Here is a 57671-nt window from a genome sequence, read left to right as displayed (position 1 = left end):
AATTTCGACATCATCAGCCCCAAGCACGAGGTGATCTGGCACCAAAGCGTGGCCGGGCGCGTCAAATACGATCCCAGCTTCGACCCGACCGGAAAGCGCATCTCTGCCTGCATCCGGCGCCTGCCCGGATGGTTGCTGAGCCGTGTCCATTTCGAATATGAGCGGCCGCCGAACCACCGCGTCCCCACCCGCGAAATGCTGGTGCGCGGCGAGTTCTTCGAACATTCCGGCTTTCACCACAAGGCCGACAACATGATCCGCCAATACAACACCCCGGAGGTGGACACCTGGTTCCGGCTGGAAAACCTGCGCGAGGATATGAGCGGGTTCTTTGGCTTCGATGTGGGCGAAGTGCCGCGCATCAACGAAACCAAGGTCCAATATGTCAAGGGGCTGGATTTCTGGTTCACCAGGGACGAGATCGCCCAGCTTTACGAAAGCAACCCGATCTGGGCCTCGATCGAACGCAAGGCCTATGGCAACACGCTGGCCGATCTGGCCTGAGGCCGCGCCCGATCCCGCAACGACAAAGGCCCGGCTGCGATGCGCCGGGCCTTTTGCTTTTCGCGCGCGGATGCGGCCGGCGGGCCGCGGCTAGCTGCAACCGCTGGTGCCGCCGCAAGTGTTGCACTTCATGCAGGTGCCGTTGCGCACCAGGGTGTAATTGCCGCATTCGCCACAGGGATCGCCCTCATATCCCTGCATCCGGGCCTTGGTGCGCGCATCCATCACCGCAACCTCGCCCGAGACCTCGGCGCTTTCAGCAACCCCGATGGCGATCGCCGACACCTCGGTCTGAAGGCTCACCAGATCCTGCGGCAGGCGCTTGCGCAGATAGCCGGTCGAGCTGATCTGACGCAGCATTTCCAGCGAACGCGAAGCGCCGTCGCTGACCGGGGCGATGTTCGGGCTTGCCTCGCCCTCGCCGCCGCCCAGATCGTCGAACCGCGCGCCCTGCGGCTGCACATGCGCCAGATCGGTGCGGTCCAGATAGCTCACGGCCAGTTCGCGGAACACATAATCCAGGATCGAGGTGGCGTTCTTGATGCTGTCATTGCCTTGCACCATGCCCGCCGGTTCGAAGCGGGTGAAGGTGAAGGCGTCGACGAATTCCTCAAGCGGCACACCATATTGCAGGCCCACGGACACGGCGATGGCGAAATTGTTCATCATCGCCCGGAAACCCGCGCCCTCCTTGTGCATGTCGATGAAGATTTCGCCCAGCTTGCCGTCGTCATATTCGCCGGTGCGCAGATAGACCTTGTGCCCGCCGACGACCGCCTTCTGGGTATAGCCCTTGCGGCGCTGCGGCAGCTTTTCGCGATGGCTGCGCACGGCCTCTTTGACGATGATCCGCTCGACGATCTTTTCGGCGATCACGGCGGCCTTTTCCTGCGGGCTGCCGCTGGCCAGGATGTCCTCGGCCTCGTCGTCATCCTCGACCAGCGCGGCGACCAGGGGCTGGCTCAGCTTCGAGCCGTCGCGGTAAAGCGCATTGGCCTTGATGCCCAGCGACCAGCTCAGCTCATAGGCGGCCAGCGCATCGGCGATGGAGGCGCTGTTGGGCATGTTGATCGTCTTGGAAATCGCGCCCGAGATAAAGCTCTGCGCCGCCGCCATCATGCGGATATGGCTGTCCACCGACAGATAGCGGGTGCCCTTTTTGCCGCAGGGATTGGCGCAGTCGAAAACCGGCAGATGCGCGGGATCCAGATGCGGCGCCCCTTCAAGCGTCATGGTGCCGCAGACATGATCGTTAGCGGCGTCGATCTGGGCCTTGGTGAAACCAAGATGGCGCAAAAGGTCGAAGCCGGGATCGTTCAGCCTGTCGGCCGGAATGCCCAGCGTGCCCTTGCAGAACTCCTCGCCCAGCGTCCATTGGTTGAAGACGAAGCGGATATCAAAGGCCGAGGCCAGCGCCGCATCGATCTTTTCCAGCTCGCGCGGGCCGAAACCGTGGCCGATCAGGCTGGAATGATTGATGCCGGGGCAATTGCCAAGGCTCGCATGGCCCACGGCATAGGCGATGATTTCCTCGATCTGGGCCGAGCCGTAACCCAGTGTTTCCAGCGCGGCGGGAACCGAGCGGTTGATGATCTTGAAGTAACCGCCGCCGGCCAGCTTCTTGAACTTGACCAGCGCGAAATCGGGCTCGATGCCGGTGGTGTCGCAATCCATCACCAGACCGATCGTGCCGGTGGGCGCGATCACGGTCGCCTGCGCATTGCGGAAACCGTGCTCTTCCCCCAGCGTCAGCGCCTCGTCCCAGGCCCCTTGCGCCAGCGCCACCAGACGCGGGTCGGGGCAATTCTCGGCATCCAGCTCGACCGGGCGGACATTCACCCCCTCATAGCTGCCGGTGCCGTGAACGGCGGCGCGGTGGTTGCGGATGACGCGCAGCATATGGCGGGCGTTCTTTTTATAGCCGGGGAACGGCCCCAGTTCAGCCGCCATCTCGGCCGAGGTGGCATAGGCGACGCCGGTCATGATCGCGGTCAGCGCGCCACAGATGGCGCGGGCCTGATCGCTGTCGTAACCCAGCCCCATATTCATCAACAGCCCGCCGATATTGGCGTAACCAAGGCCCAGCGTGCGGAAATCATAGCTGCGTTGGGCGATCTCCTTGCTGGGGAACTGTGCCATCAGCACGCTGATTTCCAGCGTGATCGTCCAGAGCCGGCTGGCATGGACATAGGCCTCGGCATCGAATTCGCCGTCGCGCCAGAAGGTCAGCAGGTTCATCGAGGCAAGGTTACAGGCAGTATCGTCCAGGAACATGTATTCGCTGCACGGATTGCTGCCGCGAATGGCGCCGTCCTCGGGACAGGTATGCCAGGCGTTCACGGTGTCATGGAACTGAATCCCCGGATCGGCACAGGCCCATGCAGCATGGCCGACCTGATCCCAGAGCTCGCGCGCCGGTATGGATTTTGCCACCGCGCCATCGGTCCGGCGCAGCAATTCCCAGGGCAGATCCTCGCGCACGGCGCGCAGGAAGCTGTCGGTCACCCGCACCGAATTGTTGGAGTTCTGACCCGAAACCGAGCTGTAGGCTTCCGAGTCCCAATCGGTGTCATAGGTCGGAAATTCAATGGAATCAAATCCCTGACGTGCGTATTGCAGAACCCGGTTGATATAGGTTTCCGGGATCATGCTGCGTTTGGCCGAACGGATCGCCGATTTCAACGCCGCGTTCCGGGCCGGGTCGGTCGCATCATCGATGCTGCCGTCCCATTCCCGGATCGCGGCGAAGATCTCGTTCAGCTTCTGTTCGTGCATCTTGGAACCAGCCACCAAAGCGGCGACCTTCTGTTCCTCGATGACCTTCCAGTTGATGAACTGCTCGATGTCGGGGTGATCCATGTCGCAGATCACCATCTTTGCCGCGCGCCGGGTCGTGCCGCCCGATTTGATCGCGCCGGCTGCGCGGTCTCCGATCTTCAGAAAGCCCATGAGCCCCGAAGATTTGCCGCCACCCGACAGTTTCTCGCCCTCCCCTCGAAGGGACGAAAAATTGGTGCCCGTGCCCGAGCCATATTTGAAAAGCCGCGCCTCACGCACCCAAAGGTCCATGATGCCGCCATCCTTCACCAGATCGTCGGAAACCGACTGGATGAAACAGGCATGCGGCTGGGGATGTTCATAGGCGCTGTCCGAACGCGTCAGCTTGCCCGTCTTGAAATCGACATAGAAATGGCCCTGGCCGGGGCCGTCGATGCCATAAGCCCAGTGCAGCCCGGTATTGAACCATTGCGGGCTGTTCGGGGCCGCCATCTGCCGGGCCAGCATGTTGCGCATTTCATCGTAATAGGCGCGGGCATCCTTTTCGCCCGAGAAATAGCCGCCCTTCCAGCCCCAATAGGTCCAGGCGCCGGCCAGCCGGTCAAAGACCTGGCGGGCCGAGTTTTCGCCCAAGAAACGCTGATCCTCGGGCAGTTTGGCCAAAGCCTCCTCATCCGGGACTGAGCGCCACAGGAATTCCGGCACGCCCTTTTCCTTGATGCGCTTGAGCCGCGCCGGCACGCCCGCCTTGCGGAAATATTTCTGGGCGATCACGTCGGATGCGACCTGGCTCCAGCCCTTGGGAATTTCGACCGCGTCGTTATGAAAGACGACGCGACCGTCGGGATTGCGGATCTCGCTGGTGGTGATGGTAAAGTCCAGATCACCATAAGCGCCGGCTTCGGCCGTGGTGAAACGCCGCTCTATCCGCATGTCCCTTGTGTCCCTCGTGTCCGCGGCTTCGCGCTATCCGCCGGAACGCAACCCCGCACCGTGCCGAAAGGCACAGAGAGGCAGGCCGTTCCGATCGGCCCGAAACCTTGTTTTTGATCTCTTGCGTGCCCCGGCCACCGGATCGGCGGATCTCTCCACCACACCAAATGTTGTAGCCGTTCGAGCATGGACCACAAACTGCCGTGCTGTTTCGGACATTTCAACGGAAAATTTCACTGGACAGATGCGACAAAAAAACCATCTCCCGGAGGGCTCAGATTCGCTGCACCTGCACTGTTAACAACTGCGTGATTTCGCCGCCGATGGAAAAGCCGAATGATATGGCTGGGTTCGATTGCGGGATTCACCTGTTTTCCACACGCTTATCCCCAGCCGGGCGGGCACTGGGTTGCGATTTCGTTCTGTCTGAAATGGCTGTTATTTTTCGCCTTGCGGGCGGATGACGCCCCGGTCGGTGACCACCAGATCCAGCACCTGATCGGTCGGTTCGGCGGGAATCGCGCGAATCTCTTGCACCGCATAGGCCAATCCGATGGCCAGCGCGCCGCCATCGCGGCGCAGCCGTTCCAGCGTGCGGTCATAAAACCCGCCGCCATAACCCAGCCGGTTCCCGGCACGGTCGAACCCCGCAAGCGGCACGATCAGCACCTCGGGACGCAGTTCGGGCGCGTCGGCGGGGGGATGGCTGGTGCCAAAGCCGCCCGGCTCAAGCCGGCCGTCATAGCGGCGAAAGGCCAGCGGCCTTGCCGGTCCCAGCACCACCGGCAGACAGACCGGCCCGTCATGCGCCGCCATCGCCGGGCGCGGATCGGCCTCGTCCCGCATCGGCCAATAGCCGGCCAGCACCCGGCCGGCATATGGGGCAAGCACCCCGATCAGATGCCGGCTCAGCGCGGCCGCGTCGCCGCCCTGCCCGCGCGCCGCAAGCGCCGCCTTGCGCAGCGCGTCCTTGGCCGCGCCCGTCATAGCAGGATCGCCGTGGCAAGCCCGAGAAAGGTGAAAAAGCCCAGCACATCGGTCACCGTGGTCACAAACGTCCCCGAGGCCAGCGCCGGATCCGCCCCGGCCTTTTCCAGCCCCAAGGGGATCAGAATGCCACCAAGCGCCGCCGCGAACAGATTGACGATCATCGCCATGCCGATCACCAGACTGAGCTTGGGGTCCTGAAACCAGATATAGGTCACGGTCCCCAGCACCACCCCGAACAGCACCCCGTTGGTCAGCCCCACCGCCAGCTCGCGGCGCACGACCCGCATGGCATTGGCCCGGGTCAGGCTTCTGGTGGCCAGCCCGCGCACCGCGACGGTCAGCGTCTGGGTGCCGGCATTGCCACCCATCGAGGCCACGATGGGCATCAGCACCGCCAACGCCACCAGCCGGGCAATGGCATTTTCGAACAGCGCCACCACCGAGGACGCGAGCAGCGCGGTGATCAGGTTGATCCCCAGCCACGGCACCCGCTGGCGCATGGTCTCGATGACCGAATCGGTGATCGAGCTTTCATCGCCGACACCCGCCAGACGCAGGATGTCCTCTTCGTGTTCCTCGTCCAGCACCGACATGGCGTCGTCGATGGTGATCACCCCGACCAGCCGGTCATGTTCATCGACCACGGGGGCGGAAATCAGGTGATATTTGTTGAAGGCATGCGCAACGTCGCCTTCGTCCTGCAGGACCGAAATGGTGCGAAAGCTGTCCTCGGTGATGTCGCGCAGCGCCACCTCGCGGCGCGACGCCAGAAGCTTGCCCAGCGTCACATAACCGATCGGATGGCGGCGCGGATCGACCAGAATGACGTGATAGAACTGATCGGGCAGCCATTCTTCGCGCCGCAGAAAGTCGATGGTTTCGCCGACCGTCCAATGTTCGGGGGCGGTCACCACCTCGGACTGCATCAGGCGGCCGGCGGAATATTCGGGATAGGTCAGCGACTGTTCGACCGCGGCACGGTCGGATTCGTCCAGCGCCGACAGGATTTCCTCGCGCTCGGGCGCGTCCATGTCCTCGATCAGATCGACGACATCGTCACTGTCCATTTCGCGCACGGCCTCGGCCAGCACCTCGCGCGGCAGCTGTTCGATGACCTCGTCGCGCACGCCCTCGTCGATCTCGGACAGGATGTCGCCGTCGATCTCGCCGGAATAGAGCTTGAGGAATTCGCGCCGGCGCGACGGGTTCAGCTGTTCGATCAGGTCGGCGATGTCGGCGGCATGCGTCGGTTCCAGCAGCGTGTCCAGCGCCGCGCCGTCGCCTTCGTCAATGGCCTTGTCGATGGCCTCGACATCCTGCTTGCTCAGCTGGAAATCGTCATCAGAGGTGTCGGTATCGGTTTCGCGCGGCTCGGTCATTGGCGGGGCTCCTTGTCGGACGTCTTGGCGGCTGCCTCGTCATGTTTTGGCGGCACCATAAGAAGGGTGCGGGCCATGCTCAACCGGCCACGGGCGGGTTCGGACGGATCAGGCGCGGATTTTCAGGCCGCGTTCAACAGCTCAAGCGCGGCGGCATGCAGCTCGGCCGAGCCGGCGGCGATGATGCGGCCGCCGCCATGGGCCGGGCCGCCCCGCCAGTCCGAGACCACGCCACCGGCGGCGCGGACCACGGCGATGGGGGCCGCGACGTCATAGGCCTGTAATCCGGCCTCGATCACCAGATCGACATGCCCCGCCGCCAAAAGCGCATAGGCATAGCAATCCAGACCATAACGCACCAGCCGGGCGCGATCCGCGACCCGGCGAAAGGCCGCGTGTTCGGTACCGTCGCCAACCTCGGGATAGGTGGTCATCAACGTGGCCTCGGTCAGGGAAACCCCGCGCCGCGTGGCCAGCGGCACCGTGCCATGCCGCCCGATCATCCGCGCGATGCCCAGCCCGCCCTCAAAGCGTTCCTCAAGATGGGGCTGGTCGATGATGCCATAGATCGGGCCATCGGCATCGCCAAGGCCGATCAGCACCCCCCAGCTGGGCGCCCCCGCCATAAAGGCGCGGGTGCCGTCGATGGGATCCAGCACCCAGGTCAGGCCGCTTTGGCCGGGGGTGGCGCCGAATTCCTCGCCCAGGATCGCGTCCTCGGGGCGCTGTCGGGCCAGAATCTCGCGCATGGCGCGTTCGCTGGCGCGGTCGGCCGCGGTGACCGGATCAAAGCCCGCCGCCGCCTTGTTGTCGGGGCGCAGATCCGGGCTGCGAAACAGCTTGAGCGTCTCGATACGGGCGGCATCGGCCAGATCATGGGCGACGGCCGTCAGCCGGGCCGCCATGTCTTTCGAAATTCCGTTTCCGCCCGTCGCCATGCCTGCCCCGCCATAATGCCGTATCAGGCGGGTTTAGCCGCAGCCCCGGCAAAGGGAAAGCCCGGGGTCACGATGGATCCGGGAAGGCGCCGCGGGAATGGGTGCGCGTGCCGCAATGCCGCCATCGCACCTGTCCCGGAACAGATCGCCGCGCCGGTTGGCCCGCGATCAGGCCGCGTCGGAAAGAACCCGCGCCAGTTCAAAAATCTGGCGGCGCTGTGCTTCGGGCATGGCGTAATAGGCACGCACCAGTTGCAGCGCTTCCTTGTCGGCCAGAATATCCCCCTCGACGGTGTCATGATGCTGACCCTCGTCGAGCCCCTCGAAAAAGAAGCTGACCGGCACCTCGACCGCCTGGGCGATATCCCAAAGCCGGGAGGCCGAGACGCGGTTCATACCGGTTTCATATTTCTGAATCTGCTGGAACTTGATGCCAACCTTTTCAGCCAATTGCTGTTGCGTCATCCCGATCATCCACCGACGATGGCGGATTCGCTTGCCGACATGAACATCCACATTATGTTTCATGGTACCACCTCACTCAATCTATACGGGCGCTACAACAGTTTTTCGCAATTTTCGAGTTTCATCTGCGCAACCTGACCAAAAAGACAATCTTTTCGACCCCGTGCGGCGCAATATCTGGAAAACCCGGCCCCATTGCGTGCCCTGCCCGACACCCCGGGGGATACGCCCGCCCACGCCGCAACCCGTCACGGAACCCGCCCCAGGACCCGCCCCGGAACCCGGGCCGGAATGCGGTGAAATTTCCGTAACCCGGCGTCGATTTGCGACCGGTTCGCATTGAAAATCCCGCTCATTCTGCCAATATTGACACCTGATGGTGGGCCGATCCGGCCGCACCGCGATTTCTGACCGGGGAGTACCCATGCAAGATTACAATTCGATCCGCACGGCCGGGACCGCGACGCGCTCGGCTGCCGTGGACGAGGGACTGCGCGAATACATGAACAAGGTCTATGGCCTGATGGCCGTGGGCATGCTGGTCACCGCCGGCGCAGCCTGGGGCATGTCCGGCCTGACGCTGTCGGCCGAGCCGACCCAATATGCGCTGGGGAACGGCAAGTTCCTGACCGAGATCGGCGCCAGCCTGTATCTGTCGCCGCTGAAATGGGTGGTGATGTTCGCGCCGCTGGTCATGGTCTTTGCCTTTGGCGCCGCGCTGAACCGCCTGTCGGTGCAGGGCGCGACCACGCTGTTTTACGCCTTTGCCGCAGTGATGGGCGTTTCGATCAGCTGGATCTTCGTGTCCTATACCTCGTTCTCGATCATCCAGACCTTCCTGGTCACGGCCATCGCTTTCGCCGGCCTGTCGCTTTACGGCTATACGACCAAGCGCGACCTGTCGGGGATGGGCACCTTCCTGATGATGGGTCTGATCGGTCTGATCGTGGCCTCGATCGTGAACATCTTCCTGAAATCCAGCGCGATGCAGTTCGCCATCTCGGGGATCGGTGTGCTGATCTTTGCGGGGCTGACCGCCTTTGACACGCAGAACATCAAGAACACCTATCTGCAACTGGCCAATTCGGACCGCGACTTCCTTGGCAAGTCGGCGATCATGGGTGCGTTGCAGCTGTATCTCGACTTCCTGAACCTGTTCATGTTCCTGCTTCAGTTCATGGGCAACCGCGACTGAGACGGCGCGCAAAGCGCCCCAGACCAAGACGAAAAGGCCGGGCAAGACGCCCGGCCTTTTGCATTTCCGCCCCGTTCAGCCCGCGATCCGTCCCGACCCACGGGCAAAGAGTGCGGGACTGTTGCTTTTTGCCAACTGCCCCTGCGTCAACTTGCGCGGGAAAAAATGCATACATTTCATAAAATTAGCCAAAACTGTTCGGTTTAGTTCATGGAAATCAAACGCTTGCGGACTATTCCGTTCAGTTTTTGCACTTGCGAAATATACAAGTTTAATTAGACAAAACCCGTCGGATCTTGTTGGTCCGGCCTCATGCGCCTCTGAATATTGTGGACATCAGTGCCACGCGACTGCGCGGACCATTATTGCGCTGCAAGTTTGCGTGGATTCCGGCTGATTCAATAGAGAACGCCTGGGCAACCGATTACGTGGACCGGCCGGAAGGCCGCGTATCTGAATAGCGAGTATTGGCACATGACTTTCAACACGAGCGGCAGCGGTGGACATTACGGTGGTGGTGGCCACGGCGGCGGCGACCATTGCGGCCCCAACGGCCCCGGCTGCGAAAAGATGATCTATCTGGGCAATATGCCCGATATGGATCCCTATGAATACAATACCGGCGCCGAGAAAGCCTCGACGGTTCTGGGCGGCGACACCTATGGCAACAGCTCGAACCCGCTTTATCGCGATCTGGTCGAGGTGAATGCCAACGACACGAATGGCGATGGCGTCATCAAGACCAATGACGGCCGCTATGGCTACAAGTCGGAAACCATTTCGCATGACGCGGATGGCGATGGCGTGCCGAACACCTATCAGGTCGATTCCAGCTTTGTGGTGTCGGGCACTCAGGTCACCTTCCTCAATGAGGACGGCACCACCGAGACCCGTACGCTCAGCGTGCGCATCATGCAGGATACGGCTGGCAACACCTTCCTGATGCCGCCGCCCGAGGGCGCGTCGCGCGCCGAAATCGAGGCGCTGACCACCAAGCCGATCGTCTCGGTCCAGTTCCCGACCAATCCCGGCTGCTACAACCTGTGCTATGACGGCATCTTCACCGACCGCCATTGCTTCCCCTGTTTTGCCCGCGGCACGCTGATCGAAACCGAGGCCGGCCCCGTCGCCGTCGAGGATCTGGCCGTCGGCACGATGGTGGTGACGCGCGATCACGGCTTGCAGGAACTGCGCTGGATCGGTTCGCGCGTGCTGGGCAGCAAGATGCTGGACGTGAACCCGAACATGCGTCCGATCCGCATCAGCGCCGGTGCGCTGGGGGGCGGCCTGCCCAAGCGCGACCTGCTGGTTTCGCCGCAGCACCGCATTCTGGTCCGCTCCAGGATCGCGCAAAAGATGTTTGGCGCCGCCGAGGTTCTGGTCGCCGCCAAGCAGCTCTTGCAGATCGAGGGCATCGACATCGCGCAGGACGTGCAGGGTGTGGAATATTTCCACTTCCTCTTTGACCGCCACGAGGTCGTCATCTCGGAAGGCGCCGAAACCGAGTCGCTTTACACCGGCAAGGAAGCGCTGAAATCCATCGGCCACAGCGCCCAGGAAGAGATCTTCGCGCTCTTCCCGGAACTGCGCGACCGCCCCGAGGATGTGCTGCCCGAGGGCGCGCGTCTTCTGGCCTCGGGCCGCATGGGCCGCAAGCTTGCGGTGCGTCACGCCCAGCACCGCAAGGCGCTGGTCCAGTAACGTCGTCCAAGCCGAACCGATAACGGGGCCGCCTTTCGGGGCGGCCCTTTCCATTTGCGCCTTGTGAGCCAAAGACGATGGCGGGACGCATCGGCGATACGCCGGCAAAGCTCTGATGAAACATGGAAATGGCGACCCCGGGAGGACTTGAACCCCCAACCTTGGACTTAGAAGGTCCCTGCTCTATCCAGTTGAGCTACGGGGCCGCAGTGGCGCAGTCATGGCAAAGACGGGGCGGTTATTCAACCGCTCAATCGGCGGCGCGCAGATCAATCGTCATGAAGACGCTGTTCGGGTCGGGGCGGTAATCGCCAAAGGGGCCGCATTCGACGAAACCCGCCCGCGCGTAAAGCGCCCGCGCCGCGACAAAGGTCGGCTGCGTGCCGGTTTCAAGGCTCAACCGGGCAAAGCCTTCGGCACGGGCATGCGCGACCAGCGCCGCAAGCATCCGTCGCGACAGCCCCCGGCCACGGGTTTCGGACAGCACATGCATCGACTTGATTTCGCCGTGATCGGGGGCGATGCGCTTGACCGCCCCCATGCCAAGCGGCCGCCCGCCGTCGCGCAGCACGAAAAAGGCGATCTCGGGCGCGCTCAGCGCCTCGCGCGGCATCATATGGATCGATTCCGGCGGCGTATCGGCATGCATATCGGCGGTATGGCGCTGAAACAGCAGTTCCAGATCCTGACCCAGCGGACTTTCCTGCCCGATCTGAAATGCGTTTTCCGTCATCGCCGTCCCTCATTTTCTGTGCGGAAGCTAGCAGCAGGGATTGCCAAAGCGAAGCCCCCGCCCCGATGGCGACGAAAAACCGCGATGATTGCCGCTTTTGACGCCACCCTGCCCGATCGGTTTTCGCCTTGCCGGTCTTTCGGGCGGGGTTGCGGGGCTTTTGCCGTCGATGACTAAATTTGCAGTGGTCATGGGAACGCGCATCCGCATCCGCATTTCCGGCATTCGGGGCGCGGAAACGACGCCCGCTGCGACGGATCAGGCCCAAATCCGCGACCTTGAAGCGCATGCGCGCTTTTGCCGCCGTCCCCCCCGATCACGCGACCGCAACGCTCAACAGGGCGGCGCCGGAAAGTCGCGGATCGTCCGCCAAGCTGGCAGGAATGTCAGTGGACTTGCCCCGGCGGATTCCCTTAGGTTGTTCGCACCATGGACGCCGCGATGCCCCCCAATCAGACCTGCCCCGAACTGCCGAAGCCCCGCAGCTTCTGGCGGCGGATCGCCGACCGGCTGGCGGCGATCATCGGCGCAAGCCGACCCGCCACGCCGCCCGAAAAATCGGTGGCCTTCACCATCGCTGTCATTTCGCTGGGCGCAAAGCTCGCCAAGGCCGATGGCGCGGTTGCCCGGTCCGAGGTCGCAGCCTTTCGCCGGCTCTTCATCATCCCCCGGCACGAGGAAAAGAATGCCGGCCGGGTGTTCGACCTTGCACGACAGGATGTCGCCGGTTTTGACGCCTGGGCGCGGCGCATCGCGGCCATGTTCCCAAAGGGCGATCCGATCCTTTACGACGTGATCGAGGGGCTGTTCATCATCGCCCTTGCCGATGGCAAGCTGCATGAGAACGAGACCAGCTTTATCGATGAGGTCGCCCGCATCTTTGCCATCCCAGAGGCCGAGGTGATGGCGATCCGCATCCGCCATGACCCCGATAGCGGCTGCGCCTCGTGCGAGGTGCTGGGCATCGCCCCCGACACCCCCTTGCCCGAGGCGCGCAAGCGCTGGCGCGAGCTGATCCGTGAAAGCCATCCCGACCGCGCCATCGCCCGCGGCCTGCCGCCCGAGGCGATCCGCCTGGCCGAAACCCGCACCCGCGCCCTGAACGAGGCATGGGAGGCGTTTCGCGACATGCACCGCATGCGCCCGGTCCAGCCCTCGGCCTGATGGCCGCGCATCGGGGAACCGAACCCCGCGCGCGGGGGTTTTCCTTCAGAAGCTTTTCAAGGCCACGCGATGCGCAGATTCTTCGTTCCGATCCTTACCGCCATGCTGGCTGTGCCGGTATTCGTTTCGGCCCAGCTTTGGTCCCCGCCGAGCGCCCAGACCGACGAGGCCGCGCCCAAGGATGGCGTGCCCGAGGATGGGACCGGGGCGGAAAACGATCCCTTTGCCGGCGGGCTGGAAAACTTCATGCAGAACATGCTCAACGAGGCCGCGCCGCATCTGGACAAGCTGAGCCGCGATCTCGGCGATATCGGCAATTCGCTGCGCCCGGTTCTGGGCGATATCGGCAAGCTGATGGATGATGTGAAAAACTATCAGGCGCCCGAACGGCTGGAAAATGGCGACATCCTGATCCGTCGCCGCGCCGATGCGCCGCCGCCGCCGCCCGTGGGCGACAGCCTGCGCGAGATGCTGCGCCCGGGGCCGGAAAAGGATCCGCGAAACGATTCGCCGCTCTTGAACCCGCCGCGCCCGGGGGATCAGTCCCCGAAAGGCACCGCCCCCGAGATCGAGCTTTAACCCCCCGACCCCGCCGGGCCAAAGCTTTCCACCCAATCGATCAGCCGCGGCAGGCAGACCCGGTTCAGGTCATAGCCGCGCACCATATCGGCGCGCGCGGCCTCTTGCATCCGCGCCGCCTCGGGGTCGCCCGCCAGCGCCCGGATCAATGCGGCCTCAAGCGCGGGCTGATCAAAGAACGGCACCAGCCGGCCGTTTTCGCCGTCGCGGATCACCTCGCGCACCGGCTCGGTATCCGAGGCGACGATGTGACAGCCCGCCGCCATCGCCTCGGTCAGCGACCAGCTCAGCACGAATGGATAGGTCAGATAGCAATGCACCCGGGCGACCTGCAACAGCGCCAGATAGGTTGGATAGGGCACCCGGTCCAGAAAGTGGATGCGCGACAGATCCAGCTGGCCCGACAGTTCCGTCAGCATCTTTTCCTTCCAGGTGGCGGCATCCTTGGGCTTGCCGCCATAGCTGACGCCGTCGCCGCCCACCAGCACCACCTGCGCATCCGGACGCGCCTGCATCACCCCGGGCAGTGCCCGCATGAAGCGGTGAAAGCCGCGATAGGGTTCCAGCGAGCGCGAGACATAGCTCAGCACCTCGTCCCCCGCGCGCAGCACCCGGCCATTGGGCAGCGCCAGTTCGGCCTGCGGGTTCGGGCGCACGGTGTCGGTGTCGATGCCATCATGGATCACCGTCAGCTTCTGGCGCAGTTCGGGCGGAAAGGAATCCGCCTGATAGCGGGTCGGCGACAACCCGGCATCGGCCTGGACCAGCCCCTGAATCAGATGCGCCGAACGTGCCACGGTGCCGGCGCGCCCCTCATCGCTGTCGGGCGAGATTTCGGGATCGAAGCCCACATCCTGTCCGCGCGTGCGGTACATCAGCTCGGCATAGACCAGCAACTTGGCCTCGGGGTAAATCTCGCGCAGAAACAGCGTCTCGCCCCAGCCGCTATGGCCCAGTATCAGGTCGGGGGTAAAGCCGTGCCGGTCGCGCAGCGCCCGGCATCCCCGCGCCGCAAGCCAGCCCCGATCGGTATATTCGCAATAGGTCCGGCCCAGCATCGCCGGCAGGTCCGCCGGCTCGGGGGCCTTGTAGCGCACCACCGGCACCTTGTCGGGCGCCGGGCGCTGGTTCTTTTCATCGGTCAGGCCCAGCACCTCATGCCCGCGCGCGATCAGCGCGGGCGCCAGATGCAGGAACTGGCCGGGGAAATTCTGATGAACAAGCAGGATCTTCATGCGCGGTCCGAGGTCAGGAAGGCGGCCTCGATCAGGCGGCGGGTATAGTCGTCGCGGGGGCTGTCGAACACCGCATCCGTGCTGCCCTGTTCGACCACCTCGCCGGCGCGCATGACCATGATCTGATGCGACATGGCGCGCACCACGCGCAGGTCGTGGCTGATGAACAGAAAGGCCAGCCCGTGCTTGCGTTGCAGACGCCGCAGCAATTCGACGATCTGGACCTGCACGGTCATGTCGAGCGCGCTGGTCGGCTCGTCCAGCACCACCAGTTTCGGGCGCAGGATCATGGCCCGGGCAATGGCGATGCGCTGGCGCTGGCCGCCGGAAAATTCATGCGGATAGCGATGCATCAGGGCCGGATCCAGCCCGACCTCGCGCATGATTTCATCGACCATTTCGCGGCGGTCGCGGCCCGGCTCGACACCGTGGACGCCCAGCCCCTCGGCGATGATCTGTTCGACCGTCATGCGGGGCGACAGGCTGCCGAACGGGTCCTGAAAGACGATCTGCATGTCGCGGCGCAGGCCGCGCAGCGCCCGCCCCGGCAGGCCCGAAATATCCTGTCCCATATAGACGATGGGACCGTCGCTTTCGATCAGCCGCATGATCGCAAGCGCGAGCGTGGTCTTGCCGGACCCGGATTCGCCCACGATGCCAAGGGTTTCTCCGGCATGAACCGACAGCGTCGCGCCGTTCACCGCCTTGATATGGCCGACGGTGCGGCGCAGGAAACCGCGCTGGATCGGGAACCACACCTTAAGGTCGCGGGTCGCGGCAATCTCGGGCGCGTCCGCGGGGATCGGGTCGGCGCGGCCCTGCGGCTGGGCGGCCAAAAGCATGCGCGTATATTCGTGTTTGGGATCGGCAAAGATCGCCTCGACCGGCCCCTGTTCGACGATCTCGCCATCCTTCATGACACAGACCCGGTCGGCAATGCGGCGCACCAGCCCCAGATCGTGGCTGATGAACAGCATCGACAGCTGTTCCTGGGCCTTGAGCTCGGCCAGAAGCTCCATGATCTGGGCCTGAATGGTCACGTCCAGCGCGGTGGTCGGCTCATCCGCGATCAGAAGTTCCGGGCCATTGGCCAAAGCCATGGCGATCATCACCCGCTGACGCTGTCCGCCCGACAGCTGATGCGGATAGGCGTCCAGCCGCGATTCCGGGTCGCGGATGCCGACGCGGGTCAAAAGCTCGATGATCCGCGCCCGCGCCGCGCGGCCGCTCATCCCCTGATGCAGCGCAAGGCTTTCGCCCAGCTGCCGCTCAAGCGTGTGCAGCGGATTGAGCGAGGTCATCGGCTCCTGAAAGATAAAGCTGATGTCGTTGCCGCGCACCCGCCGCAGTTCCGCCTCGGAGGCGCCGACCAGTTCGCGCCCCTCGTAACGGACCGATCCCGAAAGCTCGGCCGCGTCACCCAGAAGCCCCACGGTGGATAGCGCCGTCACCGATTTTCCCGACCCGGATTCGCCCACCAGCGCGACCGTCTCGCCCCGGCCGATGTCAAAACTGACGCCCTTGACGGCGGGCACCACCCGGCCATCCTGACGAAAGCCGATCTTCAGGTCCCGGACTTCAAGCACCGCCGTCATCGAAAGGTCTTTCTTGGGTCGAATGCGTCGCGGATGCCTTCGAAGATGAAGACCAGCAGCGACAGCATGATCGCAAAGGCGAAAAAGGCGGTGAAGCCCAGCCACGGCGCCTGAAGGTTCTGCTTGGCCTGCAAGGCCAACTCGCCCAGCGACGGCGCCGATGTGGGCAGGCCGTAGCCCAGATAATCCAGGGCCGCGAGCGACGAGATGGTGCCCGTCACCACGAAAGGCAGCATGGTCAGCGTGGCCACCATCGCGTTGGGCAGGATGTGGCGGAACATGATCTTGCGGTCGCTCACCCCCAGCGCGCGGGCGGCGCGCACATATTCGAAGTTCCGCGCCCGCAGGAATTCGGCCCGCACCACGCCGACCAGCGCCGGCCAGCCGAACAGGATCGACACGAACACCAACAGCCAGAAACTTCGCCCCAGAATCGCGAACAGGATGATGATGACGTAAAGCGACGGGGTCGAGCTCCAGATTTCCAGCAGGCGCTGAAAGATCAGATCGGTGCGCCCGCCGAAATAGCCCTGGATCGCGCCGGCCGCGATGCCGATGGCCGAGCCGATGACCGTCACGATCAGCGTGAACAGGATCGACAGGCGGAACCCATAGATCACGCGCGCCAGCACATCGCGCGCGGTGTCGTCGGTGCCCAGGAGATGCTGGGCGTCAGGCGCGCTGGGGGCGGTGCCCACATTATTGATCGTGCGGTAGTGATAGGGGATCGGCGGCCAGAGCATCCAGCCCGCCTGAACCTCCTGGCCCGAGATGGTGCCGGTCTCCTTGGCCTCACGCTCGACGCCTTCGGGATCGTCCCAGCATTCGGGGCGGCCGCCGGTCTTGATCAGGCATTGCACGCCCGGATCGGTATAGATCGCCTCGGTCCCGAAATCGCCGCCAAAGGCGGTCTCGGGATAGAACTTGTAGACCGGGAAATAATATTCGCCCTTATAGCTGATCAGGATCGGCCGGTCATTGGCGATGAGTTCGGCAAAAAGCGACAGCACGAACAGCACGGTAAAGATGACCAGCGACCAGAAGGCGCGGGAATTGCGGCGGAAATTGCGCAGCCGACGGCGGTTCAGTTCGGACATCGCCATCACCCGGCCCTCCGCCCGAAATCGATGCGCGGATCGACCAGCACATACATCAGATCCGACAGGATGCCGACCAGCAAGCCCAAGAGGCCAAAGACGTAAAGCGTGCCGAAAATGACCGGATAGTCGCGCTGAACCGCCGCCTCAAAGCCCAGGCGCCCCAGCCCGTCCAGCGAAAAGATCGTCTCGATCAGGATCGATGAGCCAAAGAACACGCCCAGAAACATCGCCGGAAAGCCCGCGATCACGATCAGCATGGCGTTGCGAAAGACATGGCCGTAAAGCACCCGCCGTTCGGTCAGACCCTTGGCGCGGGCGGTCATGACATATTGCTTGTTGATCTCATCGAGAAAGCTGTTCTTGGTCAAAAGCGTCAGCGTGGCAAAGCTGGAAATCGTCGTCGCCACCACCGGCAAGGTGATGTGCCACAGATAATCCTTGATCTTGCCCAGCAAGCTGAGGCTTTCGAAATTCTCGCTGGTCAGGCCGCGCAGCGGAAAGATCTGCCAATAGCTGCCGCCCGCGAAGAGCACCATCAAAAGAACCGCGAACAGAAAGGCCGGGATCGCATAGCCGATGATGATGATGCCGCTGGTCCAGGTGTCAAAGGCGCTGCCATTCCTGACCGCCTTGCGGATGCCCAACGGGATCGAGATCAGATAGGCGATCAGCGTCGACCACAGCCCCAGCGTGATCGAGACCGGCATCTTTTCCACCACCAGATCCACCACCGAAATCGATCGAAAGAAGCTGGTCCCGAAATCAAAGCGCAGATAATTGCCCATCATGATGAAAAAGCGCCGCACCGCGCCGATCTTTTCCTTGCGGCATTCGGGCGATTTCAGGTCCGGCGCGCCCTGATGGGCGGGGGTGCAGACGATTTCGGCGAACCCCATCTGAACCTCGAGCTGGTCCAGCAACTCGGGCGGGATGCCGCGGGCACCGGCATATTCGTTGCTTTGCGCCTGTTGGGTGTCACCGCCCGCGCCCGAGATATTGCGCAGCGCGTCGCCTTCGCCCTGAACCCGGGCGATGATCTGTTCGATCGGGCCGCCTGGGACGAATTGCGTCAGGGTGAAATTGACCAGCATGATGCCGATCAATGTCGGTACGATCAGCAGCAACCGCCGCAGAAGATAGGCTGCCATTCGCCCCTGCCCCTTATCCGTAAGTCCGCGCCACCCGACTGGTCAGCGCAGCGCGCCGGATTGTTTCAGCTTTTCGGCCTTATCCGCGTCATACCACCAGAAATCAAGCACCCCCAGCCCATAGGGCGGCGTCGTTTCGGGATGGTCGAACATGTCGAAATAGGCCAACCGGTAGTCCGCCGAATACCATTGCGGCACCCAGAAGCGCAGCGCCCGCAGGCTGCGGTCGAGCGCGCGCACGACGGTGTCCATCTCTTCGCGGCTCTCGGTGTCGATGCCTTTCTGGATCAGCGCGTCGATGGCCGGATTGGCCAGCCCCATCGGGTTGAACACATCGCCCACGTTTTCGGAACCAAAGACCTGTTCATCGCCGCCCCCGACCGTATAGCCCAGCTGGAAATTGTCGGTGATCATGTCGAACTGATGGCTGCGGGTGCGGTTCGTCATTTCGGCATCGTCGACACGGGCGTTGACGGCATCGACGCCAAGCGCGCGCAGGTTTTGCACAAAGGGGTTGATGATACGGTCAAAGCTTTGATTGTCGTTGAGAATTTCCAGCGTCAGCTTTTGCCCCTTGCCGTTGACACGCATCCCGTCCGGCCCGACCTTCCAGCCGGCCTCGTCCAGAAGCATCGATGCCCGGCGCAGGTTCTTGCGGTCCAGCTGCGTCTTGCCGGATACCGGCTGGGTCACCGCATCCTCGGTCAGGATGCCCTCTGGCAGGTCCTTGGCCAGAGGTTCCAGCAATGCAAGTTCGGCGGCGCCGGGCTTGCCCTCGGCCTTCAGGTCGCTGTTTTCCCAGAAAGAATTGATCCGTGTGTTCAGCCCGTAAAACAGCGTCTCGTTCGACCATTCGAAATTGAACATCAGGGCGACCGCCTCGCGCACGCGGATGTCCTTCCAGGTGTCGCGGCGCAGGTTGAAGATCCAGCTCTGGCCCGAGGTCAGGCTGCCGTCCGGGATCGTCTCCTTGACCACCGCGCCCGAATTCAGCGCCGGGAAATCATAGCGCGTCGCCCAATGCAGCGACGAGACCTCTTGCCGGAAGGTATAGACCCCGGCCTTGAAGGCCTCGAAGGCGGCGTCATAATCGCTGAAATATTCCAGCCGGATACGGTCGAAATTCTCGCGCCCGATCTTGATCGGAAGGTCCTTGCCCCAATAATCGGGATTGCGCTTGACCGACATCGAGCGCCCGAAATCCGCCTGATCAAAGACATAGGCCCCCGATCCCAGAAACGGCACATTGCTGGACTGTTCGATGTCGCGCTTGTTCTTGCGGAAATCCTCGCGCGAGAACACGATCTGGCTGCCGACCTGCTGGATGACGTCGCGGCGCGGATATCCCGGCTGAAAGATGAACTTTATCGTTTGCGGGTCGATCACCTCGGCCTTGGCGACCATCTTGGCGATGCCGGTGCGATAGGATGACAGGCCGTGATCGCGCAACAGCTCGAACGAGAACAGCACGTCATGCGCGGTCAGCGGCGTGCCGTCCGAAAACTTTGCCTCTGGGCGCAGGTGAAAGATCACCCAGTCGCGGCTGGGCGGGTATTCGATGCTTTCGCAAAGCAGGCAATAGGTCGAACCCTGTTCGTCCAGCACGCTTTCCATCAATGGCTCAAGCATGATGACGGAAAGGAAATTGGCCCGCCCGCGATGGGTAAAGGGGTTATAGCTGTCAAAGCCGCCAATCGCGGATTGCGAAATCTCGCCGCCCTTGGGGGCCTGTGGGTTCACATAGCGCAGGTGCTTGAAATCGGCGGGCAATTCCGGTTCGCCAAAGGTCGCGATCCCGTGCGAGGTGATGGTCTTGGGCTGCGTGGCCGTGGCCGTTGCGACGGGTGCCGGGGCCGTGGCGGGCGCCGTCCCCTGTTGCTGGGATGTTTGCTGGCCGGGCGTCTGCGGCGCATCCTGGGCCGGGGCCATCGTGGGCAGCATGGCAAGCAGCAGGGCCATCGGGGCGTGTCGCAGGCTGGGCATCTTCATCGGGTCTTATTGATCCTCTTGGCTCGGTCATGGCCCGTTCGGGGCCGCCTCGCGGGCAAGGCTAGCAGGCGCGCGCCGGTGTTCAACATGCAAATGCGTGATCCGCCGTGACTTTGCGGCGCAGCCGGTCCCGCGGCCGGGCAAATGAAAAGGGCGCCCCATGGGGACGCCCGTCTGCCTGGCACGATGGCCGATCGCTGTGACCGGCCGCCTGTTTCGGCGCTTATTTCTGGGTTTCCAGATAGGCGATCAGGTTGGCGCGGTCCTCGACCTTGCCCAGACCGGCAAAGGTCATCTTGGTGCCTTTGACGACTTTCTTGGGCGCGGTCAGAAATTCCTGCAACGCCTCGGGGGTCCAGTCGCCGCCATGCGCTACCATGCCGTCCGAATAGGCAAAGCCCCCGACGCTGGCCACCGGGCGGCCGACAACGCCGTTCAGATGCGGGCCGGTGCTGTCGCCGCCGTCCAGCTTGTGGCAGGCCTTGCACTTGCCAAAGATCTTTTCGCCCGCCGCCGGATCGGCCGAGGCCAGGACGGTCGCGAAATCGGGGCCGGCATCGGCCGTCTCGGCCTCGCTGCCACCGGCATCCTCGACCGGGACGGTATAGGCCTGGGCGTGCTCTTCGCCCTCGCCATGGCCGCCGCTGCCGACGTGATAAATCCCGGAGGCCGCCCAGCCCATCAGCAAAAGAAACAGAAGCGAGCCGATCAGGGCTCCGGCTGCCTTGGTGACGGTCATGGTATCGAACATGTCTGCGGATCCCTTGTGCGGTCTTGTCCGTGGATTTGCCCGTATCTATCCGCTTTTGTTCCGCCGGTTCAAGGTATAGTTCTTGCCCGCATCACACAAAACGCCCGCGCGCCCGGAACGGTGTCACGCGCGCGGGCCAAGCAGGAAGGCGCATCCCATGACCCAAGCCGCGACGAACAGCACGCCCCCGACCGAAGGCCGGAACGTGATCGCGTTTCAGGGCGAACCGGGCGCCTATAGCCATCAGGCCTGTCGCAGCTATCGCCCGCAGATGGAGGCGCTGCCCTGCCGCACCTTCGAGGACGTGATCGAGGCGGTGCGCGGCGGCCGGGCCGAACTGGCGATGCTGCCGGTCGAAAACTCGACCTATGGGCGGGTGGCCGACATTCATCACCTGTTGCCCGAAAGCGGGCTGCACATCGTCGACGAGGGATTCGTGCGGGTGCGCATCAGCCTTTTGGGGGTGCCGGACAGCAAGCTTTCCGATATCACCGATGCGATGAGCCATCCGGTGCTTTTGGGCCAGTGCCGGGGCTTCATGCGCCGTCACGGGATTCGCGGCCTTGTCGGCGCCGACACCGCAGGCTCGGCGCTGGAAATATCGCGCCGCGGCGAAAAGTCGCTGGCCGCGCTTGCGGCACCGCTGGCGGGCGAAATCTATGGGCTCGAGGAACTCGCCGCCGATATCGAGGATCGCCACAACAACACCACCCGTTTCCTGATCATGTCGCGCCAGCCCGATCTGAGCCGGCGCACCAACAGCGAAGGCGACGGCATGATGATGACCAGCTTTGTCTTTCGCGTCCGCAACATTCCGGCGGCGCTTTACAAGGCCATGGGCGGCTTTGCGACCAATGGCGTGAACATGACCAAGCTGGAAAGCTATATGGTCGATGGCGTATTCACCGCGACCCAGTTCTATGCCGATATCGAAGGCCATCCCGAGGATGCCCATGTCGCCCGCGCGCTTGAGGAACTGGATTATTTCACCACCAGCCTGAATGTGCTGGGCGTCTATCCGGCCGACCCCCTGCGCGCGCGCCAGAGCGTAGAGGCCGAATAAGCCCCCGCCCCTTCAGGCCCGACACCGTCGCGCGGGATCCGGCGCGACGGGACGGCGAAAGATGAAACAGCAGGCGGGCGATGTTTCCGTGCCGGGATTCAGAGCCGGATCTCAGACAAGCCCCGAGGCGGACAGGCTGTTGACGAAATCCGAGATGCGCTCGGCGAATTTGCGGTCCAGCTGCGGCTTGCCCAGCTTGGCCGTCTGCAACAGCAGCCGCGCCTTCATGCCGCGCGGTTGCGCATCGGTTTCAAAGATCAGCCGCGATTTCGTCCGCGTCAGCGCGACCACGGTCATCCGCAGGCCCAGGTCGAACTGATCCGAACTGCCCTTGAACTGGATCACTTCGGGCGGCTGATATTCGGTCAGCTCAAGCGCCAGTTCGCGGCTGCGGCCACGGAAATCGAACCCGATCAGCCAGCTCATGCCCGGATCGGGCAGCTCGGTCGTGTTCTGCCGCCGCACGACCGCGCCGCGCCGCGTCAGCAGCCGCGCGATCGCATCGAAATTGCTGATCGCCGCGAACAGCGACTCGGCTGGAAGATCGGTATCCTGTCGGGTCGAAAACTTCATGTTGTGCCAGTCGGGATCTCCAGGGGCGTCAGCGCCTCTTCCCATGTCACGGCGTCCCATGCAAGCGCCGCATCTGAAAAGCGCATGGACATACACAATCATGGGTTGCATACTGCGCAAATAACGATGCACCCTCGCAACAGAATGCCTGATAGCCACGACGCGTGCCCCCTCAGTGACCACGATCATGAGCGACTTGATCTGCGGATCATGGCGACGACGGACCTGCATATGCACGTGCTGGGCTATGATTATTTCGCCGACCGCCCGTCCGAACGCCTGGGCCTGTCGCGGACGGCGGCGCTGATCGGCCGGGCGCGGCGCGCGGTCGGCAATTGTATGCTTTTCGACAATGGCGATTTTCTGCAAGGCAGCCCGATGGGCGATTATCTGGCCGAGGCGGGCGATATCGGTCAGCGCATCCACCCCGCCATCGCGGCGATGAACGCGCTGCGCTATGATGCGGCGACGCTGGGCAATCACGATTTCAGCTTTGGCCTTGGCTTTCTGCGGCGCACGCTCGAGGGCGCGGATTTTCCCTATGTCGCGACGAATCTGGCGCCGCGCCGCCCCTTGCCCTGCGCCACGACCATCATTCTGGAACGCCGCTTCGCCGATCGCGGCGGCCGGATGCGGGTGCTGCGCATCGGTGTTCTGGGCTTTCTGCCGCCGCAAACGGTCGATTGGGAACCCGAACTTAAGGCCGAAATGCAGGTCGAGGATATCCTGACCGCCGCCCGCAGCGGCATCGCGGACCTGCGCCAACAGGGGGCCGAACTGATTCTGGCGCTGTCCCATAGCGGCATCGGCGCGCTTGATCCCGTGCCGATGATGGAAAACGCCTCGACCGCGCTGGCGGCATTGCCGGGGATCGATCTGATCGTAGCAGGCCATTCGCATCGTGTCTTTCCCGCCCCCGACCATCCCGCCGGGCCGGGGATCGACGTGGCGCGCGGCACGCTGGCGGGCAAGCCGGCGGTGATGCCCGGCTTTTGGGGATCGCATCTGGGGATCATCGATCTTGAACTGGAACCCGTGGCCGAGGGCTGGCGCATCGCCGCCGCCACCTCGCGCGCCGAGCCGGTGATCGGGGACGAGGACAGCGCCGCCGTCACCCAGCCGGCGCTGAGCGCGCATCGCGAAACCTTGCGCCATTTTCGCCGCCGCGTGGGCCGGACCGAACGCCCGCTGAGCAGCTATTTCACGCTGATCGGCGATGACCCGGGGCTGCGGCTGGTGGCCATGGCGCAGCGCTGGCATGTGCGGCGGGCGCTGCGCGGCACGCGCTGGCGGGATCTGCCGATCCTGTCGGCGGCGGCCCCGTTTCGTGCCGGCGGGCGCGGCGGGCCGGACCACTATACCGATGTGCCGGCGGGCCGGCTGACGCTGCGCAACATTGCCGATCTCTATCTGTTTCCGAACCGGCTTTGCGCGATCCGGCTGCGCGGGCATGAGGTTGCCGAATGGCTGGAGCGTTCCGCCAGCCTGTTCCGGCAGATCCGGCCTGGCGGTGCCGATCAGCCGCTGATCGACCCGGAATTTCCCAGCTATAATTTCGACGTGATCGACGGGCTCGACTGGCAGATCGACCTGACCCAGCCGCCGCGCTATGCCGCCGATGGCCGGCTGGTCCATGGCGATACGCAGCGCGTGCGCGAGCTGTTTCACCGTGGCCGGCCATTGAGCCCGGATCAGGAATTCATCCTGGTCACCAACAGTTACCGGCTGTCCGATTGCGGGCTGTTCGCGCCGCTGGCCTCGGGGCGGCCGGTGCTTCTGGACAGCACATCGCGCACGCGCGAGGTGCTGCGCCGCTATATCGCGCGCCGGCGCGTGCTGTCGCCCGATGGCCGCACCGGCTGGAGTTTCGCGCCCATGCCCGGCACCTCGGTCATGTTCGCGACCAGCCCCGCCGCCGCGCCATATCTGGAACGGCTGACCACCCGGGTCGAAGAGGCGGGCATGGATGATGACGGCTTTTTGCAGATGCGCCTGCATCTTTAACCCGACCAATCCGCTTGCATCCCCCGCGCACCCCGCCTATCTAGGCCCAGAGAGGTTGGCGCGGGCGAGCGCCTCGCCAACCCGGTCAGGTCCGGAAGGAAGCAGCCGTAACGAGTCCCGCTTGGGTCGTTGTCCAGCCTCTCACCCAGAACATGCCAATCCGTCGTCAGAACCGGCGTCCTGTATGCCGCAGCGACCCGCAAAAGGCCGACGACATGCAGCCATCCCCCCCGCAAGACACCCGCATCATCTGCATCGGCGCGATGCTATGGGACGTGATCGGCCGCAGCACGCGCCGCATGCAGCCGGGCGACGATGTCGCGGGCCGTGTCCATCGCATTCCCGGCGGGGTTGCGATGAATATCGGGCTTGCGCTGGTGCGCCAGAGGCTGGCGCCGGTGATGCTGTCTTCGGTTTCGCGGGACCCGCCGGGCGATCTTTTGATCGCCGAGGCCGAGCGGATGGGGATGGACACGCACCATGTCTGGCGTGAAAGCGACCTGCCGACCGACACCTATCTGGCGGTGGAAACCCCGGACGGGCTGATGGCGGCGGTGGCCGATGCGCGCGCGCTCGAGGCGGCGGGGACGACCATCCTTGCGCCATTGCGCGAGGGGCCGCTGGGTTCGGCCGAGGATCCCTGGACCGGGACCGTCGTGATCGACGGCAATCTTACGCTGAACGTCATCACCGGCCTTGCGCGGGACCGCTGTTTTTCCCGGGCCAGGCTGCGCATCGCGCCGGCCAGCCCCGACAAGGCGACGCGCCTCTGGCCGCTCTTGAGCCATCCGCAGGCGGTGTTTCACCTGAACCTGGCCGAGGCCGAGGCGCTGGTCGGGCGCCGGCTCGAAAATGCCGCCAGCGCCGCCACCGCGGTTCTGAGCATGGGCGCGCGGCGCGTCATCGTCACCAATGGTTCAAGCGACGTCGCCGACGCCAAAAGCGGCTCGGCCACTATCACCCAGGCCCCGCCCCCCGTGACCCCGGTGCGCGTCACCGGCGCGGGCGACAATTTCGTCGCGGCCCATCTGGCCGCCGAACTCAATGGCGCCACGCGCGCCGAGGCGCTGGCGGCGGCCGTCAATTTCGGCGCGGCCTATGTCGCGGGGAAAGAACATCCATGAACGATCTGATCGCACTTTCGCCCGAGGTCGCCCAGGCCCGAGAGGCCGGCCAGCCGGTGGTCGCGCTGGAATCGACCATCATCACCCATGGCATGCCCTATCCGCAAAACCTCGAGGTCGCGCAACAGGTCGAAGCCACGCTGCGCGATGCCGGCGTCGCCCCCGCCACCATTGCCGTCATGGATGGCCGGATCCGGGTCGGGCTGGATGCCGATATGCTTGAGGCGCTGGCCTCGACCCCCAGCGACAAGGTGATGAAACTGTCCCGCGCCGATCTGGCCGCCTGTCTGGCAACCGGGCGAACCGGCGCTACCACGGTTGCCGCGACCATGATCTGTGCCGATCTGGCGGGGATCCGCACCTTTGCCACCGGAGGCATCGGCGGCGTGCATCGCGGCGCGGAAACCAGCTTCGACATCTCGGCCGACCTCTATGAGCTGGCCCGCACCCCGGTCACCGTGGTCGCAGCCGGCGCCAAGGCGATTCTGGACCTGCCCAAGACGCTTGAGCTTCTGGAAACGCTGGGCGTGCCGGTCATCGCCTTTGGTCAGGATCAGCTTCCGGCCTTCTGGTCGCGCGAATCGGGGCTGGCGGCGCCCTTGCGCATGGACGACCCGGCCCAGATCGCGGCCTCGGCCCGGATCCGGCGCCAGCTTGGCCTCGAAGGCGGCCAGCTGGTCGTGAACCCGATCCCCGAGACAGCCGAAATCGCGCGCGCCGAAATGATTCCCGTTGTCGAACAGGCGCTGGCCGAGGCCGAGGCCCGGGGCATCGCCGCCAAGGCGGTGACGCCGTTCCTGTTGCAGCGCATCTTTGAACTGACCGGGGGGCGTTCGCTCGACGCCAATATCGCGCTGGTTCTGAACAATGCCCGGCTTGCGGCGCGCATCGCCACCGCCATGACGGCGCAGGATCGGGACGGCGCCCCGGGGCGCGGCTAAGCCGGGGCCTGCCCCGGGCGCGTGGACCGGCCGCGCGTCTTAGCCAAAGACCGCCCTCAGATCATAGGAATCGCGTTCGCCGATATTGGCCGCATCCTGGCGCAGAAACTCGTCGGCGGCGCGCGATCCGGCTTCGCGCATCGTGGCCAGAAGGCCCGGCGCCGGCAACAGCTTGGTGCTGGCGTTCAGTGAATTCATCAAGGTCTCATCCATGATCGCGTGCAGCAGCACGTTCTTCATCGGCCGCCCGCTCAGCCGGTTCTCGGCATGCAGGCGCTTGACGAAATTGATCGCGCGCAGCTCTGCCAGCAATGAGGCGTTGAAGCTGATTTCGTTCACGCGGTCCTGAATTGCCGCCGGGCTTTTGGGCAGGGCGTCGCGCATCATCGGATTGATGTTCACGATAACGATGTCGCGCGGCAAGGCCGGGCTATACAGCGGAAACAGCGCCGGATTGCCCGAATAGCCGCCGTCCCAATAGGCCTCGCGCCGGCCGGTGGCGGGATCGTCGATTTCGACCGCACGGAACAGTTCCGGCAAACAGGCCGAGGCCAGAATCGCATCGACCGAAAGCTCGGCCCCGCTAAAGACGCGGATCAGCCCGGTGCGCACATTGGTGGCCGAAACAAAGAGCTCGGGCCCGCCCGCCCGGCACAGATCGGGATGGGGCATTTCGCGCAGGATCGCGGCCAGCGGATTGGTATAGAACGGCCCGGAATCATAGGGGCTGAACACCCGGGTCAGCGATTCGAGCCATGCCACCGGCGAAAACAATTCGGTCAGACGCTGCCAGGCGCGCGGCACCGGAAACATCGAATGCATCCAGCGCACCACGGCATTGTCACTGACCTGACCAACCTGCGACCAGATATAATCCAGATTTTCGCGCGCAGCCTGACGCCCGTGCCGGCCCGAGCCGATGGCCAACCCGGCCGCCAGCGCCGCCCCGTTCAGCGCCCCGGCCGAGGTGCCGCTGATCGCGGCGATCTCGATATCCGGCTCGCCAAGCAGCCGGTCCAGCACGCCCCAGGCGAATGCGCCATGCGCGCCGCCGCCCTGAAGCGCAAGGTTGATGCGTCTGACTGTCATCGGGCCACCTCGGTATCGTGCATATGCAGCATTGCTTTGCGATCGCAGCATAGAGAGCCGCGGCGCGGGTATCCAGCATGCCGTCCCGACGCATCCCGCACGAAACCGACAACATTCCGGCAAAAACACCGCGCCGGTCGATATCCCCCGGCGCTCGTCATGCCCGGGATGCATGATGCGCGCGGTCGCGGGATCGGGTGATCGGATCGGCCCAATGGCCCGCGCCTTGCGGCGGCGGTTGCGGCCCGCATGTCCGGGGGATCAGTCGTCGGCCTGCGCCTCGGCGCGGGATTTCCCGGCCACGTCCAGCGCCAGCGTCGCCGCCATGAACGCGTCAAGATCGCCGTCGAGCACCCCTTGCGTGTCCGAGGTTTCATGCGAGGTGCGCAAATCCTTCACCATCTGATAGGGGTGCAGCACATAGGACCGGATCTGGTTGCCCCAGCCGGCATCGCCCTTGGCGTCGTGCTGGGCGTTGATCTCGGCGTTACGTTTGTCCAGTTCCAGCTGGTAAAGCCGCGCGCGCAGCGCGTTCATCGCCGCCTCGCGGTTCTGGTGCTGGGATTTCATCGAGCTGGTGACGACGATGTTCGTCGGCAGGTGGGTGATGCGCACCGCCGAATCGGTGGTGTTGACGTGCTGACCGCCCGCCCCCGAGGACCGGTAGGTGTCGATGCGGATGTCGCTATCGGGGATATTGATCTCGATATTGTCGTCGACGACCGGATAGACCCAGACCGACGAGAACGAGGTGTGCCGCCGCGCCGCGCTGTCATAGGGCGAGATCCGCACCAGCCGATGCACGCCCGATTCCGATTTCAGCCAGCCATAGGCATTGGGACCCGACACCTTGTAGGCGGCGGAACGGATCCCCGCCTCTTCGCCGGGCGTTTCGGACAAAAGCTCGACCGTATAGCCCTTTTTCTCGGCCCAGCGGACATACATCCGCGCCAGCATGCTGGCCCAGTCGGCGCTTTCGGTGCCGCCGGCGCCGGCATTGATTTCAAGGAACGTGTCGTTGCCGTCCGCCTCGCCGTTCAACAGCGCCTCAAGTTCCTTTTGCGCGGCCATCTCGGCCAGCGCCTTGAGCGAGCCTTCGGCATCGGCGACGATCTCGGCATCGCCCTCGGCCTCGCCCAGCTCGATCAGCTCGGCATTGTCCTTGAGCTCGGTTTCGATGCGGCGATAGGTCTCGACCGCATCCGACAGCTTCTGGCGATCACGCATCAGCTTTTGGGCACGGGCCTGATCGGACCAGATGTCGCCGGCCTCGATCATGGCGTTCAGCTCTTCCAGCCGGTGGGGGGCGGTTTCCCAGTCCATGCGCTGGCCGAGCAGCTTCAGCGATTTGCGGATCGCCTCGATCGTGGCTTGGGTTTCGGCGCGCATGGGCACTCACTTTCAGGTCGAATTCGGACAGGTGCGGACAAATAGCGCGACCGGCGGGCGCCTTCAAGCGCCCTGCCCGGCGGTGCGGCGCGCGATCAGTACAAACCACCCGAGGACAGCGTACCGAAATCGGCCTTTTTCGGAATCACCTTGCGCTGGCCGGTCGAGGTGGTGACCGCCTGCCCGCCGTCACGCGCCTCGGTGAACAAGGGCAGCGTGCCCGGATCGGCACGGCCAAAGCCGCCATCGACCAGACCCAGCGCGCTGAGATCCTGACCGTCGCGGAAATATTCGGCGATCACGTTCGGACCCTTCGCGTCGGGGCCCAGAATGGCGCCGCTGAAACGGTCGATGTTCACGAAATGCCCGCCCGGCGGCACGGCGAATTCGGTGCCACCAAATTCCTTGACCGCCTGTTGCATGAACTCGTTGAACACCGGCACGCAAAGCGTCCCGCCATAGGCATTGCGCCCCAGCGTGCGCGGCTGGTCATAGCCCAGATAGCAACCGGCGACGATGTTCGAGGTAAAGCCGATGAACCACACATCCTTGGCGTCATTGGTGGTCCCGGTCTTGCCCGCGACCGGCACCGGCAGGTTGACCCCGCGCCCCGAGCCGCGCTTGACCACGCCTTCCATCATCGATGTCAGCTGATAGGCGGTGATCGCATCCATCACCCGTTCGCGGTTCGAACGGATCGCGGGCGAGGTCCCGGCCGGCAGCGTGGTATGGCCGCAATCGACGCATTCGCGCTTGTCATGGCGATAGATGGTGCGGCCACGGCTGTCCTGGACGCGGTCGACCAGCGTGGGTTCGACCCGCTCGCCGCCATTGGCAAACATCGCATAGGCCGCCACCATCTTGAACAGCGTGGTTTCCTGCGCGCCAAGGCTATTGGCCAGGAAATTGCCCAGATGATCGTAAACACCGAATTTCTCGGCATATTTGGCCACAGTGTCCATGCCGATATCCTGTGCGATACGGATGGTCATCAGGTTGCGCGACTGTTCGATCCCGGTTCGCATCGGCGTCGGGCCATAGAATTTGCCGCTGTTGTTCTTGGGGGTCCACAGGCCTTGCGGCGTGTTCAGCGTGATCGGCTCGTCGACGATGATCGTGGCCGGGGTAAAGCCGGAATCCAGCGCCGCCGCATAGACAAAGGGCTTGAAGCTGGAGCCCGGCTGACGCTGTGCCTGGGTCGCGCGGTTGAAAACCGAGCTTTGATAGGAAAATCCGCCCTGCATGGCGATGACGCGGCCGGTATTGACGTCCATGGCCATGAAACCGCCTTCGATTTCAGGCACCTGGCGCAGGGTCCAGCGGATGAAGCTGCCATCGCTGTCGCTGGTCATCTGCCGCACCAGCACGACATCGCCCACATCGACCAGATCCGAGGCCACCCGCGCCTGCCGGCCCAGCTTGCCATCCGCCAGCCGCTTGCGCGCCCATTGCACATCCTTTGCCGGGATCCAGTGGCCATCGCTGTCCTCGTCGACGCCCTCGATGCCGATGCGGGCATCGCTGTCGCTCAGCGACAGGACGACGGCGGGGTGCCAGCCTTCGATGTCGCGCGGCACCTGCGCCTCGGCCAGAGCGGCGCGCCAATCGGCCTCGCTGCCCAGCTTTTCGGCCGGAATGGTCACCCGCGTCCCGCGCCAGATGCCGCGGCCGCGGTCATATTGTTCCAGCGCCTTTTGCAGGGCGCGGGCGGCCACCGCCTGCAAAGGCGGATCGACCGTGGCGCGGATCGCCAGACCGCCGCCAAAGAACTCGTCCTCGCCGAATTCGCGCGACAGCTGGCGGCGGATTTCGTCGGTGAAATAGTCGCGCGGCGGCAGCTGCTGTTGGAACGCGGGAAAATCGCCATTCTGGACCGAACGCAGCGGTTCCTGGATCTCGGCCTTGTAGGTCGCCTCGTCGATATAGCCGTTCTGCCACATCTCGCGCAGCACATAGTCGCGCCGTTCGGTCACCCGCTCCTTGGCGCGCACCGGATGATAGCGGCCCGGCGCCTGCGGCATCGCGGCCAGCATCGCCGCCTCATGCGGGGCCAGATCGGTCAGCGGCTTGTTGAAATAGGTCTGCGCGGCGGCGGCGACGCCAAAGCTGTTCTGGCCCAGAAAGATCTCGTTGAGGTAAAGCTCAAGGATCTGGTCCTTGCTCAGCGTCGTCTCAAGCCGGGTGGCAAGGATCAGTTCCTTGATCTTGCGCTCGGCGCTGCGGTCGCTGGACAAAAGGAAATTCTTCATCACCTGCTGGGTGATGGTCGAGGCGCCGCGCACGTTTTCGCCGCGCGAACGCACCGCCTCGACCAGCGCGCCGATCATGCCGCGCGGGTCAAAGCCGTGATGGTGATAGAAATTCTTGTCCTCGGCGCTGATGAACGCCTCTTTGACCAGCGGCGGGATGTCCTCGATGGGCACGAAGATGCGGCGTTCCTGCGCGAATTCGTCGATCAGACGCCCTTCGCCCGAATAGATGCGGCTGATGGTCTTGGGGCTGTATTGCGCCAGCTGCTCATGGCTGGGCAGGTCGCGCGAATACATCCAGAACACCGCGCCGATGGTCAGCGCGGCGAAAAACGCGGCCGTCACGACCCAGGCAAAGATCGCACCGAAGAAAGACAGGATGACACGGAACAATGGGTAAGCCTCTGGAGACAACGTGGGTCTCTATAGACAGCCGCAGAGGGGCCGTCAAAACAACCTTGCGCTATTTTCGCGAAAGCCCGGCGCGGGCGATATCGTCCTGTGCCCAGCCGCTGACCGCGCGGGCGATTGCCCGCGATGTGCCCGCCCGCCAGTCGGGATCGAACAGATTGGCCCGGTCGCCCGGATCGGTCAGAAAGCCCAGCTCGATCAGGACCGAGGGAATATCGGGCGATTTCAACACCGAAAACGCCGCCCCCCGCACCGGTTGGCGATGCATGCCGATGCCCGCCTGACGCAGTTCAAGGACCACGAATTTGGCAAATCCTTCGGATCGGGGCTGGGTTTCCAGCCGCGCCAGATCCATCAGCACATCGACCACCTGATCGTCTGTCCGCGCCAGATCCAGCCCCGAGACCAGATCGCTCGGGTCGTGACGCATCGCCAGTTCGCGCGTGGCGCGGTCATCGGCATCCTGATTCCAGGTATAGATTGACAGGCCCGCCGCCTCACCCGCCGGCAGCGCATCGGCATGAAGCGAGATGAAGAGATCCGCCTGTCCGGCCCGCGCGATGGTCATGCGCCGTTCCAGCGGGATAAAGCTGTCATCCTTGCGCGTGGGCAGCACTTCGAAACCGGCACGGGTCAGTTCCTCGGCCAGCTCGGTGGCAAAGCCAAGCATCACCGCTGCCTCGCTGATCGCGCCGACCTGCGCGCCGGGATCATGGCCGCCATGGCCGGGATCGATGGCGATGCGCAGCGGCCGGTCGGCGGGACCGGGTGCCGCAGCCGCCGCATCCAGCGCCGGTTGCGGCAGATCCCAAAGCGCCGACAGCGCATGGCCACGGGTGACGAATTCGTCCTGATCGACCGGCTCGATCCGCAGCGCGAACAAAGCGCCCTGCGCGCCCCCGCGCGCCGGCACCTGCTGGGCGCGGCGCAAGGCATAGGGACCGGGCAATTCGACCACCATCCGCGACCAGCCGGGCCGGAACCGGCCCCAGCGCAGATCGGGCACCAGATCCGCGCCCGTCAGATCGCCGGTCCTGGCGCCGGAAAAATCCACCTCGCGGAAATCGACCACCAGACGCGGCGGCCCGTCGAGGAAATAGACCCGATAGGGGACAGGCTGGCTGATGGTGAGCGTAAGGTCCAGCGGCCGGGGCCGCCCCCTGTCGCGGCCCTCGGCGGCGATCGCGGAATGGGTCAGATCGACCCGCGCCAGCCCCGAGCGCGGATGCCCGCCGGGCTTTGGCCCCTCGGCCAGCGCGGGCAGCGCCAGAACGATCAGCAAAAGCGCGAAAAGCCACCTCATGACCGCGCCCTGCGCGCCGCCATGAACCCGGCAAGCCGGTCCAGCCCCAATGCGATATCGGCCGTCGATCCGGCATAGCTGAAGCGCAGGGTGCGCGCCCCGCGCCGGGGATCGAAATCCAGCCCCGGCGTCACCGCGACGCCCGCCTTTTCAAGGATTTCCGCCGCAAAGCTCAGGCTGTCATCGGTCAGGGCCGAGACATCGGCATAGATATAGAACGCGCCTTCGGGCGGGGCGATGCGGTCAAAGCCCATGGCCGGCAGTCGTTCCAGCATCAGGCGGCGGTTTTCGGCATAGACGGCCAGATTGGCCTCGGCCTCGGCGATGCAGTCCAGCGCGGCAAGCGCCGCGACCTGACTGGCATGGGGCGGACAGATGAACATGTTCTGGGCGATCCGCTCGACCGTGCGGATCATCGCATCGGGCACCACTATCCAGCCGACGCGCCAGCCGGTCATGCTGAAATATTTCGAAAAGCTGTTGATGACAACGACATCGTCTGTCACCTCAAGCGCGGAATGAAAGCCCGCGCCGTAATCCAGCCCATGATAGATCTCGTCGGAAATGACATTGATGCCAAGATCCGCGGCCCGGGCGGTCAATGCCGCCAGCTCGTCGCGGCGCAGCACCGTGCCCGAGGGATTGCCCGGCGAGGCCAGGATCAGCCCCTGCACATCGTCGGGCAGATCGCCGGGGCGCGGCTGATAGCGGTCCTCGGGCCGGGTCGGGATGCCCACGGGGTCAAGCGACATGGCGCGCAGGATCTGGCGATAGCTGGGATAGCCGGGTTCCCCCAGCGCGACACGGTCGCCGGCGTCAAAAAGCGCCGCGAAAGCAAGGATGAAACCGCCGCTGGATCCGGGCGTGATCATCACCCGCGCCGGATTCAGATCGAGCCCGTACCAACGCCGGTAAAGTCCCGCGATTCCCTCGCGCAGCGCCGGAAGGCCAAGCGCCACGGTATAACCCAGCGGCTGATCGAGCGCGGCGGCCAGCGCCCGGCGCGCGCCTTCGGGGGCGGGGGTGGCGGGCTGTCCCACCTCCATATGGATGATATGGCGGCCGGCGGCCTCGGCCCGGCGCGCCGATTCCATGACATCCATCACGATAAAGGGATCGACCTGTCCGCGCCGCGATTGTCTCATCTGTGCCTCGGTGTTTTCCACCGGGTATCACGCCTGCCCGGCTTGGGGTCAAGCGGGCTTGGTCAAGCTCGCGTGAAGGGGGGCGGGATTGCTTGCAACCCCGTGACTTGCGGGCCAATCTTCGCGCCAGCAAAAAAAGGATGACCGAATGAAAGCCGTTTTGACCGCTGCCGTGCTGACCGCGACCGCCTTGCCCGCTCTGGCCTTCGACCCCGCCCAGATGACCGAGGCCGAGAAAGAAGCCTTCGGCGTGGCGGTGCGCGAATATCTGATGGCCAATCCCGAAGTGCTGGTCGAATCGATCAACGTGCTGGAAGAGCGCCGCGCCGCCGATGAGTCCAAGAACGATGCCCTTCTGGTCGAAAACAACAAGGACGCGATTTTCAACGACGGCCATAGCTGGGTCGGCGGCAATCCCGATGGCGATGTCACCATGGTCGAATTCATCGATTATCGCTGTGGCGTCTGTAAACAGGCCCATCCGGTGCTTGAGGATCTGGTCAAGCGCGATGGCAATATCCGCTGGATCTTGAAGGAATTCCCGATCCTGACCCAGGAAAGCGACATGGCCGCACGTTTCGCCGTCGCCATCCAGCAGGAAGTCGGCCCCGAGGCCTATAAGAAAGCCCATGACGCGTTGATGGAGACGCGCGGGCCGATCAACCTGGAGGTTCTGGGCAAGCTGGCGGGCGATCTGGGCGCGGACAGCAAGGCGGTGCTGAACCGGATGAACACCGAAGAGGTGTCCGACGTGATCCGCAAGAACCACCAACTGGCCGAACAGATGCGGATCATGGGCACGCCGACCTTTATCATCGGCGGCGAGATGCTGCGCGGTGTTCCCGCCGGCGGGCTGGATGCCGCGATTGCGCGGGCGCGTGCGGAAAAGCAGGGCTGATATCCGCCGCGCCGCGTTCGTGGCGCGGGCGGCATGGATATTTGAGTGAAGAAGAAAGGGGGGCGGCGTCATATGCCGCCCCCCTTTCTGTTCCGTTTTTTATTCTGCGGCGCTGGTTTCGGTGGGGTTGGGCGCGTTTTCGGCGCTCTCGATCTGGGCGGCGCGGGCCTCGACCAGTTCGACGATATGCTCGATCATCCGGTCATTGCCCATCTTGTGATCCTGACGACCGGCCATATAGACCATGCCGCTGCCGGCGCCGCCGCCGGTGAAGCCAATATCGGTCATCAGGGCCTCGCCCGGGCCATTGACCACACAGCCGATGATCGACAGGCTGATCGGGGTCTTGATATGTTCAAGGCGCTTTTCCAGGATCTCGACGGTCTTGATGACGTCGAAGCCCTGTCGCGCGCAGCTGGGGCAGCTGATGATCTGAACGCCGCGCGTGCGCAGGCCCAGCGATTTCAGGATTTCGAAGCCGACCTTGACCTCTTCGACCGGGTCGGCCGAGAGACTGACGCGGATCGTGTCGCCGATGCCCATCCACAAGAGGTTGCCAAGGCCGATGGCGGATTTGACCGTGCCGCCCACAAAACCGCCCGCCTCGGTGATGCCCAGATGGATCGGCGCGTCGGTCGCATCGGCAAGCTGTTGATAGGCGGCGGCGGCCATGAACACATCCGAGGCCTTCACGCTGATCTTGTAGTCGTGGAAATCGTTGTCCTGAAGGATCTTGATATGGTCGAGGCCGCTTTCGACCATCGCGTCGGGACAGGGTTCGCCGTATTTTTCCAGCAGGTGCTTTTCGAGGCTGCCGGCATTCACGCCGATGCGGATCGAACAGCCGTGATCGCGGGCGGCGCGGATCACCTCGCGCACGCGGGCGGCGTCGCCGATATTGCCCGGATTGATGCGCAGGCAGGCGGCGCCGGCCTCGGCGGCCTCGATGGCGCGTTTATAGTGGAAATGGATATCGGCCACGATCGGGACCGGGCTTTCGCGGCAGATTTCGCGCAGCGCGCGGGTCGCGGCCTGATCGGGGGTCGAGACGCGGACGATATCGGCGCCGGCATCGGCGGCGCGGACGATCTGTGCCAGGGTCGCGCGGACATCGCCCGAGTCGGTATTGGTCATGGTCTGGACGCTGATCGGGGCATCGCCGCCGACCGCGACATTGCCGACCATGATCTGGCGCGATTTGCGCCGTTCGATATTACGCCAGGGACGGATCGGATTATGCGACATGGGACTGCCTTATTCGCCTGCTTGGCGCCAGAAATAGGCCGATGTGCCCCGGCGGGCAAGCCATGGGCGGCCAGTCTTTGCAAGCGGTGCCGCAGCCGTGACCGGCCGCGCGCCCGATTATTCGGGGCGGGCCGCCTCGCCGGTTTCGGTGGGGGCGACCGAGGCCAGCGCAACCATTTCCGCCAGTTGCGGATCCTTGGTCAGATCGGCGAAAGCGAATTTCGAGGTCAGGGCATTCGGCGACAATTCGACATTCTTGACCACCTTGACCCCCGGGGCGGCGGGGCCATAGGTGCGGCCGTTCACCGCGAAATAGACCGCGCCGGAATTGCCCGCGCGCAGGATCGGCGGCGCCTCAAGCTTGGGCAGGGCAAAGCGTTCGCCCGCATCCATGGTCTTTTCCAGAAGCACGGTGCCGTCGGCCGAGGTCACGCGCACCCATGCCGGACGCGCCGCCAGAATTTCCACCTCGGGGGCATCGGGGGCGATGGTGCGCACGGCCACCGATTCCGCCGGCATGACCGGGCCGAACATCTCGGACGGGACAGCGGGCGTGACGGTGGCGGTGCGAATGGGCGTTTCCTGTGCGCCGGCGGGCTGCATGGCCGGAGCGGAAAGGCCGGGATCGATGGCCGCAATCGGGCCATCGCGGGCCACGAGGACCGGAATTTCAAGAGCTTGCGGCCGATAGGTGCGGTCCAGCCCCTCGGGACGTGGCAGGTTTACCTGGGCCGAGTCGATGGTTTCGGGGGTGGCGGCATCCTGAACGGGATCAAGGCTGGCCACGACCCCGGGCGCCTGTTCGCCGGGGGTCAGATTGACCTTTTGCACCTCTTGCAGGACGGACCAGCCGCCATAACCCAGCCCGCAGGCCAAAGCCGCCATCACCAGAACCGAGCCTATCGCCCGCGGCTCAAAGGATGACCACATGCTTTCGGGACGCGGCAGAAAGATCGGATGCGGATTTGCCAAGGCCTCGGCCGGGTCCGAGGGGCGGCGCTGGGGCTTGGGGCCGGATGCCGATGGCGCCATGCCATGCGTGGGCTGAAAGCCCGATTCCTGGCAAAAACGTCGGAAGGTCCAGTCCGAATCCATCCCAAGATAGCGCGCATAGGACCGCACATAGCCGGCGATGAAACTGGGCGTGTCAAAGGCCGAGATGTCGCAATTCTCGATGGCGGCAACATATGAGGCGCGAATGCGCAATTCGCGCTGAACGTCCAGCAGCGACTTGCCCAGCGTGGCGCGTTCGCCCCGCATGAGATCGCCCAGACGGATATCCGGGTCGTCGAAACCCGGCGGCAACGCCGCCGATTCGTCATGGCTTTGCGACGGGGAATTCCCCCTTAGCCCGATCATCGCACCTGCCCCATTCTTCTTTGCTATCCCCCGAATCAGGAGATTCTCACAAGTTGATTAAAGCAAGGTTATCACGGACGCGAGAGGCGATCACCCCTCAACATGTCAGGCGACGGCGACCGACCGGTTAAGCTTGCATTGCGACCACAGGTTGTCCATGGCGCGCACGAGATGGTCGATCTGACCGCCATCATGGACCGGCGAAGGGGTGAAACGCAGCCGTTCGGTTCCGCGCGGCACGGTCGGGAAGTTGATCGGCTGCACATAAATGCCGAAATCCGCCAGCAGCATATCCGAAAGCGCCTTGCAATGGACCGGGTGCCCGACATGAACCGGCACGATATGGCTGCCGTGATCCATGATCGGCATGCCCAGCCCGCGCAGCCGCATCTTGAGAATGCGGGCATGCAACTGTTGCTTGTCGCGCAATTCCTGTCCGGCGGGGGTCTTGAGAAAGGCGATCGAGGCCGCAGCACCCGCCGCGATCGCGGGCGGCAGCGAGGTGGTGAAGATGAAGCCCGGCGCATAAGAGCGGATCGCGTCCACCATCTTGGCCGAGGCCGCGATATAGCCACCAAAGACGCCGAAAGCCTTGCCCAGCGTGCCGTTGAAGATGTCGATGCGATCCGAAAGTCCGTCGCGTTCGGCCACGCCGCCGCCGCGCGGACCGTACATGCCCACCGCATGCACCTCGTCGAGATAGGTCAGCGCGTTGAATTCCTCGGCCAGATCGCAGATTTCCGCGATGGCGCCGAAATCGCCATCCATCGAATAGATCGATTCAAAGGCGATCAGCTTGGGCGCGGCCGGATCGTCGGCGGCCAGCAATTCGCGCAGATGCGCCACGTCGTTATGGCGGAAAATGCGCTTTGCGCCGTCGAAACGCTTGATCCCCTCGATCATCGAGGCGTGGTTGAGCGCATCCGAATAGATGATCAGGCCGGGAAACAGCTTGCGCAGCGTCGAAAGCGTCGCGTCATTGGCGGTATAGGCGCTGGAAAAAACCAGGGCCGCCTGTTTCTGGTGCAGATCGGCGATCTCGGCCTCAAGGCGCTTGTGATAGACCGTGGTGCCGGAAATATTGCGCGTGCCGCCCGAACCGGCGCCGGTCGCATCCAGCGCCTCGTGCATGGCGGCCAGAACGACGGGATGCTGGCCCATGCCCAGATAGTCGTTGCCGCACCAGACGGTGATTTCGGTCTCGGTCCCGTCGGGACGGGTCCAGACCGCCTGCGGATAGGCACCTTTGCGACGTTCGATATCAATGAACGTGCGATAGCGGCCTTCCTCATGGAGTTTGCCAATGGCCTGGTCGAGGGCGGCGGAGTAGTCCATCTTGATCCCTTGCCTTGCTTTTACTTGCTTGCTTGGGGGATCATGCGCCGATCCCGCGGGTCTTTACTTGATAAGTGTCAAAGTAGGGAAAATACAGGGCCAAATTGTCGCAATACTTGCCCTAAACGGCCAATTTAAACCAAGAAAACAACTCAGGAATGTGATGCATGGCGGATGATATCAAACTGGATGGGGTTCTCTCGGCGCTGGACGCCGGATTGCCCCAGGCGCAGGCGCGGCTTCTGGAATTCCTGCGCATCCCCTCGATCTCGACCGATCCGGCGCATAGGGGCGATGTTCGGGCGGCGGCGGAATGGCTTTGCGCGGAACTGGCGGGGCTTGGCTTCGACGCAAGTGTCCGCGACACGCCCGGCCATCCGATGGTGGTGGCGCATTCGCAAAAGGGCGACCGCAGGCCGGTGCTGTTTTACGGGCATTACGACGTCCAGCCCGTCGATCCGCTGAACCTGTGGGACAGCCCGCCCTTTGAGCCGGCCATCGAGGTGACGCCCAACGGTCCGGTCATTCGCGGCCGCGGCTCCTCGGATGACAAGGGTCAGCTGATGACATTCGTCGAGGCGTTCCGGGCCTGGAAGGCGGTGCATGGCGCCCTGCCTTCGGATCTGGTGCTGCTGTTCGAGGGCGAAGAGGAATCGGGTTCGCCCAGCCTGCGCCCTTTCCTGCACGAGAATGCCGACGAGCTGCGCGCCGGCATCGCCATGATCTGCGACACCAGCATGTATGCCGATGGCCGTCCCGCGATCACCACCCAGCTGCGCGGTCTGCTGGGCGAGGAAATCACCATCCGCGCCGCCGATCGCGACCTGCATTCGGGCAGTTTCGGCGGTCTGGCCGCCAATCCGATCCAGGTGCTGGTCAATGCGCTGGCCTCGGTCAAGGACGAAACCGGGCGCGTCACCCTGTCCGGTTTTTATGACGGGGTGCCGGACCTGAGCGATGAGCTGCGCGCCGATTGGGGCGCGCTCGGTTTCGATGCCGAGGCGTTTTTGTCGCGGGTCGGGCTGAAACATCCCGTCGGCGAACGGGGCCGGACGGCGCTGGAAATGGTGTGGAACCGGCCGACCTTTGAAATCAACGGCATCACCGGCGGCTATACCGGCGAGGGCTTCAAGACCGTCCTGCCGGCCGAGGCCCGCGCCAAGGTCAGCTTCCGGCTCACCGGCACCCAGGATCCGCAGGCCATCCGCAGCGCATTTCGCGCCCATATCCGGGCCGCCCTGCCCCCCGATTGCAGGGTCGAATTTGCCGATCACGGCGCCAGCCCGGCCAGCCGCATGGATATTTCGGACCCGGCCTTCACGGCGGCGAAACAGGCGCTGAGCGAGGAATGGGGGCGTGACGCGGCCTATATCGGCGCCGGCGGCTCGATCCCCATCGCGGGCGATTTCAAGGAGATCCTGGGCATGGATTCGATGCTGATCGGATTTGCCCGTGACGATGATCGCATCCATTCGCCAAACGAAAAATACGATCTGCAAAGCTTTGCCAAAGGCGCGCGCAGCTGGGCACGGATTCTGGCGGCGCTGGCCTGAGCCAGGGGCGGCGCGCGTCACAGCCCCCGCAACGGACGGTGGCAAATGAAAAGGGGCGCCCCGCAAGGGCGCCCCGATCCATGTCGAGAAAACCGGATCAGGCGGCGCGCGCGGTCAGCACGGTTTCGACCCGCTTCTGGGCGCCGGCCTCGTCCATGCCGCTGACGGCGGCGACTTCGCGGGTCAGGCGGTCCAGCGCGGCTTCATAAAGCTGACGCTCGGAATAGGACTGCTCGCGCTGGTCGTCGCTGCGATGCAGATCGCGCACCACCTCGGCGATGGACATCAGATCGCCGGAATTGATCTTTTGCTCGTATTCCTGGGCGCGGCGCGACCACATCGCGCGCTTGACCCGGGCCTTGCCCTTGAGCGTGTTCAGCGCCTGTTCGACCAGATCCGGGGTCGACAGGCCGCGCATGCCGATCTCGCTGGCCCGGGCGGTCGGCACCCGCAGCGTCATCTTGTCCTTTTCGAACGAAATCACGAACATCTCAAGGCGCAGCCCGGCAACCTCTTGTTCTTCGATGGAAACGATCCGCCCGACACCATGGGTGGGATAGACCACGAAATCATCGGGGCGGAATTCGGTCTTCTTGTTGGTCTTGGACATTTAGCTTCCTTCGCAGCGGCACCGCATTGCGGCACAAAAGCCCTAAAGGCGGGGTGATCCCCCCCTTTCGGGCCGATATATCGTTTCTAAAAGCCGGCGGGGCAGATCGCCGGTTCAGGGAGCAACGCCGCACAGGCCGCAGCGAGCGGCCCGAGCGGCGCGAATGTGAAGCCAATATAACACAAAAAACGCGTCGTTTCAAAGGTCCGCTGCAAAGCGGCACCGGCTCTGCCAGCGCGTGGAGAATCTATTAAAATCAATCACTCAGAAACCAGCAACCGGCAGAACCGGTGGGTGACCGCGCCGAATCGCTTCATGCGCTTCACCAATCCAGCAATAGCGATTCCCGGACTGGGCGGCCAAGGGCGAACTTGGTCAAATCACCCAAATGATGCAGCGTCATCACAGTCGCGCGATGGGCGAATGATCGCCCGTCAGATCGCCTCAGTCACCCTCGCCGGGCGCTTCCGAAAAATATTTCTCAAGCTTGCCCGCGACGCCATCCATGTCCTGATAGCCGGGCATCGGGTCTTTCTTGCGGGTGATGACGGGCCAGAGCTCGGAATATTTCCGATTGAACTCGACCCAGCTTTCCATATCCGGCTCGGTATCCGGGCGGATCGCATCGGCCGGGCATTCGGGTTCGCAGACGCCGCAATCGATGCATTCATCGGGATGAATGACCAGCGTATTCTCACCCTCATAGAAACAGTCGACCGGACAGACTTCGACGCAGTCGGTATATTTGCACATGATGCAGTTATCGGTGACGACGTAGGTCATTGGCGTATTTCCTGTTTCCTGTGCGGCTAGTTACGCCCGGCACGACCATCATTCAAGGCCGTGCGCGCCGAAAAGACGCAGTTGCGGCCATCCCTGCCCGACCATGGAACCGCGTTCCGGGGCGCGGGGCTTTCGCGAAACCACGTTCCGTTCCCGCATTGCGGACCCCGGCCGGGCCTTTGCGCCGGGCCGTTTCGCCGGGCATGGCACCGGGCATGGCGCCGGAACGCCGCGCCCGGGATCAGGGATTGACGTCTTCATAAAGCGTCGCGGCCTCGGTCGCCGGGCCGCGCCGCTCGCCCAGGGCAAGAACGCGCAGCACGCGCACCCTGCCATGGGCCGAAACGGTCACGGTATCGCCCGGCCGCACCGCCTGCGCGGGTTTGCGACAGGGCTGGCCATTCAGCCGGACACCACCGCCCGCGATGGCCTCGGCAGCGATGGTGCGGGTCCGAAACAGCCGGACGTGATGCAGCCAGCGGTCCAGCCTGAGGCTGTCGGCCGGCTGCGCCGTGCTCACGTCTTGTTCTTCAGCGAGGCGAGAATCGCGAAGGGGCTATCGGGGTCGATCTTTTTCTCGGCGCGGGGCGGACGGGCCTCGAATTGCTTGGGGCCGTCCTTGCGGGGGCCGTCGCCGCGCGGGCCGTCATGGCGCGGCTTGCCCTTGGGCTTGCCTTTCGGGCCGCCGCCGCTGCGCTTGCCTTCGCCGCCAAAGCGCCCCTCGCCGGGCTTGCCATCGCTGTTGCGACCTTCGCCGGGCTTGCCGTCGCGGCGCGGGCCACGTTCGGCGCGGGCACCCTGCGGGCCGCGTCCCTGACCCTGATCCTGACCGGCCTGCCCCTGATGCTCGCCGCGCTGGGGGCGGCGGTTGCCGCGCGGACGCGGCGCCCAGGTGAAGGTATAGAACACCTCAAGCTCGGGCACGACGACGCCGGCCTCGGGGCCGGGTTCGGCAATGCCCGTATCGACGGTTTCGCCGGCGGCTTCTGCCGCGGCCTCTTCCTCGGCCTTGCGGGCGGCCTGCTCGGCCTCCCATTTGGCGCGGGTTTCGGCGGCCAGAACGCTTTCCTCTTCGGTCAGCGGATGCTCGTGGTCATTGGGATCGGGGGCCGCGATCTCGGCCGCCGGCGCGACGGGCGCCTCGGCGCGGGCCTTGGCGCGTTCGCCGCGCTCGGCCTTGTAGCCCAGCCCGCCCATCAGCCCCGAGAACTGTTCCAGCGTCATGCCGGTGATCGACAGCATGTCGGCCGTCGCCTCAAAGCCGGCGCGGCTGTCATGCGTGCGCAGCATGTCGGCCAGACGCTCGAGCATGTCGATGCGGATCGCCCGCTCGCCCGCTGGATGATAGCCCGAGAGCGTGTAATAGCCCTTGGGCACATCGGGCAGGTTCGGGATCGTCACCAGACCGGGCGGCGGGCTTTCGGGGAATTCCGACAGCCCCTGATCCAGCCCCCACAGCACCAGCCGCAGCCGCGTCGGCGCGGGCTTCAGCAGCGCGGGCTGAAAGATGGTGAACTGGCCAAAGCGCACGCCATGCTTGCGCAACAGCCCGCGCGCATCCTGATCCAGATCCTTGACCTCATTGGCGACGCCCTCGCGCGGCAGAACGCCAAAAGCCTCGACCAGACGGAAGGCGAAACCGCGCGCCAGCCCGGTCAGGGTTTCGTCATTCTTCAACGCAAGCAGCGGCTCGAAGGCCGTCGCCACCTTGCGGTCGATGAAATGCTGCAAGCGGCGGCGCACCTTTTCGGCGATATCGGGGCCGGCCTCTTCGTCGACGAAGGCCTCGACGCCGGGCTTCATCGGCTCGGCGCCCTTGACCAGCTTGCCGATGGCCGAGCTGCCCCACATCAGGCCGCCCTGCTCGGTGAAATCCAGCTCGGTATCGGGCGCGTTATAGAAACGGTCCGCGCGCAGATGGAATTCCGGCTGCAAGGCCTCATAGGCGGCGCGCGCGAGCATCCGCGCCTCGTCCCCGGTTGCGCTGGGATCCGCCTGAAAGCGGAAACCTTCCAGACGGCCGGCGAATTCGCCCTCGACCGTCACTTCGCCCTTGTCGTTCACCTCGGCCAAAAGGGCCTCCTTCTGTTTGAGCCGGCGCAACAGAACGGATGTGCGCCGGTCCACGAATCTTTGCGTCAGAGCCGCGTGAAGCGCATCCGACAAACGATCTTCTACCGCGCGCGTCTCGGCGCGCCAATGGCTTTCGTCCGAAACCCAGCCCGAACGCTGCGCGACATAGGTCCAGGTGCGGATATATGCCAATCGTTTCGACAATGTGTCGATATCGCCCTGAACCTTGTCGATGCGCTGGATCTGGCTGGCCAGCCAGTCGCCGGGCACCTGTCCGTCGCGCAAAAAGCCGAAAATCCGCGCCAGAAGCGTCGAATGCTCACCCGCCGAGATCGAGCGGAAATCCGGGATCCGGCAGACATCCCACAGCAGCCGCACATCCTTGGGATGCGTCACCTGGTCACGGATCTCGGGCATGGCCGAGAGCGCCTTGAGCGCGCGCAGATCGTCGGCCTCGCGGCCACGCGACAGCCATTCGGATTGCGGCGCGACCTCAAGGCTGGCGATCAGCCGCTCGATGGTGCCGAATTCGGTGGCGGCGTTGCGCCACATCAACCGGCTGATCGGCTGAAAGCGGTGGTTCTCGATCGCCTCGATCAGGCCCTCGTCCAGCGGGCTTGCATCGCCGGTGACGCCAAAGGTGCCGGGGTCGGTATGGCGCCCGGCCCGGCCGGCGATCTGGCCCAGCTCATGGGGAAAAAGCGGGCGATAGCGGCGGCCGTCGAATTTCTCGGTCGCGGAAAAGGCGATGTGGCGGATGTCGAGGTTCAGCCCCATCCCGATGGCGTCGGTGGCGACCAGATAATCCACCTCGCCGTTCTGATACATGGCGACCTGGGCGTTGCGGGTGCGGGGCGAAAGCGCGCCCATGACCACCGCGCAGCCGCCCTTTTGACGGCGGATCAACTCGGCCGTGGCATAGACCTCATCGACGGAAAAGCACACGATGGCCGAGCGCGGCGGCATGCGGCTCAGTTTTTTCGAACCCGCCCAGCTGAGCGTGGAGAACCGTTCGCGGCGCATGAACTGGACGCCGGGCACCAGCGCGGCGATGGCCGGGCGCATGGTGTCGCTGCCCAAAAGCATCGTCTCGTGCAGGCCGCGCATGTTCATCAGCCGGTCGGTAAAGACATGGCCGCGTTCGGGATCGGCGCAAAGCTGGATCTCGTCGATGGCGACGAAATCGGCGCCGACCTCGGGCATGGCCTCGGTGGTGGCGACCCAATATTGCACCCGCTCGGGGACGATGCGTTCCTCTCCGGTGATCAGCGCGACGACCGAGGGGCCGCGCGCCTTGACGATGCGGTCGTAAACCTCGCGCGCAAGCAGCCGCAGCGGCAGGCCGATGACCCCCGTGCGATGGGCCAGCATGCGCTCGACGGCATAATGGGTCTTGCCGGTATTGGTCGGGCCAAGAACGGCCGTAACCCGCGATCTGTCCTGCATCTCAGGCGTCCGTGCCTTGCATTTCCTGTTCCAGCCGTGTCACCGCATCTTGTGCATCCTCTTGATGCGGATGGATTTTCAGGCTTTCGCGATAGGCCTGCAAGGCGCGCGGCCTGTCGCCCAGCTCCTCAAGCATGGTGCCCAGCTGGGTCAGCGCCGCGAAATGGCGCGGCTCAAGCGCAAGCACGCGTTCCAGATCGGCAAGCGCCGGCCCGTAATCGCCGTCCATGTAAAAGGCGACGGCGCGCAGATACCAGCCGGCGGCGAAATCGGGCGCATGATCGGTCAGCGCCGTCAGATGGCCGATGGCGGTCGCGCTGTCGCCGGCATCCAGCGCCGCCTCGCCGCGCTTGTAAAGCAGATCCATCGCCGCCGAACCCGAGCGCGACCAGATGCGTAGAATATCGGTTTCGGCGCGCGCCCAGTTTTCGCCCTCTGGCTGGGCCAGTTCGGCGAAAAGCAGGTCGAGATCCTCGCGTTCGCGCAGGCGCGCGGCGGTCGTGGCCTCTTCGGGGGGCGCCGCTTCGGGCGCGGCCTGTGCATCGTCGGGGCCGGGATCCCGCGCCGCGCCGCCATCCCGGGGCGCATCGTCCGGGGCTTGCGGGATCGGCGATTCGCCGGGTGCCGCATCGCCTTGCGCGGGAATCGCCGGCACCATGCCGGGCGGCGGTAATATTTCCGTGGTTTGCGCGATGCTTGGCCCGGAAATTCCCAGAATCAGCCCTGCCGCTACGACATGATGGAAATGGGGGACTGGCAAACGCATAAACACCATGTAACTTTCCGACCGAACGAATACCATACACAGACAGGAGATCGAGAATGAGCAAAGTGGTCGAGGCCGCCGTTGCCGCATTGGACCCCAAGGCCAAAGGCTTCGACGGGACCGCGAAATTCGTGATCGAGGGCGAAGGCGCCGTCTATATCGACGCGAACGGCGCCCGCGCCGGTGATGACGAAGCCGAGGTCACGCTGACCGCCAGCCGCGAAACCTTCGAGGGCCTGCTCAGTGGCGAGGTCAATCCGACCATGGCCTTCATGACCGGCAAACTCACGGTCGACGGCTCGATGGGCACGGCTATGAAGCTGGGCGCGCTGCTGTCCTGAACCATCCTGAACCCCCGCCCCCGGCACCGCCCCCCACATGACCCCCGCCCCCTTCTATACCCTTCCCGGAGATCCGATCCCCAGCGTGCGCAGCTTCTGGCTGCGGACCGAGGACGGGCTGCGACTGCGGGCGGGGTATTGGGCGGCCAGGGATCGGGGCGGCGCTGCGGGCGAGGCATCGGGCACGGTGCTGCTGTTTACCGGCCGCACCGAATATCTTGAAAAATACCATCAGGTCGCGCTGGATCTGAACGCGGCGGGCTATGACGTGCTGTCGGTCGACTGGCGCGGTCAGGGGCTTTCCGATCGCTTGCAGGTCAATCCCCGCCCCGGCCATGCCGAACGCTTTTCGGACTATCAGCGCGACGTGGTCGAGCTGGTCGTCGCGGCGCAGGAACTGGATCTGCCCCGGCCATGGCACATGCTGGCACATTCCATGGGCGGGGCGATCGGGCTGGCGGCGCTGGAAGGCGGGCTGCCGGTGGCCAGTGCTGCATTTTCATCGCCGATGTGGGGCATCGATTTCCGCGGCATTCCGGTGCCGGTGGTGCTGGCCTTGACCGGGATTCTGGTGCGGCTGGGCCGGGGCGGGCGTCCGGCGCCCGGATCGGGCGGCGATGACAGTTTCCTGTTGCTGGATCCGTTCCTCAAGAACCTGCTGACCGGGGATGGGCCACGCTGGGGCCGCATGGTCGCCGAGACCGCGACCTGGCCCGAGATCGCCATCGGCGGCGCCACCAGCAACTGGGTCCGCGAAGCCGTGCTGGAATGCTGCCGGCTGGCCGCCGTGCCGGCGCCGGATCTGCCGGCGCTGATCGCGCTGGGGGGACGCGAAAGAATCGTCTCGGGGGCCGCGATCCGACGGCGCGCGGCGGATTGGCCGGGCGCGCGGCTCATGGAGCTGCCCGAGAGCCGCCATGAACCGATGATGGAACGCGACCCGATCCGCACCGCATTTCTACAGGCGGCGGTCCAGCTTTTCGGGCAATACGACCACAGCTGATTTTTGAGTTCAAACCTTCGTCCCCACCGGGGTCCGTGGCCCAACGGCTTGCAGCCGGGCGTCACAAAGGCCAAATCTGGGATATTCGAGAGGACCAGATATGACGATCACCATGCTACCGCCCCTTTCCCCGCAACGCGTCCATGATGAAAACGCCCTTCCCGCCGCAGCCGGTGGGGCGGATTTCGGACCTTTGCCCGAATGGGACCTGAGCGACCTTTACCCCGCCCCCGACGCGCCCGAACTGACCCGCGATCTGGACGCGCTGGAACGCGCCTGCGCCGAATTCGCCCGCGATTTCGAAGGGCGGCTGCTCTCGCTTTCGCCGACAAAGATGCTCGAATGCGTCGAACGCTATCAACAGATCGACATTCTGGCCGGGCGCATCATGTCCTATGTGGGCCTGCGCTATTACCAGAACACCACCGATGCCGCCCGCGCCAAGCAGATGAGCGACCTTCAGGACCGCATCACCGACGCGACGACCAAGCTGGTCTTCTTCAGCCTCGAATTCAACCGCATCCCCGATGCGCGCTATACCGAGGTGTTTTCCGCCAAGGATGGCCCGGCGCGCTACAAGCCGGTCTTTGACCGCATGCGCGCCATGCGCCCCTATCAGCTGTCGGACGAGCTTGAGCGTTTCCTGCACGACAATTCGGTCGTCGGCGCCGCCGCCTGGAACCGGCTCTTTGACGAGACGACGGCCGGCCTGACCTTCGATGTCGACGGCGAACAGTGGGGGCTTGAAACCACGCTGAACCTGCTGACCGATCACGACCGCGCCCGGCGCGAAACCGGCGCGCGCGCGCTGGCCGCCGTCTTTGGCAAGAACGTCAAGCTCTTTGCCCGCATTCACAACACGCTGGCCAAGGAAAAGGCGGTCGAGGACAAGTGGCGCCAGATGCCCACGCCGCAAACCGCGCGGCACCTGTCCAACCATGTCGAGCCCGAGGTGGTCGAGGCGCTGCGCAATGCCGTCACCAAGGCCTATCCGCGGCTCTCGCATCGCTATTACGCACTCAAGGCGCGCTGGCTGGGACTGGACAAGTTGCAGGTCTGGGACCGCAATGCGCCGCTTCCGGGGGAAACTCCGCGCCTGATCGCATGGCCCGAAGCCCGCAGCACCGTGCTTGAAGCCTATGCCGGCTTTTCGCCGAAACTGGCCGAGCTGGCGCAGCCGTTCTTTGACAAGGGCTGGATCGACGCCGGCGTCAAACCCGGCAAGGCCCCCGGCGCCTTCGCCCATCCCACGGTCACGACCGTGCATCCCTATGTGCTGCTGAACTATCTGGGCAAGCCGCGCGATGTGATGACCTTGGCCCATGAGCTGGGCCACGGCGTCCACCAGCGTCTGGCCGCCGGTCAGGGTGAGTTGCTCTCCGCGACGCCTCTGACGCTCGCTGAAACAGCGTCGGTTTTTGGCGAGATGCTGACCTTCCGCGCGCTTCTGGGCAAGACCACCGACAAGGCGCAGCGCAAGGCGCTTCTGGCCGGCAAGGTCGAGGACATGATCAACACCGTCGTGCGTCAGATCGCTTTCTACGATTTCGAGGTGAAACTGCACGCCGCCCGCGCCGAGGGCGAACTGACCCCCGAAGATATCAACGCGCTCTGGATGTCGGTTCAGGCCGAAAGCCTGGGCCCGGCCTTTGAATTCATGCCGGGCTATGAAACCTTCTGGACTTATGTGCCGCATTTCGTCCATTCGCCCTTTTACGTCTATGCCTATGCATTCGGCGACGGGCTGGTGAACGCGCTCTATGCGGCCTATGAGGATGGGCTGCCGGACTTCCAGTCGAAATATTTCGACATGCTGGCCGCTGGCGGGGCCAAGCATCACAAGGAATTGCTGGCCCCCTTCGGCCTCGACGCCTCGGACCCGGCCTTCTGGGACAAGGGCCTGTCGATGATCGAAGGCTTCATCGACGAGCTTGAAGCGATGGAGAACTGAGGGGCCGGGGACACAGATCCCGAAACCTCGCACCGGGGGCGCTTCGCCCCCCGGACCCCCCGAGGATATTTGGACATGAAAGAGATGGGGCCTCTCAGGCATCTTTCATGTTCAAATATCCCGGGGGAATCCCGAAGGGATGGGGGCAGAGCCCCCGATGCCAAGACCTCGACAGGTCATGTGTCAGACAATCGAGCGGGCGGTTTTCAATCGCATCCCCTGTGACGCTGTCCTATGCTTGCGCGCGATTTGAGAACGGAGGGTGGCATGATCCGACTGATCCGGCGCATGTTTCTGTGGCTGCTGGCATTGGCCATCGTTGCCGCCATCATCGTGGCGGTCCGGGGACCGGCTTTCGTCGAAAGCCGTCTGAACCCGGTGACCGCGCCCGAGGCCGGATGGCCCGTCTCGGCCGAGGCGAAGGCGTTGCATGAACGTCTGGTGATTGGCGACTGGCATTCCGACGCCCTGCTTTGGGATCGCGACATCCTGAGGCGCGCGGATCGCGGCCATACGGACATTCCCCGCCTGTTCGAGGGCAATGTCGCCTTGCAGGTGTTCACCACCGTCACCAAAAGCCCGCGCGGTCAGAATTACAGCCGAAACACCGCCGAGGCGCCCGACAATATCACCCCGCTCTTCATCGGCCAGCTCCGCCCCCTCGCCAGTTGGTTCAGCCTGAAAGAGCGCGCGCTGGTTCAGGCTGCGGCCCTGCGCCGCGCCGCCGAGCGCGCGCCGGACGAAGTCATGCTGATCCGTTCGGCCGAGGATCTGCGCGCGTTGCTTGCCGCCCGCAAGGCGGGCGCGCGGACAGTCGGCGCATTGCTTGGCAGCGAGGGCGGCCACCCGCTTGAGGGCGAGATCGCCAATCTTCAGGTGCTTTACGGCGCCGGTTTCCGGCTGCTGGGCTTGACGCATTTCTTCGATAATGAGCTGGGCGGCAGCCTGCATGGTCAGGGTGGCCCGGAGTCGGGGCTGAGCGATTTCGGCCGCGAGGTGGTGGCCGGGATGATCGAGCGGCGCATGGTCATCGACCTTGCCCATGCGAGCCCGCAAATGGTGCGCGACGTGCTGGCCATTCCCGGTGCCCGGCCCGTCCTGTCCCATACCGGCGTGCATGGCCAATGCGCCACGCCGCGCAATCTTTCCGACGATCTGCTGCAGGCCATTGCCCGCAAGGGCGGCGTCATCGGTATCGGCTATTGGTCGGATGTCGTCTGCGGCAAGACCCCGGCCGCCATCGCCCAGACCATTCGCGCCGCCATCGCGCTTGTGGGCGAGGATCACGTCTCGCTGGGTTCGGATTACGACGGTTCGGTCGATGCGCCCTTTGATGTGGCGCATCTTTCGGCGCTGACCCAGGCGCTGATGGATGCCGGGCTTTCCGAGGATCAGATCGCCAAGGTCATGGGCGGCAACATGATGCGCTATCTTGCCGAAACGCTTTGACTGCGCCACCTTGCCCGGGCAATTCGCATCGGAGACCGACATGCTGACCATCTATGGCGTCACCCGCTCGCGCGCCTCGCGCATCATCTGGCTGTGCCATGAGATCGGCCTTTCCTATCGTCAGGTTCCGGTCATCCAGGCCTATCGCCTGACCGATCCCGATGCCGAGGGGGCGGCGCTGAACACCCGCAGCCCGGCCTTTCTGAGGATTTCGCCGCAAGGTGCGATCCCGGTGATTCAGGACGGCGATCTGACGCTGTCGGAATCGCTGGCCTGCACGCTGTATCTGGCGCGCAAATACGGCCAGCCCTTTGGCCCGGTCGATGCCACTGAGGATGCGCTGATGCTGCAATGGTCCTTTTACGCCTGTACCTCGATCGAGCCGGACGCCCTGACCATCCTGTTCCTGCACCGCGCGGGCCAGACGCAATCGGGCGCCGATCAGGCCGCCATCGCCAATGCCGCCGAAAGGCTGGTGCGGCCGCTGAGCGTGCTTGAGGCGCATCTGGCGCGCAACGGCCATATGGTCGGCGGCCGCTTTACGGTCGCCGATATCAACATGGCCGAGGTCGTGCGCTATGCCCAGAGCCATGGCGAGCTGATCGAACAGTTCCCAGCGCTGCGCGACTGGCTGGCCGATTGTCAGGCCCGCCCGGCCTTTCAGAAGATGTGGAAGGAACGGCTGGCCGAACCGGAATAGGCGCGGCCAGCCCGGTGTCCCCGACCCGCCCGATCAGGCGGGCGCACCACCATTCGAACGCTGCGCCGGATGCATCGCCACGCCCAGCATATGCTCGGCCTGATGGATGACATGACCGGCATGGCCGACGATCAGCGGATCGGGCGGCGTCACCACCGACATATCCTTGTCGGGATAGTCCAGTGTCGACAGGAAATGGCGCATGCAGTTCAGGCGCGCGCGCTTCTTGTCGTTTGATTTCACGATGGTCCAGGGCGCATCGGCGGTGTCGGTATAAAAGAACATCGCCTCTTTCGCCTCGGTATAGTCATCCCATTTGTCGAGGCTGGCGAGGTCGATGGGCGACAGCTTCCAGCGCTTGAGAGGATCGGTCTCGCGCGATTGAAAGCGGCGGCGCTGTTCGTCGCGGGTGACCGAGAACCAGTATTTGTAAAGCCGGATCCCCGACCGCACCAGCATGCGTTCGTATTCCGGGCATTGGCGCATGAATTCAAGGTATTCGGTGGGGGTGCAGAACCCCATCACCCGCTCGACCCCGGCGCGGTTGTACCAGCTGCGGTCATAAAAGACCATCTCGCCCGAGGTCGGCAGATGCTGGATATAGCGTTGAAAGAACCATTGCCCGCGTTCGACATCCGAGGGTTTGTTCAAGGCCACGACCCGGGCGAAACGCGGGTTCAGATGTTCGGTAAATCGCTTGATGGTGCCGCCCTTGCCGGCGGCATCGCGGCCCTCGAAGAGAATGACGAATTTCTGCCCGGTCTCTTGCGCCCAAAGCTGTACCTTCAGAAGTTCGGCCTGAAGCTGGGCCTTGTCCCGTTCATAGGCGACGCGACCCATCTTGCGGCCATAGGGATAGCGCCCGGATTCAAATGCCAGCCGGATCGCGTCCGGGTCCAGCCGGGGAAATGTGGCCGGCCCCCTGCCCTCGCTGGCTGTTGCGACCGCCGCGGGTGCGGCAACCTCGGCGATAGCTGCCTGGACTTCCAGCTCTTCGGCGGCATCCTGCCCAATTTCCTGGTCGATCCGCAGATGTTCCGTTTCTTCCATTACGACCCTCCTGATCCTGATTAACGGGGACAGTCTGTCACGCGCCAATTTGCCGCGCCTTGATGCGTATCATGAAATCGTCATTTTGTCGTTGCAAAGCCGCCCCTGTCCGGCCCGGCACGGTACAATCTGTGGTGGGGAGACGCATGGACGACACTTCCCCTTGCCGCCACGCCCCCGGGCATGAGATAACCCCGCATCAGAACCACAAGATCAGAACAAGACGAGCAGGTGCCATGGCCGACGATCTCTTTCCCGCTGCCGACAGGGCTGCTGACAGCTATTCGGCCGCCTCGATCGAGGTCCTTGAGGGGCTTGAGCCGGTTCGCAAGCGTCCGGGCATGTATATCGGCGGCACGGACGAACGCGCGCTGCACCATCTGGTGGCCGAGATCCTCGACAACTCGATGGACGAGGCGGTCGCCGGCCATGCCTCGCGCATCGAGGTCGAGCTTTTGGCCGATTTCAGCGTGGTGATCCGCGACAATGGCCGTGGCATCCCGATCGACCCGCACCCGAAATTCCCCGGCAAGTCGGCGCTTGAGGTGATCCTTTGCACCTTGCATGCGGGGGGCAAGTTCTCGGGCGATGCCTATCAGACCTCGGGGGGCTTGCACGGGGTCGGCGCCTCGGTGGTGAACGCGCTTTCCGACAGCATGGTGGTGCAGGTCGCCCGCAACAAGGAGCTGTTCGAACAGCGCTTTTCGCGCGGGATCCCGCAGGGGCCGGTGGAACGCATCGGCGCCGCCCCGAACCGGCGCGGCACGACCGTGACCTTTCATGCCGACGAACAGATATTCGGTCACCACCGCTTTAAACCCGCGCGGCTGGTCAAGATGGTCAAATCCAAGGCCTATCTGTTCTCGGGCGTGGAAATCCGCTGGAAGTCGGAAATCGAGGATGGCGAAACGCCGCTGGAGGCGACCTTCCATTTCCCCGGCGGGCTGGCCGATTACCTGTCGGAAACGCTGGGTAAATCCACCACCTATGCCGACCGCCCCTTTGCCGGCACCGTGGATTTCAAGGAAAAATTCAACACGCCTGGCAAGGTGGACTGGGCGATCAACTGGACGCCGGCGCGCGACGGCTTCATCCAGTCCTATTGCAACACCGTCCCCACCCCCGAGGGCGGCACCCATGAGGCCGGCTTCTGGTCCGCGATCCTCAAGGGCATCCGCGGCTATGGCGAGCTGATCAGCAACAAGAAGGCCGCCCAGATCACCCGCGAGGATCTGTTGACCGGCGGCTGCGCGCTGGTCAGCTGTTTCATCCGCGAGCCGGAATTCGTCGGCCAGACCAAGGACCGCCTTGCCACGACCGAGGCCCAGCGTCTGGTCGAGGGCGCCGTGCGCGACCATTTCGACAACTGGCTGGCGGCGGATACGAAATCGGCGGGCGCGATCCTCGATTTCCTTGTCCTGCGGGCCGAGGAACGGCTGCGCCGCAAGCAGGAAAAGGAAACCGCCCGCAAGACCGCGACGAAAAAGCTGCGCCTGCCGGGCAAGCTGGTCGATTGCTCGGCCACCAACCGCGAAGGGACCGAGCTTTTCATCGTCGAGGGCGACAGCGCGGGCGGCAGCGCCAAGATGGCGCGCGAACGCACCACGCAGGCGCTTTTGCCCCTGCGCGGCAAGATCCTGAACGTGCTTGGCGCGGCCAGCTCGAAACTGGGCTCGAACCAGGAAATCAACGACCTGTGTCAGGCGCTTGGCGTCGGCATGGGCACAAGGTTCAATGTCGACGACCTGCGTTATGACAAGGTCATCATCATGACCGATGCCGATGTCGACGGCGCCCATATCGCCAGCCTGCTCATGACGTTCTTTTTCACCCAGATGCGGCCGATGATCGACAAAGGGCACCTGTATCTGGCCTGTCCGCCGCTTTACCGGCTGACCCAGGGCGCGCATCGCATCTATGTCGCCGACGATGCCGAGAAAGAGGCATGGCTGGCCAAGGGTCTGGGCGGCAAGGGCAAGATCGACGTGCAGCGGTTCAAGGGTCTGGGCGAAATGGACGCCAAGGACCTGAAGGACACGACGATGAACCCCAAGACGCGCAAGCTGATCCGGGTCAGCATCGACGAGGATGAGGGCGGCGAAACCGGCGATCTGGTCGAGCGGCTGATGGGCAAGAAACCCGAGCTGCGTTTTCAGTTCATTCAGGAGAATGCGCAGTTCGCGGATGCCGATGAGCTGGATGTGTGATCAACGGCCCGGCCGATGGAAACCCTGACCGAAGTCATCATTGCCAACCAGCTGATCATCATCATTTCCTGTTTCGCGTTCGGGCTGATCTGCATGATCATGGTCATGCGGCACCGGCGCGACAGCCATTGGTGGCGCGCCGCCGATCTGGCATGGGTCGCGCTTGGCGGGCTGGGTATCGTGACGGCGCTGATGGCCGGGGTCTATGCCGATGACAGCGCCCGGCTGGAACGCCAGATCGACGTGAGCTTTGCCACATCGCGCGCCTTTGACCGCGATGCGGCGCGTTTCCGTCTGCGCTATTGCGGGCAGGATCCGGTCGCCGAGGATCTTCGGCTTTGCGAAAAGATCGAATTTCTGTCGGCCTCGACTGCGATCAATGCCGATCTGCCGCTATTTGCCGATGTCAGCCATGCCAGCACGCCCCTGCGGGCGCTGCGGCTTTTTATCGGTGAGCCGGCAACGGCGGCGGCGCGCGACGCCGAGGACATGGATTACGCCGAAAAGCTGGCCCGCGTCGAAAGCTTTGATCCGGTCGGTTTTTTGGCCTTTGATCCCCTGGACCCCGATACGGTGATGGCACTGAAATCCGTTGAGAGCGCCAAGCCCGAGGTCGCCGCCGATTATCGGGTCCTTGCCTTGACCTATAGCGATCTGATCCAGGCATTGCAGCGTCTGAAAGCCGATTGGGATTTTCTGCAAAGCAATTCGCTGTTCATCCTGTTTCAGGTGATCGCGCTGTCGCTGATTGCCATCGCGGCGCCGTTCAGGTTGGGGAAATCGCTGGTCGATCTGCGCCGCCCGACCTGATCCGGTCGTCGATGGCGGGGCCTGAAATCAGAACCGCATCCCGACCGAAAAGCTTGCGCCCTCGCTGCCGATCCCGAAACTGGCTGCGCCAAGGCTGAACCCGATCAATGCGCCGGTGAATACCTGTTCGGGCGTATGCTCGCCGGCCTGAACCCGGCTCAGGCCGGTCAGGCCCGCCGCGCCGTAAGCCAGCGCCCCGGCCGCCGCCTTGTCTTCAAAGCATTTCCCCGCCAGATCCGCCGCGCCGAAAAACGCCGCCGCCGTATGGCCGGACGGAAAGCCCTTGCCCTCGCCCGATGGGCGACGCGAGATGGGGGCGCCGTCGAAATATTCCTTCATCCCCCAGACGATGGCCGCCTGCAAAATGCCGCGCACGGCGAAATCCTCGGCCCGGTCCTGATCGACGGCGCAGACCGCCGCCGCCAGCGGCAGCCCGTATTTCATCGCCGTGCCGAATTGCTCGAACGGATCGGCCGAGGCCGGCGCGGCCAGCAGGGCGGCGCAAAGGGCGGCGCGAACCTTCATTCCCCGCCCAGCCGGATCACCCGGTCCATGCGCGCCGCCAGCTCCATGTTATGGGTCGCGATCAGCGCGGCCAATCCGGTGTCGCGCACCAGCGCCATCAGCACGTCAAAGACCTTGTCCGAGGTCGCGGGATCAAGGTTGCCGGTCGGCTCATCGGCCAGCAAAAGCGACGGCTGATTGGCCAGCGCCCGACAGAACGCCACCCGCTGCTGTTCGCCCCCCGACAGTTGCGCCGGGCGGTGATCCGCGCGGTGGTCAAGACCCACGCGGCTCAACAGGTACTGCGCGCGGATCTGTGCCGCGCGTTCGGAAACGCCATTGGCCAGCTGCGGCAGCACGATGTTTTCGGCAGCCGTGAATTCCGGCAGCAAGTGGTGGAACTGATAGACAAAGCCCAGATCCTCGCGCCGGGCCTCGGTCCGGCGGCGGTCGTTTTCATGGCTCATGTCGCGGCCGTTCAACAGGACGCGCCCCGTATCGGCCGTATCCAGAAGCCCGGCGATGTGCAAAAGCGTCGATTTCCCCGCCCCCGAGGGCGCGACCAGCGCCACCACCTCGCCCCGCGCGACCGACAGCGACAGGTCGCTGAGCACCGGCACCGGCGCCGGACCGCCCTTGCCATAGGTCTTGGAAATCCCTTCCAGCCGCAGAACGTCACTCATAGCGCAGGGCCTCCACCGGGTTCATGCGGGCCGCGCGGCGGGCCGGAAAGATCGTCACCACGAATGACAGGAACAGGGACAGCCCCACCGCCTTGGCGATGTCGATGCCGCGCAGCTTGGCCGGCAGCTCATAGATGCCGCGCACCGAGGCGTTCCACGCCCCCCCGTTCGAAACCCAGTTCAGGAAGGTCATGATATGTTCGACATTCAGGGCCAGCGTGACCCCAAGAATGACCCCCGCAATGGTGCCGATGACGCCGGTAAACGCCCCGCACAGGAAAAACACGCGCAGGACCGCGCCCTCGGTCAGGCCCATCGTGCGCAGGATGCCGATATCGCGGCCCTTGTTCTTGACCAGCATGATCAGCCCCGAGGTGATGTTCATCGAGGCGATCAGCACCAGAATCCCAAGGATCAGGAACATCACGTTATCTTCG

Annotated in this window: 48 protein-coding genes, 1 tRNA gene and 1 other RNA gene (2 of these 50 cut by a window edge); 19 read left to right on the top strand and 31 right to left on the bottom strand. The window is 64.3% G+C overall.

The genetic code is table 11. The annotated features are described in order from the left end of the window. A protein-coding gene (locus tag ACFOMH_RS15440; protein WP_377745579.1) for a hypothetical protein crosses the window boundary here: on the top strand, positions 1-504 show its 3' portion. It extends 102 nt beyond the left edge of the window; 504 of the gene's 606 nt are visible here — the last part of the coding sequence; its start codon lies off the left edge, out of view; the stop codon is at positions 502-504. A gap of 90 nt (positions 505-594) precedes the next feature. On the opposite strand, the gene ACFOMH_RS15435 is transcribed toward ACFOMH_RS15440, so the two are convergent. The 5 genes from ACFOMH_RS15435 to ACFOMH_RS15415 form a co-directional block, all read right to left on the bottom strand. Beyond that, the gene (locus ACFOMH_RS15435; protein ID WP_377745578.1) at positions 595-4215 is read right to left on the bottom strand and encodes a vitamin B12-dependent ribonucleotide reductase; all 3621 of its coding nucleotides are present in this window, start codon (positions 4213-4215) and stop codon (positions 595-597) included. Between the two features lie 438 nt (positions 4216-4653). After that, positions 4654-5202: a 5-formyltetrahydrofolate cyclo-ligase gene (locus ACFOMH_RS15430; protein WP_377745577.1), complete on the bottom strand. Its 549-nt coding sequence runs from the start codon at positions 5200-5202 to the stop codon at positions 4654-4656. Further along, positions 5199-6584: a magnesium transporter gene (gene mgtE / locus ACFOMH_RS15425; RefSeq protein ID WP_374426093.1), complete on the bottom strand. Its 1386-nt coding sequence runs from the start codon at positions 6582-6584 to the stop codon at positions 5199-5201. Before mgtE ends, ACFOMH_RS15430 begins: the two co-directional genes overlap by 4 nt. 122 nt (positions 6585-6706) lie before the next feature. Next, complete coding sequence (locus tag ACFOMH_RS15420) at positions 6707-7489, bottom strand: inositol monophosphatase family protein (protein WP_377745576.1); 783 nt, start codon at positions 7487-7489, stop codon at positions 6707-6709. Positions 7490-7690: 201 nt separating this feature from the next. Continuing rightward, positions 7691-8050, bottom strand: coding sequence for a helix-turn-helix domain-containing protein (locus ACFOMH_RS15415; RefSeq protein ID WP_374426089.1), 360 nt, complete (start codon positions 8048-8050; stop codon positions 7691-7693). Between the two features lie 361 nt (positions 8051-8411). Here ACFOMH_RS15415 and ACFOMH_RS15410 point away from each other — a divergent pair, with 361 nt between their 5' ends. Beyond that, a complete protein-coding gene (locus ACFOMH_RS15410) occupies positions 8412-9182 on the top strand; it encodes a Bax inhibitor-1/YccA family protein (RefSeq protein ID WP_377745573.1) in 771 nt (256 codons plus the stop codon). A 474-nt stretch (positions 9183-9656) separates the two neighbouring features. After that, positions 9657-10883, top strand: a complete 1227-nt coding sequence (locus tag ACFOMH_RS15405) for a Hint domain-containing protein (RefSeq protein WP_377745571.1) — start codon at positions 9657-9659, stop codon at positions 10881-10883. A 129-nt stretch (positions 10884-11012) separates the two neighbouring features. On the opposite strand, the gene ACFOMH_RS15400 is transcribed toward ACFOMH_RS15405, so the two are convergent. Together ACFOMH_RS15400 and ACFOMH_RS15395 are read right to left on the bottom strand one after the other, a co-directional pair. Further along, positions 11013-11089, bottom strand: a tRNA-Arg gene (locus ACFOMH_RS15400). A 44-nt stretch (positions 11090-11133) separates the two neighbouring features. Next, positions 11134-11616, bottom strand: coding sequence for a GNAT family N-acetyltransferase (locus ACFOMH_RS15395; protein ID WP_377745569.1), 483 nt, complete (start codon positions 11614-11616; stop codon positions 11134-11136). Positions 11617-12057: 441 nt separating this feature from the next. Here ACFOMH_RS15395 and ACFOMH_RS15390 point away from each other — a divergent pair, with 441 nt between their 5' ends. Beyond that, on the top strand, positions 12058-12780 hold the full coding sequence (locus ACFOMH_RS15390; RefSeq protein WP_374426082.1) for a TerB family tellurite resistance protein: 723 nt from the start codon (positions 12058-12060) through the stop codon (positions 12778-12780). 69 nt (positions 12781-12849) lie between these two features. Then, a complete protein-coding gene (locus tag ACFOMH_RS15385; RefSeq protein WP_377745566.1) occupies positions 12850-13359 on the top strand; it encodes a hypothetical protein in 510 nt (169 codons plus the stop codon). On the opposite strand, the gene ACFOMH_RS15380 is transcribed toward ACFOMH_RS15385, so the two are convergent. The 6 genes from ACFOMH_RS15380 to ACFOMH_RS15355 form a co-directional block, all read right to left on the bottom strand. Further along, entirely contained in the window at positions 13356-14594 is a 1239-nt protein-coding gene (locus ACFOMH_RS15380) for a glycosyltransferase (RefSeq protein WP_377745565.1), read from the bottom strand. The two genes, ACFOMH_RS15385 and ACFOMH_RS15380, sit on opposite strands and share 4 nt — an antisense overlap. Next, positions 14591-16189 (bottom strand): ABC transporter ATP-binding protein, encoded by a 1599-nt coding sequence (locus tag ACFOMH_RS15375; RefSeq protein ID WP_374426076.1) that lies wholly within the window; start codon positions 16187-16189, stop codon positions 14591-14593. Before ACFOMH_RS15375 ends, ACFOMH_RS15380 begins: the two co-directional genes overlap by 4 nt. After that, on the bottom strand, positions 16186-17292 hold the full coding sequence (locus ACFOMH_RS15370; protein WP_374426075.1) for an ABC transporter permease: 1107 nt from the start codon (positions 17290-17292) through the stop codon (positions 16186-16188). Before ACFOMH_RS15370 ends, ACFOMH_RS15375 begins: the two co-directional genes overlap by 4 nt. Further along, positions 17292-18437: a microcin C ABC transporter permease YejB gene (locus tag ACFOMH_RS15365; RefSeq protein ID WP_374426073.1), complete on the bottom strand. Its 1146-nt coding sequence runs from the start codon at positions 18435-18437 to the stop codon at positions 17292-17294. The genes ACFOMH_RS15370 and ACFOMH_RS15365 overlap by 1 nt, the downstream gene beginning before the upstream one ends. A gap of 42 nt (positions 18438-18479) precedes the next feature. Further along, positions 18480-20426: an extracellular solute-binding protein gene (locus tag ACFOMH_RS15360; RefSeq protein ID WP_374426071.1), complete on the bottom strand. Its 1947-nt coding sequence runs from the start codon at positions 20424-20426 to the stop codon at positions 18480-18482. 223 nt (positions 20427-20649) lie between these two features. After that, the gene (locus ACFOMH_RS15355) at positions 20650-21177 is read right to left on the bottom strand and encodes a c-type cytochrome (RefSeq protein ID WP_374426069.1); all 528 of its coding nucleotides are present in this window, start codon (positions 21175-21177) and stop codon (positions 20650-20652) included. A gap of 157 nt (positions 21178-21334) precedes the next feature. Here ACFOMH_RS15355 and ACFOMH_RS15350 point away from each other — a divergent pair, with 157 nt between their 5' ends. Continuing rightward, entirely contained in the window at positions 21335-22240 is a 906-nt protein-coding gene (locus tag ACFOMH_RS15350) for a prephenate dehydratase (protein WP_377745562.1), read from the top strand. Between the two features lie 111 nt (positions 22241-22351). Here the strand turns inward: ACFOMH_RS15350 and ACFOMH_RS15345 are convergent, their stop codons facing one another. Continuing rightward, positions 22352-22813: a hypothetical protein gene (locus ACFOMH_RS15345; protein WP_377745561.1), complete on the bottom strand. Its 462-nt coding sequence runs from the start codon at positions 22811-22813 to the stop codon at positions 22352-22354. An 84-nt stretch (positions 22814-22897) separates the two neighbouring features. On the opposite strand from ACFOMH_RS15345, the gene ACFOMH_RS15340 reads away from it, so the two are divergent. From ACFOMH_RS15340 to ACFOMH_RS15325, 4 genes are all read left to right on the top strand, one after another. Beyond that, the gene (locus ACFOMH_RS15340; protein WP_377745559.1) at positions 22898-24817 is read left to right on the top strand and encodes a bifunctional 2',3'-cyclic-nucleotide 2'-phosphodiesterase/3'-nucleotidase; all 1920 of its coding nucleotides are present in this window, start codon (positions 22898-22900) and stop codon (positions 24815-24817) included. Positions 24818-24866: 49 nt separating this feature from the next. Next, an RNA gene (gene ffs, locus ACFOMH_RS15335) (signal recognition particle sRNA small type) lies at positions 24867-24963 on the top strand. Positions 24964-25032: 69 nt separating this feature from the next. Next, positions 25033-25941, top strand: a complete 909-nt coding sequence (locus tag ACFOMH_RS15330; RefSeq protein ID WP_377745558.1) for a PfkB family carbohydrate kinase — start codon at positions 25033-25035, stop codon at positions 25939-25941. Continuing rightward, positions 25938-26882, top strand: a complete 945-nt coding sequence (locus ACFOMH_RS15325) for a pseudouridine-5'-phosphate glycosidase (protein WP_377745557.1) — start codon at positions 25938-25940, stop codon at positions 26880-26882. Before ACFOMH_RS15330 ends, ACFOMH_RS15325 begins: the two co-directional genes overlap by 4 nt. Positions 26883-26921: 39 nt before the next feature. Here ACFOMH_RS15325 and ACFOMH_RS15320 read toward each other — a convergent pair whose 3' ends face one another. From ACFOMH_RS15320 to ACFOMH_RS15300, 5 genes are all read right to left on the bottom strand, one after another. Further along, complete coding sequence (locus tag ACFOMH_RS15320; RefSeq protein ID WP_377745556.1) at positions 26922-27971, bottom strand: patatin-like phospholipase family protein; 1050 nt, start codon at positions 27969-27971, stop codon at positions 26922-26924. Positions 27972-28232: 261 nt separating this feature from the next. Continuing rightward, positions 28233-29360 carry a peptide chain release factor 2 gene (prfB, locus tag ACFOMH_RS15315; protein ID WP_374426057.1) on the bottom strand — a complete coding sequence of 376 codons (1128 nt, stop codon included), beginning with the start codon at positions 29358-29360 and terminating at the stop codon, positions 28233-28235. A 95-nt stretch (positions 29361-29455) separates the two neighbouring features. Then, positions 29456-32002: a penicillin-binding protein 1A gene (locus ACFOMH_RS15310; protein WP_377745554.1), complete on the bottom strand. Its 2547-nt coding sequence runs from the start codon at positions 32000-32002 to the stop codon at positions 29456-29458. Positions 32003-32072: 70 nt separating this feature from the next. Further along, entirely contained in the window at positions 32073-33323 is a 1251-nt protein-coding gene (locus ACFOMH_RS15305) for an N-acetylmuramoyl-L-alanine amidase (RefSeq protein ID WP_377745553.1), read from the bottom strand. Beyond that, positions 33320-34468, bottom strand: a complete 1149-nt coding sequence (locus tag ACFOMH_RS15300; RefSeq protein WP_377745552.1) for a pyridoxal phosphate-dependent aminotransferase — start codon at positions 34466-34468, stop codon at positions 33320-33322. The genes ACFOMH_RS15305 and ACFOMH_RS15300 overlap by 4 nt, the downstream gene beginning before the upstream one ends. 148 nt (positions 34469-34616) lie before the next feature. On the opposite strand from ACFOMH_RS15300, the gene ACFOMH_RS15295 reads away from it, so the two are divergent. Then, complete coding sequence (locus ACFOMH_RS15295) at positions 34617-35366, top strand: DsbA family protein (protein ID WP_377745550.1); 750 nt, start codon at positions 34617-34619, stop codon at positions 35364-35366. A 99-nt stretch (positions 35367-35465) separates the two neighbouring features. Here the strand turns inward: ACFOMH_RS15295 and ispG are convergent, their stop codons facing one another. From ispG to hemA, 3 genes are all read right to left on the bottom strand, one after another. Next, positions 35466-36611: a flavodoxin-dependent (E)-4-hydroxy-3-methylbut-2-enyl-diphosphate synthase gene (ispG, locus tag ACFOMH_RS15290; RefSeq protein ID WP_377745549.1), complete on the bottom strand. Its 1146-nt coding sequence runs from the start codon at positions 36609-36611 to the stop codon at positions 35466-35468. A 117-nt stretch (positions 36612-36728) separates the two neighbouring features. Beyond that, positions 36729-37970: a helix-turn-helix domain-containing protein gene (locus ACFOMH_RS15285; protein ID WP_374426046.1), complete on the bottom strand. Its 1242-nt coding sequence runs from the start codon at positions 37968-37970 to the stop codon at positions 36729-36731. A gap of 105 nt (positions 37971-38075) precedes the next feature. Continuing rightward, the gene (gene hemA / locus ACFOMH_RS15280) at positions 38076-39305 is read right to left on the bottom strand and encodes a 5-aminolevulinate synthase (protein ID WP_374426045.1); all 1230 of its coding nucleotides are present in this window, start codon (positions 39303-39305) and stop codon (positions 38076-38078) included. A 167-nt stretch (positions 39306-39472) separates the two neighbouring features. On the opposite strand from hemA, the gene ACFOMH_RS15275 reads away from it, so the two are divergent. After that, positions 39473-40858 carry a dipeptidase gene (locus ACFOMH_RS15275; protein ID WP_377745547.1) on the top strand — a complete coding sequence of 462 codons (1386 nt, stop codon included), beginning with the start codon at positions 39473-39475 and terminating at the stop codon, positions 40856-40858. Between the two features lie 97 nt (positions 40859-40955). Here the strand turns inward: ACFOMH_RS15275 and ACFOMH_RS15270 are convergent, their stop codons facing one another. From ACFOMH_RS15270 to ACFOMH_RS15250, 5 genes are all read right to left on the bottom strand, one after another. After that, positions 40956-41468, bottom strand: a complete 513-nt coding sequence (locus ACFOMH_RS15270; protein WP_374426041.1) for a CarD family transcriptional regulator — start codon at positions 41466-41468, stop codon at positions 40956-40958. 444 nt (positions 41469-41912) lie between these two features. Beyond that, positions 41913-42251 (bottom strand): ferredoxin FdxA, encoded by a 339-nt coding sequence (fdxA, locus tag ACFOMH_RS15265; RefSeq protein ID WP_374426040.1) that lies wholly within the window; start codon positions 42249-42251, stop codon positions 41913-41915. Between the two features lie 241 nt (positions 42252-42492). Then, positions 42493-42771: an RNA-binding S4 domain-containing protein gene (locus tag ACFOMH_RS15260; RefSeq protein WP_374426038.1), complete on the bottom strand. Its 279-nt coding sequence runs from the start codon at positions 42769-42771 to the stop codon at positions 42493-42495. Next, positions 42768-45770 carry a helicase-related protein gene (locus tag ACFOMH_RS15255; protein ID WP_377745544.1) on the bottom strand — a complete coding sequence of 1001 codons (3003 nt, stop codon included), beginning with the start codon at positions 45768-45770 and terminating at the stop codon, positions 42768-42770. Before ACFOMH_RS15255 ends, ACFOMH_RS15260 begins: the two co-directional genes overlap by 4 nt. Before the next feature lies 1 nt (position 45771). Further along, on the bottom strand, positions 45772-46428 hold the full coding sequence (locus ACFOMH_RS15250) for a tetratricopeptide repeat protein (protein ID WP_377745543.1): 657 nt from the start codon (positions 46426-46428) through the stop codon (positions 45772-45774). Between the two features lie 164 nt (positions 46429-46592). Between ACFOMH_RS15250 and ACFOMH_RS15245 the strand changes: the two genes are divergently transcribed. The 5 genes from ACFOMH_RS15245 (at position 46593) to ACFOMH_RS15225 (ending at position 51980) form a co-directional block, all read left to right on the top strand. Beyond that, positions 46593-46877, top strand: a complete 285-nt coding sequence (locus ACFOMH_RS15245) for an SCP2 sterol-binding domain-containing protein (protein WP_374426034.1) — start codon at positions 46593-46595, stop codon at positions 46875-46877. Positions 46878-46914: 37 nt separating this feature from the next. Beyond that, the gene (locus tag ACFOMH_RS15240; protein ID WP_377745541.1) at positions 46915-47880 is read left to right on the top strand and encodes an alpha/beta fold hydrolase; all 966 of its coding nucleotides are present in this window, start codon (positions 46915-46917) and stop codon (positions 47878-47880) included. Positions 47881-47980: 100 nt separating this feature from the next. After that, the gene (locus ACFOMH_RS15235) at positions 47981-49831 is read left to right on the top strand and encodes a M3 family oligoendopeptidase (RefSeq protein WP_377745540.1); all 1851 of its coding nucleotides are present in this window, start codon (positions 47981-47983) and stop codon (positions 49829-49831) included. A gap of 267 nt (positions 49832-50098) precedes the next feature. Continuing rightward, complete coding sequence (locus ACFOMH_RS15230; protein WP_377745538.1) at positions 50099-51280, top strand: dipeptidase; 1182 nt, start codon at positions 50099-50101, stop codon at positions 51278-51280. Between the two features lie 40 nt (positions 51281-51320). After that, positions 51321-51980, top strand: coding sequence for a glutathione S-transferase family protein (locus ACFOMH_RS15225; RefSeq protein WP_377745537.1), 660 nt, complete (start codon positions 51321-51323; stop codon positions 51978-51980). 33 nt (positions 51981-52013) lie between these two features. On the opposite strand, the gene ppk2 is transcribed toward ACFOMH_RS15225, so the two are convergent. Beyond that, positions 52014-53030: a polyphosphate kinase 2 gene (gene ppk2 / locus ACFOMH_RS15220; protein WP_377745535.1), complete on the bottom strand. Its 1017-nt coding sequence runs from the start codon at positions 53028-53030 to the stop codon at positions 52014-52016. A gap of 236 nt (positions 53031-53266) precedes the next feature. Between ppk2 and parE the strand changes: the two genes are divergently transcribed. Further along, a complete protein-coding gene (parE, locus tag ACFOMH_RS15215) occupies positions 53267-55237 on the top strand; it encodes a DNA topoisomerase IV subunit B (RefSeq protein WP_377745533.1) in 1971 nt (656 codons plus the stop codon). A 15-nt stretch (positions 55238-55252) separates the two neighbouring features. Beyond that, complete coding sequence (locus ACFOMH_RS15210) at positions 55253-56047, top strand: hypothetical protein (protein WP_377745531.1); 795 nt, start codon at positions 55253-55255, stop codon at positions 56045-56047. A 27-nt stretch (positions 56048-56074) separates the two neighbouring features. Here ACFOMH_RS15210 and ACFOMH_RS15205 read toward each other — a convergent pair whose 3' ends face one another. The 3 genes in view from ACFOMH_RS15205 to ACFOMH_RS15195 are tightly spaced (each overlapping or abutting the next) and all read right to left on the bottom strand, a layout consistent with a single transcriptional unit that may run on beyond the window. Then, positions 56075-56572, bottom strand: coding sequence for a phosphatase PAP2 family protein (locus ACFOMH_RS15205; RefSeq protein ID WP_374426020.1), 498 nt, complete (start codon positions 56570-56572; stop codon positions 56075-56077). Continuing rightward, positions 56569-57234 (bottom strand): ABC transporter ATP-binding protein, encoded by a 666-nt coding sequence (locus ACFOMH_RS15200; RefSeq protein ID WP_377745529.1) that lies wholly within the window; start codon positions 57232-57234, stop codon positions 56569-56571. The genes ACFOMH_RS15205 and ACFOMH_RS15200 overlap by 4 nt, the downstream gene beginning before the upstream one ends. Next, a protein-coding gene (locus ACFOMH_RS15195; RefSeq protein ID WP_377745528.1) for a lipoprotein-releasing ABC transporter permease subunit crosses the window boundary here: on the bottom strand, positions 57227-57671 show its 3' portion. Its footprint extends 857 nt past the window's final position; the window shows 445 of its 1302 coding nt (coding positions 858-1302); its start codon lies beyond the right edge, outside the window — the gene reads right to left on this strand; the stop codon is at positions 57227-57229. Before ACFOMH_RS15195 ends, ACFOMH_RS15200 begins: the two co-directional genes overlap by 8 nt.

The organism is Paracoccus mangrovi, assembly GCF_042648425.1.
Classification (GTDB): domain Bacteria; phylum Pseudomonadota; class Alphaproteobacteria; order Rhodobacterales; family Rhodobacteraceae; genus Paracoccus; species Paracoccus mangrovi.
This window is presented reverse-complemented; position numbering and strand designations above follow the sequence as displayed.

Coding starts and splice junctions, on each gene's coding strand:
- ACFOMH_RS15345 (WP_377745561.1), bottom strand. CDS start 22,813: ATGAAGTTTTCGACCCGACAGGATACCGATCTTCCAGCCGAGTCGCTG.
- ACFOMH_RS15350 (WP_377745562.1), top strand. CDS start 21,335: ATGACCCAAGCCGCGACGAACAGCACGCCCCCGACCGAAGGCCGGAAC.
- ACFOMH_RS15230 (WP_377745538.1), top strand. CDS start 50,099: ATGATCCGACTGATCCGGCGCATGTTTCTGTGGCTGCTGGCATTGGCC.
- ACFOMH_RS15410 (WP_377745573.1), top strand. CDS start 8,412: ATGCAAGATTACAATTCGATCCGCACGGCCGGGACCGCGACGCGCTCG.
- ACFOMH_RS15340 (WP_377745559.1), top strand. CDS start 22,898: ATGGACATACACAATCATGGGTTGCATACTGCGCAAATAACGATGCAC.
- prfB (WP_374426057.1), bottom strand. CDS start 29,360: ATGCGCGCCGAAACCCAAGCCACGATCGAGGCGATCCGCAAATCGCTG.
- ppk2 (WP_377745535.1), bottom strand. CDS start 53,030: ATGGAAGAAACGGAACATCTGCGGATCGACCAGGAAATTGGGCAGGAT.
- ACFOMH_RS15365 (WP_374426073.1), bottom strand. CDS start 18,437: ATGGCAGCCTATCTTCTGCGGCGGTTGCTGCTGATCGTACCGACATTG.
- ACFOMH_RS15295 (WP_377745550.1), top strand. CDS start 34,617: ATGAAAGCCGTTTTGACCGCTGCCGTGCTGACCGCGACCGCCTTGCCC.
- ACFOMH_RS15385 (WP_377745566.1), top strand. CDS start 12,850: ATGCGCAGATTCTTCGTTCCGATCCTTACCGCCATGCTGGCTGTGCCG.
- ACFOMH_RS15370 (WP_374426075.1), bottom strand. CDS start 17,292: ATGGCGATGTCCGAACTGAACCGCCGTCGGCTGCGCAATTTCCGCCGC.
- ACFOMH_RS15270 (WP_374426041.1), bottom strand. CDS start 41,468: ATGTCCAAGACCAACAAGAAGACCGAATTCCGCCCCGATGATTTCGTG.
- ACFOMH_RS15375 (WP_374426076.1), bottom strand. CDS start 16,189: ATGACGGCGGTGCTTGAAGTCCGGGACCTGAAGATCGGCTTTCGTCAG.
- ACFOMH_RS15405 (WP_377745571.1), top strand. CDS start 9,657: ATGACTTTCAACACGAGCGGCAGCGGTGGACATTACGGTGGTGGTGGC.
- ACFOMH_RS15420 (WP_377745576.1), bottom strand. CDS start 7,489: ATGGCGGCCCGGCTGACGGCCGTCGCCCATGATCTGGCCGATGCCGCC.
- ACFOMH_RS15415 (WP_374426089.1), bottom strand. CDS start 8,050: ATGAAACATAATGTGGATGTTCATGTCGGCAAGCGAATCCGCCATCGT.
- ACFOMH_RS15250 (WP_377745543.1), bottom strand. CDS start 46,428: ATGGTGCCGGCGATTCCCGCGCAAGGCGATGCGGCACCCGGCGAATCG.
- ACFOMH_RS15305 (WP_377745553.1), bottom strand. CDS start 33,323: ATGAGGTGGCTTTTCGCGCTTTTGCTGATCGTTCTGGCGCTGCCCGCG.
- ispG (WP_377745549.1), bottom strand. CDS start 36,611: ATGTCGCATAATCCGATCCGTCCCTGGCGTAATATCGAACGGCGCAAA.
- ACFOMH_RS15210 (WP_377745531.1), top strand. CDS start 55,253: ATGGAAACCCTGACCGAAGTCATCATTGCCAACCAGCTGATCATCATC.
- ACFOMH_RS15240 (WP_377745541.1), top strand. CDS start 46,915: ATGACCCCCGCCCCCTTCTATACCCTTCCCGGAGATCCGATCCCCAGC.
- hemA (WP_374426045.1), bottom strand. CDS start 39,305: ATGGACTACTCCGCCGCCCTCGACCAGGCCATTGGCAAACTCCATGAG.
- ACFOMH_RS15285 (WP_374426046.1), bottom strand. CDS start 37,970: ATGATCGGGCTAAGGGGGAATTCCCCGTCGCAAAGCCATGACGAATCG.
- ACFOMH_RS15300 (WP_377745552.1), bottom strand. CDS start 34,468: ATGAGACAATCGCGGCGCGGACAGGTCGATCCCTTTATCGTGATGGAT.
- ACFOMH_RS15205 (WP_374426020.1), bottom strand. CDS start 56,572: ATGAAGGTTCGCGCCGCCCTTTGCGCCGCCCTGCTGGCCGCGCCGGCC.
- parE (WP_377745533.1), top strand. CDS start 53,267: ATGGCCGACGATCTCTTTCCCGCTGCCGACAGGGCTGCTGACAGCTAT.
- ACFOMH_RS15395 (WP_377745569.1), bottom strand. CDS start 11,616: ATGACGGAAAACGCATTTCAGATCGGGCAGGAAAGTCCGCTGGGTCAG.
- ACFOMH_RS15245 (WP_374426034.1), top strand. CDS start 46,593: ATGAGCAAAGTGGTCGAGGCCGCCGTTGCCGCATTGGACCCCAAGGCC.
- ACFOMH_RS15360 (WP_374426071.1), bottom strand. CDS start 20,426: ATGAAGATGCCCAGCCTGCGACACGCCCCGATGGCCCTGCTGCTTGCC.
- ACFOMH_RS15235 (WP_377745540.1), top strand. CDS start 47,981: ATGACGATCACCATGCTACCGCCCCTTTCCCCGCAACGCGTCCATGAT.
- fdxA (WP_374426040.1), bottom strand. CDS start 42,251: ATGACCTACGTCGTCACCGATAACTGCATCATGTGCAAATATACCGAC.
- ACFOMH_RS15430 (WP_377745577.1), bottom strand. CDS start 5,202: ATGACGGGCGCGGCCAAGGACGCGCTGCGCAAGGCGGCGCTTGCGGCG.
- ACFOMH_RS15255 (WP_377745544.1), bottom strand. CDS start 45,770: ATGCAGGACAGATCGCGGGTTACGGCCGTTCTTGGCCCGACCAATACC.
- ACFOMH_RS15320 (WP_377745556.1), bottom strand. CDS start 27,971: ATGACAGTCAGACGCATCAACCTTGCGCTTCAGGGCGGCGGCGCGCAT.
- ACFOMH_RS15390 (WP_374426082.1), top strand. CDS start 12,058: ATGCCCCCCAATCAGACCTGCCCCGAACTGCCGAAGCCCCGCAGCTTC.
- ACFOMH_RS15275 (WP_377745547.1), top strand. CDS start 39,473: ATGGCGGATGATATCAAACTGGATGGGGTTCTCTCGGCGCTGGACGCC.
- ACFOMH_RS15380 (WP_377745565.1), bottom strand. CDS start 14,594: ATGAAGATCCTGCTTGTTCATCAGAATTTCCCCGGCCAGTTCCTGCAT.
- ACFOMH_RS15225 (WP_377745537.1), top strand. CDS start 51,321: ATGCTGACCATCTATGGCGTCACCCGCTCGCGCGCCTCGCGCATCATC.
- ACFOMH_RS15355 (WP_374426069.1), bottom strand. CDS start 21,177: ATGTTCGATACCATGACCGTCACCAAGGCAGCCGGAGCCCTGATCGGC.
- ACFOMH_RS15435 (WP_377745578.1), bottom strand. CDS start 4,215: ATGCGGATAGAGCGGCGTTTCACCACGGCCGAAGCCGGCGCTTATGGT.
- ACFOMH_RS15330 (WP_377745558.1), top strand. CDS start 25,033: ATGCAGCCATCCCCCCCGCAAGACACCCGCATCATCTGCATCGGCGCG.
- ACFOMH_RS15325 (WP_377745557.1), top strand. CDS start 25,938: ATGAACGATCTGATCGCACTTTCGCCCGAGGTCGCCCAGGCCCGAGAG.
- mgtE (WP_374426093.1), bottom strand. CDS start 6,584: ATGACCGAGCCGCGCGAAACCGATACCGACACCTCTGATGACGATTTC.
- ACFOMH_RS15200 (WP_377745529.1), bottom strand. CDS start 57,234: ATGAGTGACGTTCTGCGGCTGGAAGGGATTTCCAAGACCTATGGCAAG.